The 52,631-nt window shown below is 51.6% G+C and carries 52 protein-coding genes and 1 riboswitch (1 of these 53 running past the window's edge); of the genes, 5 read left to right on the forward strand and 47 right to left on the reverse strand.

All coding sequences use genetic code 11. The features are described from left to right. A protein-coding gene (locus tag AC1RVX_RS26050) for a fatty acid desaturase family protein (RefSeq protein ID WP_493219494.1) crosses the window boundary here: on the reverse strand, positions 1-8 show its 5' portion. The gene continues 895 nt to the left of window position 1, outside the view; 8 of the gene's 903 nt are visible here — the first part of the coding sequence; the start codon lies at positions 6-8; the stop codon falls past the left edge of the window. A 14-nt stretch (positions 9-22) separates the two neighbouring features. Then, entirely contained in the window at positions 23-562 is a 540-nt protein-coding gene (locus tag AC1RVX_RS26055; protein ID WP_493219495.1) for a hypothetical protein, read from the reverse strand. Between the two features lie 225 nt (positions 563-787). Here AC1RVX_RS26055 and AC1RVX_RS26060 point away from each other — a divergent pair, with 225 nt between their 5' ends. Beyond that, positions 788-2,677 carry an ATP-binding protein gene (locus AC1RVX_RS26060; protein ID WP_493219496.1) on the forward strand — a complete coding sequence of 630 codons (1,890 nt, stop codon included), beginning with the start codon at positions 788-790 and terminating at the stop codon, positions 2,675-2,677. Continuing rightward, entirely contained in the window at positions 2,674-4,017 is a 1,344-nt protein-coding gene (locus tag AC1RVX_RS26065; RefSeq protein ID WP_493219497.1) for a sigma-54-dependent transcriptional regulator, read from the forward strand. Before AC1RVX_RS26060 ends, AC1RVX_RS26065 begins: the two co-directional genes overlap by 4 nt. A 6-nt stretch (positions 4,018-4,023) precedes the next feature. Here AC1RVX_RS26065 and AC1RVX_RS26070 read toward each other — a convergent pair whose 3' ends face one another. From AC1RVX_RS26070 to AC1RVX_RS26215, 30 genes are all read right to left on the reverse strand, one after another. Continuing rightward, entirely contained in the window at positions 4,024-4,461 is a 438-nt protein-coding gene (locus tag AC1RVX_RS26070; protein ID WP_493219498.1) for a chemotaxis protein CheW, read from the reverse strand. A 2-nt stretch (positions 4,462-4,463) separates the two neighbouring features. Then, positions 4,464-4,943 (reverse strand): hypothetical protein, encoded by a 480-nt coding sequence (locus tag AC1RVX_RS26075; protein ID WP_493219499.1) that lies wholly within the window; start codon positions 4,941-4,943, stop codon positions 4,464-4,466. Positions 4,944-4,945: 2 nt separating this feature from the next. Beyond that, entirely contained in the window at positions 4,946-8,893 is a 3,948-nt protein-coding gene (locus AC1RVX_RS26080; RefSeq protein WP_493219500.1) for a hybrid sensor histidine kinase/response regulator, read from the reverse strand. 72 nt (positions 8,894-8,965) lie between these two features. Beyond that, positions 8,966-10,771, reverse strand: coding sequence for a methyl-accepting chemotaxis protein (locus AC1RVX_RS26085; RefSeq protein ID WP_493219501.1), 1,806 nt, complete (start codon positions 10,769-10,771; stop codon positions 8,966-8,968). Positions 10,772-10,877: 106 nt separating this feature from the next. After that, entirely contained in the window at positions 10,878-11,429 is a 552-nt protein-coding gene (locus AC1RVX_RS26090; RefSeq protein ID WP_493219502.1) for a chemotaxis protein CheW, read from the reverse strand. Between the two features lie 20 nt (positions 11,430-11,449). After that, positions 11,450-11,815, reverse strand: a complete 366-nt coding sequence (locus AC1RVX_RS26095) for a response regulator (protein ID WP_493219503.1) — start codon at positions 11,813-11,815, stop codon at positions 11,450-11,452. Between the two features lie 72 nt (positions 11,816-11,887). After that, entirely contained in the window at positions 11,888-12,805 is a 918-nt protein-coding gene (locus AC1RVX_RS26100) for a response regulator (protein WP_493219504.1), read from the reverse strand. 39 nt (positions 12,806-12,844) lie between these two features. Then, positions 12,845-12,929, reverse strand: a riboswitch (cyclic di-GMP riboswitch). Positions 12,930-13,117: 188 nt separating this feature from the next. Next, positions 13,118-13,846 carry a pyridoxine 5'-phosphate synthase gene (locus AC1RVX_RS26105; RefSeq protein WP_493219505.1) on the reverse strand — a complete coding sequence of 243 codons (729 nt, stop codon included), beginning with the start codon at positions 13,844-13,846 and terminating at the stop codon, positions 13,118-13,120. A gap of 133 nt (positions 13,847-13,979) precedes the next feature. Further along, the gene (locus tag AC1RVX_RS26110; protein ID WP_493219506.1) at positions 13,980-15,956 is read right to left on the reverse strand and encodes a S9 family peptidase; all 1,977 of its coding nucleotides are present in this window, start codon (positions 15,954-15,956) and stop codon (positions 13,980-13,982) included. A gap of 175 nt (positions 15,957-16,131) precedes the next feature. Continuing rightward, positions 16,132-18,135 carry an acetyl/propionyl/methylcrotonyl-CoA carboxylase subunit alpha gene (locus tag AC1RVX_RS26115; RefSeq protein ID WP_493219507.1) on the reverse strand — a complete coding sequence of 668 codons (2,004 nt, stop codon included), beginning with the start codon at positions 18,133-18,135 and terminating at the stop codon, positions 16,132-16,134. Between the two features lie 153 nt (positions 18,136-18,288). Continuing rightward, complete coding sequence (bioB, locus tag AC1RVX_RS26120; protein WP_493219508.1) at positions 18,289-19,317, reverse strand: biotin synthase BioB; 1,029 nt, start codon at positions 19,315-19,317, stop codon at positions 18,289-18,291. A gap of 12 nt (positions 19,318-19,329) precedes the next feature. Further along, on the reverse strand, positions 19,330-20,034 hold the full coding sequence (gene bioD / locus AC1RVX_RS26125) for a dethiobiotin synthase (protein WP_493219509.1): 705 nt from the start codon (positions 20,032-20,034) through the stop codon (positions 19,330-19,332). Then, the gene (bioF, locus tag AC1RVX_RS26130; RefSeq protein WP_493219510.1) at positions 20,034-21,320 is read right to left on the reverse strand and encodes an 8-amino-7-oxononanoate synthase; all 1,287 of its coding nucleotides are present in this window, start codon (positions 21,318-21,320) and stop codon (positions 20,034-20,036) included. Before bioF ends, bioD begins: the two co-directional genes overlap by 1 nt. Then, the gene (gene bioA, locus AC1RVX_RS26135; RefSeq protein ID WP_493219549.1) at positions 21,317-22,654 is read right to left on the reverse strand and encodes an adenosylmethionine--8-amino-7-oxononanoate transaminase; all 1,338 of its coding nucleotides are present in this window, start codon (positions 22,652-22,654) and stop codon (positions 21,317-21,319) included. The genes bioF and bioA overlap by 4 nt, the downstream gene beginning before the upstream one ends. 50 nt (positions 22,655-22,704) lie before the next feature. Further along, positions 22,705-23,232, reverse strand: a complete 528-nt coding sequence (locus AC1RVX_RS26140; RefSeq protein ID WP_493219511.1) for a DUF1569 domain-containing protein — start codon at positions 23,230-23,232, stop codon at positions 22,705-22,707. Positions 23,233-23,270: 38 nt separating this feature from the next. After that, entirely contained in the window at positions 23,271-24,056 is a 786-nt protein-coding gene (locus AC1RVX_RS26145; RefSeq protein WP_493219512.1) for an enoyl-CoA hydratase/isomerase family protein, read from the reverse strand. A gap of 67 nt (positions 24,057-24,123) precedes the next feature. After that, positions 24,124-24,597: a hypothetical protein gene (locus tag AC1RVX_RS26150; RefSeq protein ID WP_493219513.1), complete on the reverse strand. Its 474-nt coding sequence runs from the start codon at positions 24,595-24,597 to the stop codon at positions 24,124-24,126. Between the two features lie 107 nt (positions 24,598-24,704). Next, the gene (locus tag AC1RVX_RS26155) at positions 24,705-25,187 is read right to left on the reverse strand and encodes a hypothetical protein (RefSeq protein WP_493219514.1); all 483 of its coding nucleotides are present in this window, start codon (positions 25,185-25,187) and stop codon (positions 24,705-24,707) included. A 122-nt stretch (positions 25,188-25,309) separates the two neighbouring features. Continuing rightward, on the reverse strand, positions 25,310-26,932 hold the full coding sequence (locus AC1RVX_RS26160; protein ID WP_493219515.1) for a carboxyl transferase domain-containing protein: 1,623 nt from the start codon (positions 26,930-26,932) through the stop codon (positions 25,310-25,312). Positions 26,933-26,940: 8 nt separating this feature from the next. Continuing rightward, positions 26,941-27,324 (reverse strand): YchJ family protein, encoded by a 384-nt coding sequence (locus tag AC1RVX_RS26165; protein WP_493219516.1) that lies wholly within the window; start codon positions 27,322-27,324, stop codon positions 26,941-26,943. A gap of 2 nt (positions 27,325-27,326) precedes the next feature. After that, positions 27,327-27,722 (reverse strand): rhodanese-like domain-containing protein, encoded by a 396-nt coding sequence (locus tag AC1RVX_RS26170; protein WP_493219517.1) that lies wholly within the window; start codon positions 27,720-27,722, stop codon positions 27,327-27,329. 32 nt (positions 27,723-27,754) lie between these two features. Next, positions 27,755-28,888, reverse strand: a complete 1,134-nt coding sequence (locus AC1RVX_RS26175) for an acyl-CoA dehydrogenase family protein (protein ID WP_493219518.1) — start codon at positions 28,886-28,888, stop codon at positions 27,755-27,757. 45 nt (positions 28,889-28,933) lie between these two features. Further along, the gene (locus tag AC1RVX_RS26180; RefSeq protein ID WP_493219519.1) at positions 28,934-29,602 is read right to left on the reverse strand and encodes an SDR family oxidoreductase; all 669 of its coding nucleotides are present in this window, start codon (positions 29,600-29,602) and stop codon (positions 28,934-28,936) included. 82 nt (positions 29,603-29,684) lie between these two features. Beyond that, positions 29,685-30,866: an acetyl-CoA C-acetyltransferase gene (locus AC1RVX_RS26185; RefSeq protein WP_493219520.1), complete on the reverse strand. Its 1,182-nt coding sequence runs from the start codon at positions 30,864-30,866 to the stop codon at positions 29,685-29,687. Positions 30,867-30,954: 88 nt separating this feature from the next. Then, entirely contained in the window at positions 30,955-32,736 is a 1,782-nt protein-coding gene (aceK, locus tag AC1RVX_RS26190; protein ID WP_493219521.1) for a bifunctional isocitrate dehydrogenase kinase/phosphatase, read from the reverse strand. Positions 32,737-32,750: 14 nt separating this feature from the next. After that, positions 32,751-33,686, reverse strand: coding sequence for a pyridoxal-phosphate dependent enzyme (locus AC1RVX_RS26195; protein WP_493219522.1), 936 nt, complete (start codon positions 33,684-33,686; stop codon positions 32,751-32,753). A gap of 26 nt (positions 33,687-33,712) precedes the next feature. Continuing rightward, positions 33,713-34,897, reverse strand: a complete 1,185-nt coding sequence (locus AC1RVX_RS26200; protein WP_493219523.1) for an isovaleryl-CoA dehydrogenase — start codon at positions 34,895-34,897, stop codon at positions 33,713-33,715. Between the two features lie 91 nt (positions 34,898-34,988). Next, positions 34,989-35,459 (reverse strand): PaaI family thioesterase, encoded by a 471-nt coding sequence (locus tag AC1RVX_RS26205; protein WP_493219524.1) that lies wholly within the window; start codon positions 35,457-35,459, stop codon positions 34,989-34,991. A 108-nt stretch (positions 35,460-35,567) separates the two neighbouring features. Further along, positions 35,568-35,882: a hypothetical protein gene (locus AC1RVX_RS26210; RefSeq protein ID WP_493219525.1), complete on the reverse strand. Its 315-nt coding sequence runs from the start codon at positions 35,880-35,882 to the stop codon at positions 35,568-35,570. Positions 35,883-35,921: 39 nt separating this feature from the next. After that, positions 35,922-36,317 (reverse strand): MerR family transcriptional regulator, encoded by a 396-nt coding sequence (locus AC1RVX_RS26215; RefSeq protein WP_493219526.1) that lies wholly within the window; start codon positions 36,315-36,317, stop codon positions 35,922-35,924. Between the two features lie 179 nt (positions 36,318-36,496). Between AC1RVX_RS26215 and AC1RVX_RS26220 the strand changes: the two genes are divergently transcribed. After that, positions 36,497-37,570, forward strand: coding sequence for an MBL fold metallo-hydrolase (locus AC1RVX_RS26220; RefSeq protein WP_493219527.1), 1,074 nt, complete (start codon positions 36,497-36,499; stop codon positions 37,568-37,570). A 21-nt stretch (positions 37,571-37,591) separates the two neighbouring features. On the opposite strand, the gene AC1RVX_RS26225 is transcribed toward AC1RVX_RS26220, so the two are convergent. The 9 genes from AC1RVX_RS26225 to AC1RVX_RS26265 form a co-directional block, all read right to left on the reverse strand. Then, positions 37,592-37,936: a GFA family protein gene (locus AC1RVX_RS26225; RefSeq protein WP_493219528.1), complete on the reverse strand. Its 345-nt coding sequence runs from the start codon at positions 37,934-37,936 to the stop codon at positions 37,592-37,594. Positions 37,937-38,012: 76 nt separating this feature from the next. Beyond that, entirely contained in the window at positions 38,013-38,435 is a 423-nt protein-coding gene (locus AC1RVX_RS26230) for a VOC family protein (protein WP_493219529.1), read from the reverse strand. Between the two features lie 98 nt (positions 38,436-38,533). Continuing rightward, positions 38,534-39,043 carry a hypothetical protein gene (locus AC1RVX_RS26235; RefSeq protein ID WP_493219530.1) on the reverse strand — a complete coding sequence of 170 codons (510 nt, stop codon included), beginning with the start codon at positions 39,041-39,043 and terminating at the stop codon, positions 38,534-38,536. Between the two features lie 14 nt (positions 39,044-39,057). Then, positions 39,058-39,885: a glutaminyl-peptide cyclotransferase gene (locus AC1RVX_RS26240; protein ID WP_493219531.1), complete on the reverse strand. Its 828-nt coding sequence runs from the start codon at positions 39,883-39,885 to the stop codon at positions 39,058-39,060. A 136-nt stretch (positions 39,886-40,021) separates the two neighbouring features. Continuing rightward, complete coding sequence (locus AC1RVX_RS26245) at positions 40,022-40,843, reverse strand: anti-sigma factor family protein (RefSeq protein ID WP_493219532.1); 822 nt, start codon at positions 40,841-40,843, stop codon at positions 40,022-40,024. Positions 40,844-40,856: 13 nt separating this feature from the next. Beyond that, the gene (locus tag AC1RVX_RS26250) at positions 40,857-41,369 is read right to left on the reverse strand and encodes an RNA polymerase sigma factor (RefSeq protein WP_493219533.1); all 513 of its coding nucleotides are present in this window, start codon (positions 41,367-41,369) and stop codon (positions 40,857-40,859) included. A 46-nt stretch (positions 41,370-41,415) separates the two neighbouring features. Then, entirely contained in the window at positions 41,416-41,796 is a 381-nt protein-coding gene (locus tag AC1RVX_RS26255; RefSeq protein ID WP_493219534.1) for a COG4315 family predicted lipoprotein, read from the reverse strand. Positions 41,797-42,135: 339 nt separating this feature from the next. Continuing rightward, on the reverse strand, positions 42,136-43,356 hold the full coding sequence (locus tag AC1RVX_RS26260; RefSeq protein WP_493219535.1) for a diguanylate cyclase domain-containing protein: 1,221 nt from the start codon (positions 43,354-43,356) through the stop codon (positions 42,136-42,138). A 249-nt stretch (positions 43,357-43,605) separates the two neighbouring features. After that, positions 43,606-44,457: a hypothetical protein gene (locus AC1RVX_RS26265; protein ID WP_493219536.1), complete on the reverse strand. Its 852-nt coding sequence runs from the start codon at positions 44,455-44,457 to the stop codon at positions 43,606-43,608. Between the two features lie 385 nt (positions 44,458-44,842). On the opposite strand from AC1RVX_RS26265, the gene AC1RVX_RS26270 reads away from it, so the two are divergent. Beyond that, positions 44,843-45,736: a DMT family transporter gene (locus AC1RVX_RS26270; RefSeq protein WP_493219537.1), complete on the forward strand. Its 894-nt coding sequence runs from the start codon at positions 44,843-44,845 to the stop codon at positions 45,734-45,736. Between the two features lie 4 nt (positions 45,737-45,740). Here the strand turns inward: AC1RVX_RS26270 and AC1RVX_RS26275 are convergent, their stop codons facing one another. The 6 genes from AC1RVX_RS26275 to AC1RVX_RS26300 all read right to left on the reverse strand — a co-directional run bounded on the left by AC1RVX_RS26275 (position 45,741) and on the right by AC1RVX_RS26300 (position 51,214). Further along, entirely contained in the window at positions 45,741-46,538 is a 798-nt protein-coding gene (locus AC1RVX_RS26275) for a helical backbone metal receptor (protein WP_493219538.1), read from the reverse strand. Positions 46,539-46,542: 4 nt separating this feature from the next. Then, complete coding sequence (locus tag AC1RVX_RS26280; protein WP_493219539.1) at positions 46,543-47,322, reverse strand: SDR family oxidoreductase; 780 nt, start codon at positions 47,320-47,322, stop codon at positions 46,543-46,545. Between the two features lie 43 nt (positions 47,323-47,365). Beyond that, positions 47,366-48,121 carry a thiol:disulfide interchange protein DsbA/DsbL gene (locus AC1RVX_RS26285; protein ID WP_493219540.1) on the reverse strand — a complete coding sequence of 252 codons (756 nt, stop codon included), beginning with the start codon at positions 48,119-48,121 and terminating at the stop codon, positions 47,366-47,368. A gap of 15 nt (positions 48,122-48,136) precedes the next feature. After that, positions 48,137-48,775, reverse strand: a complete 639-nt coding sequence (locus tag AC1RVX_RS26290) for an SPOR domain-containing protein (RefSeq protein WP_493219541.1) — start codon at positions 48,773-48,775, stop codon at positions 48,137-48,139. Between the two features lie 41 nt (positions 48,776-48,816). Next, positions 48,817-50,529, reverse strand: a complete 1,713-nt coding sequence (gene argS, locus AC1RVX_RS26295) for an arginine--tRNA ligase (RefSeq protein ID WP_493219542.1) — start codon at positions 50,527-50,529, stop codon at positions 48,817-48,819. A 154-nt stretch (positions 50,530-50,683) separates the two neighbouring features. Next, the gene (locus AC1RVX_RS26300; protein WP_493219543.1) at positions 50,684-51,214 is read right to left on the reverse strand and encodes a DUF6622 family protein; all 531 of its coding nucleotides are present in this window, start codon (positions 51,212-51,214) and stop codon (positions 50,684-50,686) included. Between the two features lie 196 nt (positions 51,215-51,410). Here AC1RVX_RS26300 and AC1RVX_RS26305 point away from each other — a divergent pair, with 196 nt between their 5' ends. Then, positions 51,411-52,319, forward strand: a complete 909-nt coding sequence (locus AC1RVX_RS26305) for a recombination-associated protein RdgC (protein ID WP_493219544.1) — start codon at positions 51,411-51,413, stop codon at positions 52,317-52,319. Positions 52,320-52,631 lie beyond the last annotated feature (312 nt).

Genomic DNA, 52,631 nt, shown 5'->3' on the forward strand with positions numbered 1-52,631 from the left:
GTAGTCATGCGTGCTCTCCCGTTTAAGCACGCAACAAATTAAAGATAAAGAAGAAGTAGTAAAAACTGATGACAACCACTACCCATTCCACTACGAATTTTCTGATGCCCCAGCGCTGGAATGCATATCCAATCGCACTATACAGATGTTGAATAACCGAAATCTGCATCCGGATCAGGGGATAAATAAGCACCAACGCCATCACCCAGGCACCAGGGACCAACAGCGACAAAAATGCAATAAGACCCAGAACAATACGATAGCCCGTCAGCAAAAACGTATTCCGTGGACTCAAAGCCTGCATACGCAAGCCCAGTACATGCATGGTAAAAGTAAATTTTTCTCCTTTGACTTTTGGTGTACCAAACAGGTACAGCGACAATATTCCATGCGCAATCAGCAAACCGAAATCAAGCAACAGGCAATGGGCGATTTTTGCGTGAACAAAAAATTGTATGAGCGGTGTCACCAGCATAGCCCAGGCCAGCACACGGTTCAGCTTGACCAGGTTGGCACGCGACAGGACAGGAAAGTGAACGATGGAATTAGTATGTGTGTTCATGATGACTTTCTGGCGCAATAGGTAAAAGACGGTTCATATTTGCGACAGACCTGGTACGTGAAATGCAGATCTGCCTGATACCGTATTCGCAAGCGACATGCCATCAGAAGATTTTTTATAAGCCCTTGTTTCTTAAAGAAATTAATAGAATTACCCAACACCAGCTGTAAGTTTGCTATATAGTTGGCCCCAAATTACTATCAAGATTGTTGACAGCTATCAGCCATGGATGCCTATAGACTTTATTTTTTCTCACTCGCGTTGCAGAGCTGTATCAGCCCTTTGCTGGCTATCTGGCTATGGGTAAAAGCAGGCAGGCAACCGGGCATGAAGGCTCTGGCCCTGTTCTGTATCTGGATAGGTGTTTGGGCTTGCGGACAACTGGCGATCAATCTTGGTGATGACAGCCTGAGCCGGTTTGGCAAAATACTGGTGAATACCGGCCCGCTGAATGCCGTCTTTTTCCTGCATTTCGTGTACAGCTTTCTGGGCTACCTGCGAACGCGACAGATATTGATCTGGTACGCCATCGCTGCCATGATTGTGCTTGCCGTCGCCGTATTTGACATGGGGCAGTTGCTCCCATGGCTGGAATTCAAACGCTATTATTTCTTCCCTGCCTGGGGCTGGATACCCGGGCTTTTCGTCAGTGGCTTGAGTATCTGGGCCTATATCGAGCTATTGCTGGCCTGGCCGGGGGCGGCACCTAAAAAACGCCGGCAAATCATGGCGCTTTGCCTGTCTGGTGTGTGGGGGTCGGCATCGACATTAATGTTTTTGAACGCCTCATTCAACATTCCAATTTTTCCTTATAGTGTGATCTTGCTGCCGTTTTATGCGGTATTGCTGGTGTTTGGCATACTGCGTTACGACTTGATGGCAGTCAATCTGTGGGCCAACCGCCTGCTAGCCTGGCTGGCGCTGGGTGTCATCACGGTCGCCATCGTCAGCCTGTTGCTGAGCCTGGTCGCCCGCACCGGCATTACGGCACTGGCCGCGATCCCGCTGTGGCAACTGTGGTTGCTGGGTACCGTCATGTTGTTAAGCATGGTGACGATGGAAAGACCAACTCGTCGTATCATGGAAAAATTGATCTTCCCCGGTGCCCATCTGGAAGCTGAAGTGCTGGCACAATGGCGTCAGCAACTGGAAGCCGCCAGCAGTTGGCAACAACTCTCCAGCATAGCAACCAGCCTGCTGGAAGCCCATTTGCAGCAACCCATGCCTGTTTTGATCAGCAGCGGCAATCAAATAACAAGCGCCTTACCGGGACAACCCTGTGTGCATTGTTACCGCGAGTCAGTCAATGCAAGCGAACAAACTAAGTGGAATTACACCTTATCCGGCTGGGAAGGCGCAACGCCCAGCGTCCAAAAAGTAGGTGCTGTATTTGCCGAGCTGCTGGTCGCAGCAGCAGGCAGGCTGGATCAGTTGCTGCGCTATGCCGAACAAGAGAAACAACGCCTGCAGCAAGCGCATCTGCTGGAGCTGGGTGGGCTGGCTGCGACAGTGGCGCATGAATTACGTAACCCCCTGAATATCATCAGCATGGCAGCTGTATCGTGTCCGACTGACACTCGCGCAGAAATTCGCACGCAAATAGAAAGGGCTGATCATCTGATTCAGGATTTACTCAGTTATTCAGGCGAGGTACGTCTGCATTGTCAGGATGTGCGTATGGCAGAATTGGTCAATAGCCTGCTGGCCGTTCAATCACAAACCGCCATGGCGGCTGGCGTGCAGATAGAACAGACCATGGACGCCAGCCTGGTGGTCAGCATAGACCGCATTCGGGCCGAACAAATCCTGGGAAATCTGCTGAACAATGCACTGGCCATGTTGCGCGGGCGTCCTGATCCACGCATACGCATAGAAGCAGATGCCATTCCTGCGACAGGCATGGCAAGGCTGCGGGTGTGTGATAACGGGCCGGGTGTGGCACCCGATCTGGTGGCGGATTTATTTCAACCCTTCAAGACACGCAGGCCAGGTGGTACCGGCCTGGGACTGGCGATAGTCCGCCGCCTGACAGAAGCACATGGCGGCACGGTGAACCTGATCGCTTACCCCGGCTGGAACTGCTGTTTTGAACTTTACTTACCTCTTGCGTCATGAGCATACAAAGTATCTTGCTGGTGGATGATGAACCAGCCTTTCAACGTCTTTGCGGCAACTGGCTGGCTAGTCTGGGCTACACCGTCAAACTTGCCGCAACAGCAGAACAAGTGCATGCACTGCTGGCCTGCAACAGCTTTGATCTGGTCTTGCTGGACCTGGCACTGCCGCCAACCTTCACACCGGATGAAGGTCTGAACTTGCTGCCACTGCTGGCCCCCGTACCGGTGGTGGTGATGACTGGTCATGCCGACCGCGAACTGGCCTTGCGCGCCATCAGTCTGGGGGCTTGGGATTTTTTACCCAAGCCACTCGACCCTGACATCCTGCGCGTTGTGGTGGAAAGAGCCATGACCAAGCGCCGGCTGGAACGCGAGCTGGCAGAATGGCGTGGCAAAGCCCTGCCGGATGACAACACCATGGGGCTCATTGGTATCAGCAAGGAGTTGGCCGAATTGCGTTCACTGGTCCGGCGGATTGCGCCCACCGATGTGCCTGTCATGGTGACCGGCCCCAGCGGTACAGGCAAGGAACTGGTGGCACGCGCCCTGCACGCCCATGGCAAACGGGCCGCCAAATCGTTTATCGCCGTACACTGTGGTGCCATACCTGCCGAATTATTCGAGAGTGAATTGTTTGGCCACCGCAAGGGCAGCTTTACCGGTGCAGACCGCGACCGCATAGGCTTGATTGCCGCCGCCGATGGCGGCACCCTGTTTCTGGATGAAGTGGGAGAAATGCCGCTTCCCATGCAAGTCAAATTACTACGGTTTTTGCAGTCTGGCAGCTTCTTTGCCGTCGGGGCGCGCGAAGAGCAGCATGTTGACGTACGCATCGTGGCAGCAACCAACCGTGATCTTGCGAGTATGGTGGAAGAAAAAACTTTTCGCGATGACCTGTACTACCGTCTCAAAGGCATACAAATGCGTACTACGGCATTGGCTGACCGTGCAGAAGATATTGCCCTCATTGCGCAAGCCATCGCCGCCAGATACTCACCACCGAAACGCCTCACTGCCGCCGCACTGGAATGGCTGAGCTCACGCCCGTGGCCAGGTAATGTCAGGGAATTGCAGCACTGCCTGCAAACGGCAGCCGCGCTGGCCGGTGAGTTGCCTGATATTGCGGTAGATGATCTGGCACTGGCCTGCGGTGAAATGTCGCCACCAGCACAACATGAAGTCGCAGGTTTGCTGGAAGAACAAGTGGCCAACCTGGAAAAACGCCTGATCGTAACGGCACTGGACGACAACAAACACAATCACACACATGCCGCCAGGCAGTTGGGTATTTCACGCGTAGGCTTACTGAATAAAATGCGCAGACATGGCTTGCGCTGAATACATCTAGGCCGTTCCGGCGAATATGCGGCTCAGATGTAATACCGGGATGCGGCTTCCCTGCTGATCAAAGCAGGAAATCGCCATTTCCTGCCAGGCAGGATGTTCGTCTTCCAGATCGCTGGCCTGACTATCATCGACCAGTACACGCACCGGTGGGGCCGACAAATGGATGGCCCCCAACCCAGCTGTATTGCTGAGCTGATCATGAAAAGCCACTAAGGCCAGGATATTGCCGCTGCATGCCTGCCCACCCACGCGCAGGGGTAGTTGCATGACGGGCACTACCCGTTTTTGCCAAAAGATCACCTCGCGCATATGACTGGGGGCAAGCGGTACTTCAAAACTGTCGGGCGCATCAATAATCTGAATCAGCTCACGCTGACCAATGGCGACCCGTTTGCCATCTCCCACATCCAGCAGCCAGGCAGTAGCGACGGACATGACTATACCTCCTGCTGTTGTTGTCGTGCCAAAGCCAGGGCACCAAACTGCAATAAACGTCCGGCATCGGTAACACAGGCCAGGCCTGATTCAAATGGCATCAGTGCCTGTATCGGCGTGTCGTTGCAGCGCATGGCCATGGGCAGTGAATAATCAGCGACATCAAGCTGGTTCAAGACCCGCACGTCATCACACAGCAAGCCAAGAAAACCACTGCCGGTAGCCAGCATGACGCAGGCACGGCGTGCCAACGGCAAGCTGTCCTGTTCCCTGAACTCTGCATCGATGCACACCACCGGCCAGCTTTGTCCAAGATAAGCAATGCGGGCCAGAGCATGGGCTGGCGGATCTTGCATGTCCATGTCAACCACCGATTCAACCGCACAGATATCGCCTTGTGGCAGCATCAGTTTCAAGCCATCAATACTCAACAGGATACGGTTTCTGGTTTCCTGTCTCATGCCCGGCATCATTGCACCCATGCTCATGCTCCTGTCAGACTATTCGTCAAACGATTGATATGCTGGAGCAAGGCATCTTCGCTGAAAGGCTTGACCAGATAGGCATCCACACCGGCGGCATCACCCTGCTGGCGGTGTTTTTGAGTGGAACGTGAAGTGATCATGATGATGGGAATATGTTTTTTCAATTTGCGGGCGCGTACATGGCTGGTCAGTTCCAGTCCATTCATGCGTGGCATTTCCATGTCTACCAATATCACGTCAGGCAAGGCTTCATCGATAAGAGCAACTGCTTCCAGACCGTCAATCGCGGTACGCACTTCATAACCGGCGTCACGCATGATCTGTGCACTGGCACGACGGGCCGACAGCGAATCATCAACCACCAGCGCAGTCCGCACTTGCGTGGCCTGTGCCTCACCAAGTACAGGCAAGCCACCCTGCTCGTCATCTGCGCGTATGTCCTGCTGTATGGTGGCACGCAACAATTCAGGCAAGTCAATCACCGGGGCAACGCTACCATCACCCAGGATGACTGCACCGATGGTGCCCTGAATTTTTGGTACATAGCGACCAAATTTCTTGACCACGACCTCACGACCATCGACCAGTTCCTGTACCTGTATGGCGCAAGTGGCACCAGTATCGGTACTGATCAACAAGACCGGATAGCCATGTGCATGGGCATCCCTGCTGCGACCCTGCATGCCAAGCAAGTCTTCGAGTTTCAACAGTTGATGCACGGCGTCACCAATGCGATATACAGGCTGGTCCGCAATCATATCGATTTGCGCATCAGTAATGTAATGGATGTCAAGAATACGACGGCTGGAAATCGCCATCATGTTGCCACCCACCTTCGCCATCAAAGTGTGTTCTGACAACAGACTGGCAGGCAGGCGCAATTCCACCACTAGCCCCTGTCCGGCAACAGAACGCAAGTTCAGAGAACCCTTCATTTCCAGTATGCGGGAATGCACCATGTCCATGCCTATGCCGCGACCCGAAGTCTGGGTGCTGGCATCCCTGGTTGAAAAACCAGGCATCAGGATCAGCCTTGCCAGTTCTTCATCCGACAAAATGCGGTCAGCACTGATGAGCTTTCTCTTCAGAGCGGTACGGCGTATGGCTGCATAATCAAGACCGGCGCCGTCATCCTTGCAACGTACAACGATGGAATTACCTTCACGGGCAAAACTCAGCTCTATCAGACCAGTAACCGGTTTCTGTTGTGCCAACCGGGTAGCAACGGCCTCTATACCGTGATCCACCGCATTGCGCAAGATATGCATCAGCGGGTCGGTCAGGTCATTGAGCATATTGCTATCAATATTGGTATTGGCACCGAGGATATTCAAATTCACCTGTTTGTCCAGCAGGCGGCAAGTCTGGCGCACACTGCGTTGCAGACGTGAGACCACCGTTGTCACCGGTACCAGGCGGGTACGTATCACGGCATGCTGATTTTCCATTTGCAGGCGGCGCTGTACTTCCAGCAATTCTGCCAGTGCATGCAGTTGCTCATCGATATGATTCGACATCTCAAAGGCATCGGTGCGTGCTTCCACCAGTTGGGCAGTGATGGTGTGCAGCTCGCTATAGCGCTCGAACTCCAGCGGATCAAAATCACCATTTGTCATGTTGTTGCTGGCGATTTTCTGTGGGCTGCTCATGCCACGCACGTCAACCAGATTTTCCAGATCGGCGATCAGTTTCTGGAACATGATGTCATGCTTTTGTATGGCTTTGGATTGCTTCTGCGTCTGTTTCAACTGTTCCTGAATTTGTGCATTGGAAATCACATTTTCACCGGCCAGACGCAGCAATTCATCAACGACTTTGGCAGGTACGCGCAACATCGGTTCGGCAGCATGTGAGCCAGGCTCAACCAGATCCAGTACCACGCCTTCGGACTGAACGACTGGGTTTTCCACAGTTGCCGTCAGATTTTCTGAAGATACAACAGGTTGGGGGAAAAATTCACCACTATTCATCAGACGCACATAGTCACAGACTTGTTGCAAAACTTCCTGCGCCTGCGCTGGCGCCGGACCGGCATCCATGACAGCTTCGCCCATGGCTTCCAGGCAATCACCAGCTTCAGTCAATACTTCGGACAAGGCCTTGTCGGGCAAACTTTGCTGGTTGCTTAACACAATGAGCAAGTCTTCCAGGTGATGGGTCAGATTGGCGATACCGGCAATACCCACCGTGTTGGCCGCCCCCTTAAGGGTATGTGCCGCACGCTTGGCTTGTTCCACGTCCTGCATTTTTCCTTCACCACTGGCCAGTTTTTCTATTGCCGAGGTAAAACTGTTGACCTGTATTGGCAGTTCTTGCAACAAGCCGTCAAATAATTCCGTGTTCAAATCATTTGGCAATTGTATGGATACATCAGCAGCGCTGATGGCAGTGGCGGCACTTTCTTCTTGTACAATTTCATCCGTCACCCTGACATCGATGAGGTGGGCAAACAGTCCCTCATCCCATTGAGCAGCATTTGCTGGCCAGGACTGGTCCATGACCAGTTCCATCAATTCCAGTGCTGGCACTTCTTGCACTGGATTTTCCAAATAAGCCAGCAACCTCGCTGGCAATGTGGAAAGCAAGGTGTGCTGATGGGCGTTGGGCTTTTCACTGAGAGCCGACAGTTGTTGTGCCAGTATGCTCAATACCTGTTGCAACGCAGTCAAACCTACAGATTCGGCAGTAGCACCTATGCGTAACAGGGCATCACTATAGTTTTGCAGAGCTTGCACAGTTTCTTCGCCGGCAGCAGCAGTTGCCTGCACCGCATTCAAATCTTCCGCTAGCATGTCGGCCATGAGGCTGAATTCTTTGGCAAACAGCGCCAGCATGTCACTGCTGATTTCTTGCATCGGTGCAGAAGCGGCCACAGATGCTTCAGAAGACACGGGCATTTCGGTGCTTGTCTGTATTTCTGGTGTTGCGTCTGTTTCATGCGCATCAGGTCCTGGTACCGATTCAGCATCCGGCATCCAGACAGGATCATAGATGGCATCCAGCAGATTCGCCGCCAGATCAGGATTGGCCGGGTCGGCAATTCCATCCATCAGCATCAGTGGAAAACGGTTCAATATATCCAGTTCAGTTTCATTCACAGCCCGTGCCATGTCTGCTCTTTGCATCACTACACCAGCGAAAGTATGACAGGCATCTGCCATCGTCTCCATACCAAGATCGGACGCGCAGGTAGAAAACACCTGCAATTGATTTGCATAGGATTGCAGTGTTGCGGCATCCTGTTCACCATCACGGCCAAATTGTTCATCCGTTGCCAAACTCATGATCAGTGCATCCAGCGCGTCATGCAGACCTGAGGACAAGTCAGTATTTGCTGGCGTTTCCTGCACTTCAGCAAAACTGATGTCACGCTCATTGTCGATCACGGCTGTAAGTGCGGGGTAGCTTGCCGGCGTGTCGGCCATGCTATCCATACCGGCATCCATTACCGGCTCGTCCGAAGAAACCAGGAACAAGGGTGGTGGTTCATCAATATCCTCATCAGATGTCAGTGGATCTGTACACAACAACTGGCGCAATTCGCAAGAATCAATCTGGCTCAATGGCATGGGCCAGCTGGCAGTGGACAGGTGAGCGATCAGGGTTTCTATATTGCGGTCACCATGATTCAAGGCATGGCTGGCCAACAAATCAGGCCATTCGCCCAAGAGAAAATATTCTTCATCACTAAGCAGGCGATTCTGGTTGTGCAGGTTGATCAGGTTACGTTCTATCAAAGCACAGACCCAGTGCAGGCCCGGCATATCAGCGGCACTGGCAGCAGCGCGTATGCGCCGCAACTGTTCAATATAACAAGACAGCGCCTTGGTGACATCAGCAACATTGACCGAATGGGTAGCATCGGTCTCCATTGCGTTGAACACCTCGTCCAGCGCACCGAGGACGACATGACTGAAATCTGTCGAATGGGTTTCTAGCTGTTCCATGATGCCTCAGACGAGTAATGTTGGAAAAAGCTGGCAGCCCAATCCGTCTCCGGACTGGCTGCCTTGTCGGCATCAAGCCGCGAGCTTGAACACGCGCACAGTAGACAGCAGCATCCTTGCATATTCCACCAAGTTGGTGGTTTGTGCTGACTGTTCGTCAAGTTGCAAACTGGTTTCCTGATTGGTTTTCTTGATCTGTATCGCACGATCAAGCAACTCCTGGCTGGCCTTGGCCTGACCATGGGATTTGACGGCAATCTTTTGCACCGATTCCACCAGTTCCGTAGTCGCGTTTTGGGTTGCCTGCATTTGCAGACCAGCCTGTTCTGCCAGACGACTACCTTCCACCACCTGGGCAATTGCCGAGTTCATGGTGTTGACCGTATCGGATGTTTCCAGTTGAATGTTATTTACCAGGCCAGAAATTTGCAGCGTCGCCTGCCGCGCATTTTCTGCCAGCCTTTGCACTTCATCCGCAACCACCGCAAAACCGCGACCGGCTTCACCGGCAGATGCCGCATGCATACTTGCATTCAAGGCCAGGATGTGGGTACGTTCAGCAATCGCATTAATCAGACCGACCACACCGGAAATTTCTTGCGAACGCTCACCCAGACGTTTAATCCGTTTTTCTGTTTCGCGTATGATTTCACGGGTACTGTTAATACCGCCCACTGTGCTGGTTACAGTATCCATCGCCAGTTGGGTAGAACGTATCGCATTATCCGCTGCACGGTTGCAGGTCTGCGCCAGGTCAGCAATATTGCGCATCTCTTCAGAGGCGGTTGACAGTGACAAGGTGGTGTGTTCCACTTCCAGTCTTTCTTCTGCCGCTGCAGCCATCACGTTATCGGACTGGGCTTTCACTTTCATGGTAGCTTCGGTCACGTCCGCAGAAATATTACTTACGTCACGCAACACTTTCGCGGTTTCGCTGGTCAGCATGTTCAAAGCGTCAGATACCGCGCCGGTCACGTCAGCCGACACCGGTACTTTCACGGTCAAATCTTTACTGGCCAGTTGTGCCACCGCCTGCAACAACACCAGAACGGACTCATTGAGTTTTTCATTTTCTTCTTCAATCGTTTTGCGGCTGGCTTCACGTTCATCCACCATCTTGTCAAACTGACGTGACAGTTTACCGATTTCGTCCGGATGATTGCTGCGTGCACGGACGCTGGCATCCCCCTGCGTCAATTTCTGCATGACAGATACCAGATGCGAAACCGGACGGGTAATGCTGCGTGTCATCCAGTAAGCCACACCGGCAGCCAGCAAGATGGACAAGGCGGCAACCATGAACAACACATTCTTGGCGTTGAGGTAGGTGTTATCAGCCGCTGCACCGTCAGTATTCACCAGTTTGGTTTGGTAATCGATCAGGGTATCCATGGAAGCAAACCATTTTTCCTGATCAGCCTGCAAATTACCCAACAGCCAGGCGGTGGCATCTGCCTTTTTGCCTTCTGTTGCCAGGCGCAAGAATTCTTTTTGTGACGCGCCGTATTTGTTACGGGCATCGGTCGCTGTCTGGAAGATGCCTTTTTCTTCTTCACTGGCGATCAGTTTTTCAAAACCTGCGATATTGGCATCCTGATTCTGTCTGCGTGACAAAATCAATTGCTGCTCTTTGTCGACCGAGACCGGATCATTCAGCAACAACATATTACGCATGGAGCGCGCATTGGCATTGACGTTACCCAGCATCTTGTAAGCCAGCACCACTTTCGGGTAGCTACCTTCCACAATGCGGTGGGTACCGTCATTGATAGTCTTCAGGTTGGACATCGCCAGCCAGGCAGTAACTGCCAGCAATAACAACACGGCAGTAAAACCCAGGCCAAGCCGGATACCAATATTCGGAGTACGTAATTTCATTTTGCTCTCCACTAGAAAAACATCAACAAAGAACATTGATCAACACATCGTTTGTTCTGGTTTTATTGCAGACTACTGGCGGGATTGAACGCTTTGCAGCCCTGATTTACGCCTGCTTGTTACGGCTGAGTTTGTCGAAAAAACTTTCATGATTAAAATCCAGCCAGACCCGCTCATCCAGCATGTAAGCAGCCGGCACATGTGCTTCCAGCATGGCAGGCAATTGTGGCAGTTGAGTTATGCTGCGCAAACCCGTTAATGGTTGGGGATAGCTATCTATCACCATACCAACGGCATTGTCCCCTTTGTCCAATATCAGGAACAATTTATTAGGTGTAATGTCCGCCCTGCGACCAGCCAAAACCAGACTCAGGTCAAATATCGGCACCAGATTACCGCGCAGGTTGATCAAACCCAGCAAAAACGCAGCCGCCCCTGGCAAGGGGGCAAGTGCCTGTGCCCGTATCACTTCGCTGCCCACTTCGGCCCTGACCAGCAGATTCAAGTTGGCAAGACGATAGCCATACCGTTTTCGCTCCACCACCGGCGCAGCCTCGTTCCACAGCAAATCACCCGGCGGGGTGAAACGCTGCAAGGCCATACCCGGTGGCAGCCATTCCTTGGCTGGTCCATTGTTGCCGCTGGAAAGTGTGCTCATGATGCGTCTCTTCAAAAAATTCAGGCAGCGATCTTGAGCTGATCAATAATCTGGTCAGCGGTATAGGGCTTGGAGACATAGCCTTTTGCCCCTTGTAGCTGACCCCAGATACGGTCGGCCTTTTGCGATTTGCTACTGACAAAGACGATAGGGATACCTTTGGTTGCCGGATCCTGACTCAGACTGCGGCAAGCTTCGTAGCCATCCATCTCAGGCATAACGATGTCGAGGAAAATGATGGATGGTTTTTCTGCCTTGGCTTTTTCCAGCGTTTCCTTGCCGCTTGAGGCCGTCACTACCATGTATCCGGCATCTGCCAGAATGGATTTGATATTAGCCAATTCGGCCATGGAATCGTCAACGACGAGGGCTTTCTTCATGCTCATGATCTGCTCCAGAGATTTTACTTACATTGCCAGAACCGTTCGGATGAACGGGATGTTGAAACAGGGATTGCTTCAGGTCCCCAAGGCCAGGCCAGAGGTTTTTTCCATTGCAAAAGGGACGTCGCCAGCAGTTAAACTCTTCTCCACCACGGCGCGGAACTTGACATGCTCCACAGGTTTGGTCAGGTAGCTGCTGCAACCCGAGAGCGATCCGCGAATACGGTCGAAAGGAGAAGATTTGCTGGTCAGCATAATGACCGGCGTACGCTTGGTTTGAGGGTGACGGCGTATGATTTTACAAATCTCATAACCATCTGCCCCTGGCATGACGATATCAAGAAAGATGATGTCGTATGTTTTTTTCTCCAGCATTTCCAGAGCTTGTTCACCTGTTTCTGCACAATCAGAAGCAATTTTCATGGAACGCAGTTCAAGATCAATTTTGATTCTTGCGGTCGGACTATCATCGACAATCAAAGCACGGTGACCCGTTTGCAACACAGAAGCCGCTGTCGGTCTTTGGACCAGAGGCTGGATAACTGCAGGAGTCATCTGTGTTGCTGCGTCAGAGACTACAACTTCCTGAACAGTCGAAGCTGGCATGGAAGACATAATGCGGTCCAGTTCATCTGCCACCTGATCCAGCAAAGCCAGCATTTTGGTTGGGACAAGTGGATGCAGTAGATGATATTTACCTGGTGTAGCCTGCCCGGCGTTCGAGATAAACACGGTGGCTGGTTCCGGGATATTCCGTGTCTCAATCAGGGCCTGTAATGCAGCACGGGCCTGACCATTATCAGGATCAAGAATCACGATGTCCGGATCAGCATCCTGGGCAGCATCAAACAGGGCATAAGAATGTTTACGCCCGCTTGCCATGGTTAAACTGAGTACGCTACGAACCAGACGCAGTTCGTATTCTGATAATCCAAAAACCCCGATAAGGACTTTTTTGGAAGCGCCGGAAAGCGCCATAGGATGACTGTTCATAAGCGACAAGCCTCTTAACGAAAAACCACATCTGCGGATTACGGTATCTGGCTGCCCTGCGATATCTTGCGAGGGCCCTCTAGTTTTGCGTCCCACTCTTTCGAGTGGTTTGCCCTTGTACAGGCATTGCTATTCTGTACTAGTCACTGCTGCCGGATGACCTAAAGTGTGATAAACAAAAACACCAGAGACACGACACCAACAGCCACTTTGTGGCTGCTGCGAGATCACTGTAGCTTAATTATTTGTAGCATTCAAGGAAAAATTTCACATTTTTTTACTTTTCATCTTTCCTTGCAAAATACATAAAATTTAGCACGATCGACAGATTTTTGAATATTTTGTTAACACTTCCTGCATACCCGATTCTATGCACTCCACTATCACCGCATGGCCTATGGACACTTCAAGAATGCCTGGTATAGCGAGAAATTTAGCAAGATTATCCAGATTCAGGTCATGCCCCGCATTCACACCCAAGCCTGCATCCTGAGCACGTTTGGCTGCTGCAATGAAGCCCTGGAAAATGGTCTCGCCATGTGCAGAGCCAAAATGCTCGGCATAGGGTTCGGTATATAGCTCGACACGGTCTGCACCCAGTTCTTTGGCCAGATGCAAATCCATGTTGTCATAATCAACAAACAGGCTGCTGCGGATACCCATGGCCTTGAGCTCAGCCAGTACCGGGCGTAAAAATTCTGCATCCTTACGCAAGTCCCAGCCATGGTCTGAAGTCAGTTGATCTGGCGCGTCTGGCACCAGCGTGCATTGCGCGGGTTTGTTTCGTTTCACCACATCCAGAAATTCTGGCGCAGGATAACCCTCAACATTCAATTCCACACCACGCGCCTTGCAAAGCGCACCCAGTGTTTCCACATCTGAGTAACGCGCATGTCTCTGGTCCTGACGCGGATGCAGGGTAATACCCTGCGCCCCCAGATCCAGGCAGCGGGCGGCAAAGGCCTGTACATCCGGATAATTACGACCACGCGAATTGCGCAGCAGGGCGATTTTATTGATGTTGATGGAGAGTACGGTCATGTTCTTAAAAGTGTCCGGTCAAAGTAATATCAAGTTTAAAAGCAAGTTTTATCCACTGGTAGATAAGGTCCATCATGAGCTCGCTGCTTTCAGCACGCAAGTAACACAAACGATGAATTTCCAGAATTATTTGTTATTGCTTCACTGGTTTGAGCGATTTTTCCAGGAAGTCTTCCAATTCCTTTAAAAAAATCAGTCTGTGATCATACATACTTAAGTAGTGGTCACCATTTTCCAGTCGGACGAAGCGATGTGGCGAACCCGCATCGGTCAGGGCAGCATCCATCATGACACTCTGTTCAAAACTGACGCTACGGTCTTGCATCCCGTGAACAAGAAGGACTGGTGCATGAATATTTTTTGCCAGAAAACGTGGCGACGTCGCCTTTAAACTGACCTTCTCTTCATCCAGAGAACCTACTTGCTTCTCAAACATGGCTTTACCGTTTTGATACTGGGATCTGTCCAGGCCAAACTCAAACAAATCAGAAACCCCAGCAAAACTAACAGCGCATTTGTATAGTTCAGGTGTTTTCGCTACTCCCATCAATGCAGCATACCCGCCATAACTGGCACCAACGATGCAAATACGTGCCGGGTCTGCCGTGCCTTGCGCTACCATCCATCGCGCTGCATCACTAAGATCATCCTGCATCTCTTGTCCCCAGCGCCTCAAGCCTGAAGCCATGAGCTGATTACCATAGCCGGTGGACCCACGGAAATTTACCTGCAATACCGCATAACCACGGTTTGCCAGAAATTGCGTCCAGATATCAAAGCTTGCATCGTCCTGGCCTTGAGGGCCGCCATGGACAAGCAATACTGTTGGCAAATTCCTGGGTTCGGAAACTTGTGGCAGACTGAGATAGGTTGGCAATTTCAAGCCGTCATGTGATTTGATCATCATCAGTTTTTTACTGACCATGGATGCAGCTGGTAGCCCCGGGTAATTCTGCGCAAATAATTCCAGCGTGTTAGCACGATCATCCCCCAGATAAAATTGTCCCGGTGTCTGATGATTGCTGGAATGCACAACATAGCGATTTTCATCAGCACTCATGCTGACGATGCGGTTGATGCGATTCGGTATAGCATCGTCTATGAATTTTGCCAGTTCGCGGCGATTTTGTTCCCAATAATTGATTTCTGCCTTGCCCTCAAAACTGGTTCCAAGCAATCCGATTGCTTCACCAGTTTTTTCCGAATAAATCAGTTGGCCATTCATGTCATGTTGCGCATTGGCCAGCACCAATTCAGGTCTTGCTTCAGGCTGCCTGAGGTCAACCTTAAACAATGCCTGACGCCCCTGATAATTGCTCAATATATACAATTGATTAGGGTCCTTGCCAAAACCCATTGGTGTGACAGTTTCCGCACTCAGTGCCTGGTAAGACCAGCGCTTACGCCAGTTACTGCCATCCGGATCACAAACGTGGATTTCAATATCGGTCTTGTCCTGATACACACCCAGTCTGACCCTATGCTGACGATCTGTCATCCAGGTATGAAAGTGCTCGCGGGCAGACTGCACCAGTCGGCGTGAGGCAGTCTCCAAATCAAGAGAATAAACACCAGGGTCCATGCTCCTGTCCTGATCAGCAAGCAGGATGAGTACATGCTTGCCATCATCTGGCGAAAAATCGATAACCCTGTCCTGAAACTGTGGCAGCAAAGGCCCACGCACACTATTTGGTTTAACCAGATTGATGACACTCTTACCGTCAGCACTCACCGCCAGCAAACGCGTCTCCAGCGCGTCTACACCACCGGTATAGCCATTCACCATGCGCCGCTCAGGAAACAAAGTGCTCACCAGAAATTTATCGTTGCTGACCCAATGAAACCACTTGAAACTGAATTTCCGGTTATCTGTCGAAAGCAAGGCCTTGGCCTGGTCCCATGGTTGGCCTATGGTATTGACGATGATACTGGTCGTGCCTTGCTGATTGACCAACATGGCAATTTTTTTTCCATCTGGTGACAGAGTCAGCGTTTGCACCGCAGGCAAAGCCGCAAATGCTTCCACCGGTAATTCAGTAGCGGCCAGGCTACTGGCAGATTTTGCAAAGACAAAGACAGCCAGAACTGCGCAATAAAAATGCGATTTCATGTAAGACACCTTTGTGGGTTTATCTGTTGTTCCGCTGATCGTCTGTCCCATACAAGCCCAAACGCTGCCATTCTATTACGAAAAAAATTCAACTTAAATTTGGTTAAAAAAAAACGTTCCACTTGCAGGAACGCTTTTTAAACATTGACCATTTAAGGCATGTCAACACGCAGGTTTACTGCTGGAACGCAAGTAACTGTGCACCTTCTATCACCTGGTCACCGATCGCATACAAGACTTCATCAATCACACCATCATGTGGTGCCGAGATCGTGTGTTCCATTTTCATGGCTTCCATGATCAGCAGGGCATCACCCTTCTTCACTTCCTGCGCCTTGTTAACCAGCACAGCAACGATCTTGCCTGGCATGGGCGCAGTCAAGCGGCCGGTCTCCGCCTCGGCTTCACCGGCATGTGCGAGTGCGTCCATGTAATGCAAGTCTGTGTGTTTGCCCTGGCTGAAGACGTGGAAGTGTTCACCGTCTCGCACCACGGTAGCAGCCACAGTCTGGTCTGCAATCTTGATGACGATATCATTTTCATCCGCCAATGCCAGTTTGATCTGGGCGACGGCATCGCCTGCCTGTACTTGCCAGCCATCTGCCAGATAAGTCACCTGCACTTCATGCGCCTGTTCTTCTTCAGTGAATTGCAGGCTTCTTTGCATCAGGCTGTTCATGCGCCAGCCGTGGCTGGATTGCCATGGGTCGCTGCTGTTGTTGCTTGAGGATTTTTCTGAATTCAGCAAGGACACGACAGCCAGCGCCAGCGTGGTCAGATTCGCCGCTACCGGCACAGGGAACAATTCGGCCTGATTACGCTCTATCAAGCCGGTATCGAGATCGGCACCAGAAAAAGCGGTACTTGTCACCAGACGGGAAAGAAAAGCGATATTGCTGTGCAAGCCGACGATCTGGTATTGTGCCAAGGCTTGCGCCATGCGTGCCAGTGCTTCTTTTCTGTCTTTGCCCCAGACGATCATCTTGGCGATCATGGGGTCATAGAAAGGGGAAATCGTATCACCTTCACGTACACCGCTATCGATACGGAAAGCCGCAGGATCAGTCGCACCGCCCAGTTCAAAATTCACTGCGACAGGCGTGCGTGCGTGACGCAAAGTACCTATCGACGGCAGAAAGCCTTTTTCCGGATTTTCTGCATACACGCGCGCTTCTATGGCATGGCCATGGATCTTTAATTCACTCTGTTGCAGCGGCAGTTTCTCACCAGCAGCAACACGCAATTGCCATTCAACCAGATCGGTACCGGTGATCATTTCTGTCACCGGATGTTCGACTTGCAAACGGGTATTCATTTCCATGAAATAGAAAGAACCGTCCTGGTTGGCGATGAATTCCACCGTACCAGCACCGACATAGCCAACCGCTTTCGCAGCAGCCACAGCGGCGTCACCCATGGCGGCACGGCGTTCTGCCGTCATGCCCGGTGCGGGTGCTTCTTCCAGCACTTTCTGATGGCGGCGCTGTACCGAACAATCGCGTTCAAACAGGTACACGCAATTGCCATGGGTATCGGCAAACACCTGTATTTCGATGTGACGTGGCCTTTGCAGATATTTTTCTGCCAGCACTTTATCGTCACCAAAAGAATTGATGGCTTCGCGCTTGCAGGAAGCCAGCGCATCCTTGAAGTCTGCCGATTTTTCAATCACACGCATACCCTTGCCACCGCCGCCTGCACTGGCTTTCAGCAAGACCGGATAGCCGATACGGTCTGCTTCGGCATGCAGGAAGTCAGCGTCTTGATTATCACCATGGTAGCCGGGCACCAGTGGCACATTGGCTTTTTCCATCAGGGACTTCGCCGCAGATTTGCTGCCCATGGCTTCGATGGCAGATGCTGGCGGGCCTATAAAGGCGATACCATTTTTGGCGCAGGCTTCAGCAAATTCGCTGTTTTCTGACAGGAAGCCATAGCCAGGATGAATAGCCTGTGCGCCAGTGGCAAGGGCCACTGCGATGATCTTGTCTGCACGCAGATAACTTTCCTTGGCAGCTGCCGGGCCGATCAACACGGCTTCATCACAGACAGCAACATGTTTGGCGTTGGCATCAGCCTCGGAATACACAGCGACAGTTTTAATGCCCATGCGGCGTGCGGTAGCAGCAACACGGCAAGCAATTTCACCACGGTTGGCGATAAGGATTTTGGTAAACATGTCTCTAACCTTTTGGGCGGATAGTTTGATTACAATATGCAGCTATCAAAGAAATGGCAAATAACAACTCAAACAAATACTTGCCTTCCTCTGTGTCTCAGTTTTTTCTCTTTGTGTTCAAATAAGCTCTGTGCTGAAGGTTTACGGTTTTAATCAACCACAACTACCAGCCTTCGCCTCGACCTTGCCACGTGTTTTCAAGCCCAGCTTGTCCAGCAATACACGGTCATCCTGCGCTTCCGGATTGGCCGTAGTCAGCAATTTATCGCCATAAAAAATCGAATTTGCGCCAGCCAGGAAACACATGGCTTGCACTGCTTCGCCCATCTGGCGACGGCCAGCAGACAAACGCACACGCGCCTTAGGCATGGTGATGCGGGCCACAGCGATGGTGCGTACAAATTCCAGCGGATCCAGCGGGTCCATGCCATACAAAGGTGTGCCTTCTACCTGCACCAGATGATTGACAGGTACCGATTCTGGATAAGGATTCAAATTCGCCAGTTGCGCGATCAAACCAGCACGCTGACGGCGTGATTCACCCATGCCGACGATGCCACCACAACAGACTTTCAAGCCGGCGCTACGTACATGGCCCAGAGTATCGAGCCTGTCCTGATAATCGCGGGTAGAAATAACGTTGCTGTAGAACTCGGGGGCAGTGTCAAGATTGTGGTTGTAATAATCGAGGCCTGCATCTTTCAAGCGCTGTGCCTGTTCTTCTTTCAACATACCCAGTGTTGCGCAGGTTTCCAGGCCCATGGCCTTGACTTCGCGCACCATGGTTTCGACTTTTTCCATGTCGCGGTCTTTGGGTGAACGCCAGGCAGCACCCATGCAGAAACGCGTCGCGCCATTTTCACGTGCAGCTTTAGCAGCGTCCAGTACTTCACGCACATCCAGCATTTTCTTGGCTTCGACACCGGTGTCATAGCGTGCCGCCTGAGGGCAATAACTGCAATCTTCTTCGCAGCCGCCAGTCTTGATGGACAACAATGTCGCCAGTTCGACATCACCATCCGGGAAGTTGGCGCGGTGTGCAGTCTGTGCCTTGAACATCAGGTCATTGAAGGGCAAATCAAACAGGGCCAGCACTTCATCCACGGGCCAGGTTTCCGCTTCGATTTTTTTGACCGGTGACTGGAATTGCACGGCTTGCAAAGTCGTATCAGTAGCTTGCATCTTTGTTTCCTTTTACTTCAATACACTCAAATCCAGATACGAGGCGGCGCTTTGCGCTTTCTGGTGTTCCGGAACGTTCAAACGGGGAATCTGCCCCAGCAACGGCGCATTGAGGCGCGTGCGCAGGGCGCTAATATTTTCATCCAGATACAGCATGGATGGATCGACGGTATTGGCAACCCAACCGCACAGCGTCAAGCCACGCGCCCTGATGGCCTCTGCCGTCAGCAGCGCATGATTGATGCAGCCCAAACGCATACCCACCACCATGATGACGGGCAAACTCAGTGTCTGCGCCAGGTCGGCTGTGCTGACTTCATCATTCAGCGGTACACAAAAACCGCCCACACCTTCGACCACCACGGCATCTGCCTGCTCGCGCAATTGCCGATAGCACTGCAGTATGTGTGGCAAAGCGATATCCACTTTTTCCAGCGCGGCTACGATATGCGGTGCAGCCGGTGTTTGCATCAGGTAGGGGCAAACCAGTTCCTGTGGCGCGGCAACATTGGCTGCCGCCATCAGCGTATCCACATCTTCGTTATGCCAGAAGCCATCATGCAGGCTGGCACCAGCAGCAACCGGCTTCATGCCCACGGCACGCAAACCCTGAGCCTGCATGGCATACAACAGGGCCGCACTGACCAGGGTCTTGCCGATTTCAGTATCGGTGCCGGTCACGAACAGACGACGATGCTGATACTGTTGGCCTGACATCAGGCTACCTCGGCAAAGCACTGGGCGACATAACTCATCTGGTCAAGGTGATTGATGGCCTGCACCAGTTGCAATACCTGTACTTCGGTATGTGCCGCCGACAGGGTCACACGCAAACGTGCTGATCCAACTGGTACGGTAGGCGGGCGTATTGCACCTACCCACAAACCCTGATCCATCAGATTGCCAGCCACCCTTAACATGTCGGCATTGTCACCAATGACAACAGGTTGTATGGCTGTATCAGACGGCATGCTCTGCCAGACTTGCAGATGCAGCCCATTGCGGAACAGGGCTATCAGTCTTTGCAGATGAGCACGTCTTTGCTGGCCTTCTTCACCTGAGATGATATCGAGACTGGTCAACAATGCATGCGCCAGAGCCGGGGCAGCAGCCGTGGTATAGATATACGCACGCGCCCGTTGCACCAGCCATTCAATAACGGTGGAATGGCCTGCGACAAAAGCGCCACCAACACCCGCAGCCTTGCCCAGCGTACCCATGTACACCAGATTGGGTGAGCTGATCTGAAAATGTTCGAGCACGCCGCGACCATGTTCACCCAGTACACCAAAACCATGCGCATCATCGACGATGAGCCAAGCATCATACTGCTCACAAATTGCCAGCAGCGGTGCCAGTTCGGCGATATTGCCATCCATGCTGAAAACACTGTCGGTAACGACCACCCTGTGCTTGGTCTTGCATTGTTGCAGCATGCGTTCCAGCGCTGTGTAATCGCGGTGCGGAAATACCTGTACTGTCGCCCGCGACAGGCGTGCGCCGTCGATCAGAGATGCATGGTTCAGTGCTTCAGAAAATACCGTCGTATCCTTGTTGATGGCCAGCGCCGTGATCACCGCCAGGTTGGCCATATAGCCGGTACAAAAGTACAGGGCACGTGCATTATCAATATACGGCGATACAAATTCTGCCAGGCGTTCTTCCAGCACTGCATGGGCGCGGCTATGGCCGCTGATCAGGTGCGAAGCACCACTGCCAACGCCATACAGGGACGCCCCTTCCTGCAAGGCTTCCGCCAGTTTGGGGTGTGCTGCCAAGCCCAGGTAATCATTGCTGCAAAACGCCAGCAAATCACGGCCATCTGCGCGAACACTGGGGGCAGATGGGGTTTCTACCGTGCGACGTTGACGCAATAAATGCTTTTGATCCAGCACATCCAGTTCTTGCTGCAAGCCCTGTACCAGCGACCGCCGCTGACTGGCGATGCGTATATTGTTGGCAGCATTGCCAACAACCGTTCCATTCTTGATGACATCTGTCATGCCATTACCTCTTCAAATACTTGTTGGGTCTTGTGTGCCAGCAAACTCATTTCATCCTGCTCAAGGATGTAGGGCGGCATCATATAGACCGTGCGTCCTATGGGACGCATTAATAATTCATGCTTCAATGCCGTGGCAAAAAAGCGGCGTGAAAATGTCGCTGCGCGTTCTGCATCATCCTCCACCGCATCAAAGGCGATGATCATGCCTTGCTGGCGGAAATGACGCACGCGGGCATCTTGTTTCAGATCTGCAAAAGCCGCATTCAAAAATGCTGCTTTGACACGATTCTTTTGCAAGACATTGTCGTCTTCAAAAATCGCCAGGGTCGCCAATGCGGCGCGACATGCCAGCGGATTACCAGTGTAAGAATGCGAATGCAAGAAGCCGCGCCTGACATCGGCATCATAAAAAGCCTGATACACGGTATCCGTCGTCATCACCAGCGACAAGGGTAAATAACCACCGCTGATGCCTTTGGACAGACACAAAAAGTCTGGCCATATCTGTGCAGATTCACAGGCAAAGAAGGTGCCGGTACGGCCACAGCCAACGGCTATTTCGTCCGCGATCAGATGTACCTGATACTGGTCACACAATTCGCGCAGACGCTTCAGATACACAGGATCATGCATGGCCATGCCGGTAGCACATTGCACCAGCGGCTCAATGATGACGGCAGCAATCTTGCCTGCTCTTTCCTGCAATTTTGCTTCCAGTGCAGCGGCTGCGCGCAAGGCGACATCGGCAGCTGTTTCGCCTGCCTCGGCCAGACGTGCATCGGGTGAAGCCACTACATGGGCACGCTGCAACATGGGACCATAAGCTTCGCGGAACAGGCTGACATCAGTCACTGCCAGCGCCCCCACGGTTTCACCATGGTAGCTGCCTTGTATGCAAATAAACTCTTGTTTTTCTGTCTGCCCACCATTACGCCAGGCATGGAAACTCATCTTCAGGGCAATTTCGACTGCCGATGCACCGTCCGACGCATAGAAACAATGACCGAGTGCGTGATTACTCAATGCCGATAATTTTTCCGATAACTCGATGACAGGCGCATGGGTAAAACCCGCCAGCATTGCATGTTCGAGTTTGTCGAGCTGGTCTTTCAGTTCGGCATTGATACGCGGATTGGCATGACCAAACAGGTTCACCCACCAGGAGCTGATCGCATCCAGGTAACGCTTGCCTTCCATATCAAACAGCCACGCACCGCGGCCATGGCTGACGGGTATCAGCGGCACGGTTTCATGATGCTGCATCTGGGTGCACGGATGCCAGACATGTTGCAGGCTGCGTGCTACCCAGTCATTTTTTTGATTCAAATTTATTCCAGACACATTTATCCAACTAAACTGAAAACTGCTTACTACATATGGCCTCAAGCCTGAGACTGTATAAGTTTCAAATGATTTTCTATATGCATGACATGGGCATTGGCAAATTCTGCCTTGCTCAAACTGCCATAGGCAAAATGCGGCTTGATCTCGCCTGTATACTGTTCAAATTTCTGTAATGCAGCGATGACCATATCGATAGCTGCATTGGTATCGCCGCTATCGGCAATGGTTGGGGCACCCGGTATGGGTTCGCTCAAATTATGCGTCATCGCCCCGACGACTGAAAAAGCATAAAATGCCGCCGCACCTGCAGTGTGCTGAAACGTCGGCGATTTCATTTCCGGGTAACCCGTCATCGAATACTCTATGCTTTGAGCCAGGTGCACAAACACCTTATGTGGTGGCCAGCCGCTTGTGCTGGTCAGCTTGCCCGCTTTCAAGGCAGACAGGCGCGCCTGCATCTCAGCCACAGTGGTGATAACCACAGTCGATTTGCGATAACTGGCAGCGCCGACAAGCGCAAGCAAGGACGCGGCAAGACCGGTCAACAGGACTCTTCTTTTTTTCATGTTTGCTTTGCCTCCGCCTTCCTGCTTACTTTTAAAAATTATATCAACCAATCCGGCTTACGCTTTTCAAGGAAGGAGCGTACACCTTCACGGCCTTCATCAGAAGCCCGGATTTGCGCAATACCTTCCACCGTTGCCGCAATCAGCGCCGGGGACAATTCCCGGCTGGCAACATCCTGTACCAGACGCTTGGCCTGTTTGACGGCATTCGGGCTATTGCTGACCAGGGCCTTGACGATCTCGGCCACTTTGGCATCCAGCACATCTGCAGTCACCAGTTCATGCACAAAACCTGTACGATGCGCCTCTGCCGCGGTAAACCGTTCGGCAGTGATGAAATAACGGCGTGCGGCACTTTCGCCCATGGCCTTGATGACATACGGTGAAATAGTCGCCGGTATCAAGCCCAGTTTGACTTCACTAAGGCAAAAATTGGCCGTATCCACACTGACAGCAATATCACAAGCGGCCACCAGACCCATGCCACCGGCATAACAATCACCTTGCACTTTGGCAACTACCGGCTTGCTACACATATAGATGGAGCGCAACATTTCCGCCAGTTGGCCGGCATCCGCGAGGTTTTCCTCATGGGTGTAATCGGCCATCTTTTTCATCCAGTTCAGATCTGCCCCTGCGCAAAAAGCAGGACCATTCGCGGCCAGCACAATAGCACGAATGCTGTCATCATGATCCAAATCACGGAAAACCTGGGTGATTTCAGCTATGGTTGTTTCATTAAAGGCATTGCGTACGTCGGGGCGGTTCAGTGTGACTGTAGCCAACCGATTTGCAATTTCGATATTTAAAGTTTCCATTTTCATACTGCCTTTTTTATTCCGTCAATCATTGACAGGGGCGCACACTAATCTCAGGCCTACATATCAGCGATTAGCCCTTGAAGTTCGGGCAGGTGTTCTCCCCGTTATCCCTGATAATAATTGGGGCAGGCACCAGCGTTTTCATATTCGTTGCATCCCATAATTTGACGCTGCATTTACCTGTCGTAGTTACTGTATCAAGAACATATACATGGTTAGTTTTCCCGAAAAAACTAAAATGCATAGTACAACTGCTACGCCCCTGCATTTCCGTATACTTCAGGGTGGTCAGTTTTTCAGTAGCAAATTTAAATTTGGATATACTGATCCTGTTTGCATCGCTGACGATGGTTTTTTCACCAGAGCATGATTCAGCATTGTCATAGGAATTCAGGTAAAACAGAGTTCCTCGCGCAGGTTGAATTCTCACCACCATTTCAGCAATTTTTTGGCCCTGCGGTTCAACATAGGGTGGTGTCGTGCAAGCTGTCAGCCCAAGAACAGCACTGGCAATAAAAAAAGAAAGTTGGTATGTTTTATTCATAGACTGTACTGTTCGTTCATCTGGAATGCTGCATGTCTAAGATTCAGCAAATTCAGTTGCTTTGATCTATAGAAAATACTTGAAATCGCTCCGACATTGCCGCCTGTTCACTTCGACTTATCAAGAGGCACACAGATTAAAGTTTTTTCAGTCCGTCTTATCTGAGCTATTGGCACTGGATTTTTCATATCAGTGTAGTCAAATAGCTTGATCTGACACTTGTTCGAAAAACTCTTAGTATCAATCAAGTAAACACGGTCAGTTTTAGGATAAAAACTGAAATTGTATTGGCATGAGATATTACCTTGCACTTCAAAATAACCCATAGTCACCAATTTTTCAGCCTGCAGTTTGGTGGATAAAACACTCCCTTTTCCGGAATCCTCTACCAGAGTTTTTGCGCCAGAGCAGGATTCGCCATTGTCATAAACATCCAAGGTATACTTTGTTCCCATTCTTGGCTGAATCCTGATAACCAAGTCAGCCAAAGGACCGCTTTGGGGCGCCACATATGGTGTAGTCACGCAAGCGGTGCTAGTTAGCGCGGCGGCAAATACGACGAATAAGCTTTTCAAGGTCGGTTTTCTCATCTGCAGTTTTCTGTATGAGGTCATATTTATCAACTCTTACGCTAATTGCGCAAGCTATCCTTTAATATTTGGGGTAACAAAGTCAGTTTCGTGTCCGCTCTACTGAATTGTAACTGTTAGCTTTACATCCGGAACACACCAAACTTCACATCCGGTATTGGCGCATTCAAAGCTGCCGACAAGCCCAGGCCCAGCACCATGCGCGTATCGGCGGGATCAATGACACCGTCATCCCACAGACGCGCTGAAGCATAATAAGGATGGCCCTGATGTTCATACTGGTCTTTGATGGGTTGCTTGAAAGCCGCTTCTTCTTCGGCTGACCAACTGCCGCCCTTGCCTTCTATGCCATCACGTTTGACTGTCGCCAAGACGCTGGCCGCCTGTTCGCCACCCATGACACTGATACGCGCATTGGGCCACATCCACATAAAGCGTGGGGAATAAGCGCGGCCACACATGCCATAGTTACCAGCGCCGAAGCTGCCGCCGATGATGACCGTGAACTTGGGTACATTCGCCGTCGCCACTGCCGTCACCATCTTGGCACCATTGCGGGCGATGCCTTCGTTTTCATATTTGCGGCCCACCATGAAGCCGGTGATGTTTTGCAGGAAGACCAAAGGTATCTTGCGCTGGCAGCACAGTTCTATGAAATGCGCGCCTTTCAATGCAGATTCAGAAAACAAAATGCCATTATTGGCAATGATGCCAACCGGCATGCCGTGGATATGGGCAAAGCCGCAAACCAGTGTCGTGCCATAACGGGCCTTGAATTCATCGAAATGACTGCCATCGACAATGCGGGCAATCACTTCACGCACATCGAAAGGCTTGCGGGTATCGACAGGGATGACGCCATACAATTCAGATGCCGGGAACTTTGGTTCTTCGACTGCTTTCATGACCACGGTTTGTGGCTTTTGGCGGTTCAGGTGCGAGACGATGGTGCGTGCCAGCGACAGGGCATGCGTATCATTTTGCGCCAGATGATCAACCACGCCAGACAGACGGGTATGCACGTCACCACCACCGAGATCTTCAGCACTGACGACTTCACCAGTAGCAGCTTTTACCAATGGCGGACCGCCAAGGAAAATCGTGCCCTGATTCTTGACGATAATCGATTCATCACTCATGGCTGGTACATAGGCACCACCGGCAGTACAGGAACCCATGACCACGGCGATTTGCGGTATGCCCTTGGCTGACATGTTCGCCTGGTTGTAGAAAATGCGGCCAAAATGATCGCGGTCAGGGAAGACATCATCCTGATTCGGCAAGTTTGCGCCACCGCTATCTACCAGGTAAATACAGGGTAGATTATTTTGCTCGGCAATCTCCTGCGCACGCAAATGCTTCTTGACGGTCATCGGGTAATAAGTCCCCCCTTTGACAGTGGCATCATTGCAGACGATGATGCATTCCTGCCCGGCCACGCGGCCTATGCCGGTAATTACACCGGCTGATGGGGCGGCATCGACATCGTTCTTTTCTTTATACATGTCGAAGGCGGCAAGCTGCGAAAACTCCAGGAAAGGCGTGCCTGCATCAAGCAGCATTTGCACGCGGTCACGTGGCAATAATTTTCCACGGGCCAGATGTTTTTTACGTGCATCGTCACCGCCGCCCAAGGCGATTTTGGCGATTTTTTCCTTGAGGTCATCCACCACGACTTGCATGGCTGCTGCATTGGCTTTGAATTCTTCAGAGCGAGAATTGAGTTTGGAATCTAAAGTTGTCATTATCTTTTTCACTTTTCTGGAAAACTGCCATCCACGTAAAACCATTTACCGTCATAACGTACAAAGCGGCTGAGTTCATGCAATCTGTGTGCCTTGCCACCTATCTTGTAACGGGCGACAAATTCGACGGTTGCTGCGTCGCCATCTGCTTTGAACTTCTTCACTTCCAGGCCGAGCCACTTGGTAGGGTCATCATGCGTGATGTGTTCTTTGGGACAGGTTCTTTCATCCCAGGTGGCACGCAAGTAAGCTTCGTCATTCAGGGTGTAAGCGGAATAGCGCGAACGCATCAGCGCTTCTGCCGTTGGTGCCACCGCCACGCCACTGAGATACGGGCCGCAACACTGTTCAATATTTTTATTCGAGCCGCAGGGGCATGCTTTACTGCTCATTATTACTTTTTACTTTCCTTGATGGCGACTAGTGCACCTGCTGCCTTCCATGCGGTAAAACCACCGTCTATATGGGCAACGTTTTCCAGGCCCATGTCCTGCACAGTCTTGGTGGTCAGCGCACTGCGCCAGCCAGCGGCGCAAAACAAAATGAATTCTTTCTTTTCACCAAAAACAGGTTTGAAATAAGGTGAATCCGGGTCAACCCAAAACTCTATCATGCCGCGTGGTGCGTGAAAGGCACCGGGCACGATACCTTCACGTTCCAGCTCACGGATATCGCGTACATCAATGAACTGCACATTGGGATCTGTCAGCTTGGCCTGGGCTTCGGCCACGCTATAGGTTTTGATCTCGGCGTTGGCTTCATCGACCAGTTGTTTGTAACCTTTTTTCATACTGTCTCCGTTATTTTGAGATCCGGTTCCACTTAACCAGCCAATGCACGTCCGATAAGAATTTTTTGTATATCGGAAGTACCTTCATAAATCTGGCAAACCCGCACATCCCTGTAAATGCGTTCTACCGGGAAGTCGCTGACGTAGCCGTAACCACCGTGGATTTGTATCGCATCTGAGCAGACTTTTTCTGCCATTTCTGAAGCAAACAGTTTTGCCATTGCCGCTTCTTTCAAACATGGCTTGCCTGCATCTTTCATGCTGGCAGCATGCCAGATCAACTGGCGCGCAGCCTCTATCTGGGTCGCCATGTCGGCAAGTTTGAATTGCACCGACTGGTGTTCAAAAATTGGCTTGCCAAAACTGGTCCTGTCCTTGGCATAGGCGAGTGCGACTTCAAACGCTGCGCGGGCCATGCCTACTGATTGCGAGGCGATGCCTATGCGTCCACCTTCCAGACCAGACAAGGCAATCTTGTAACCCATGCCTTCTTCTCCAATCAGGTTTTCTGCCGGGATGCGGCAATTCTCAAACAGGATTTGTGCCGTGTCGGAAGAATGCTGACCCATCTTTTGTTCGAGACTGGCGACGATATAGCCGGGTGTGCTGGTGGGCACCCAGAAGGCGCTGATGCCCTTCTTGCCGGCTTCTTTATCCGTGACAGCCATGACGATGGCAACATCGGCATATTTACCGCTGGTGATGAATTGTTTGACGCCGTTGATGACATAATGATCGGCGTCACGTTTGGCTGTAGTACGCAATTCAGATGCATCACTGCCCGCATGTGGTTCAGTCAGGCAAAAGGCACCCAGCATCTCACCTTGCGCCAGCGGAGTCAGCCATTGTTTTTTCTGCGCATCATTCGCATACATCATGGCGATGCTGCAGACCGGACAATTGTTGACGGACACCACGGTCGAAGTACCGCCGTCACCGGCAGCGATTTCTTCCAGCACCAGCGCCAGCGACAGATAATCCATGCCAGCACCGCCAAATTCCTCTGGCACGGCCACACCATAGGCACCCATTTGTGCCAGTTCTTTCAATTCTTCTGCAGGGAAATGATGTTCCTTGTCCCAGCGTGCCGCGTTGGGCACAAGACGGTCCTGGGCAAAGCTGCGCACGGCGTCGCGTATCATTTCGTGTTCTGGTGTGAGTAGCATGATGGTTCTGTTTTCTATTCTATTGGTGCTGTACTTTCGACCGCGTTACCAGCCGTGTTCTGCTCCCGTATATTGCAAATATTTGCCATTATCGGCTGGCTTGAGTGCAGCAAGGGTCTGACGTATGCCAGTCACACTGACATCGACTGTAATTTCTGCGCCGCTGCCGCCCATATCGGTTTGTACCCAACCCGGGTCCATGGCGACACAAATCGCTTTTTCCGTACTCAGTGACACATCCTTGAGCACGGAATTTAATGCGGTCTTGCTGGCACGGTATAACCAGCCAGCAGGATTGCTGCGCTCACTGATGGACGCCATGCTCGATGAAAGCACTGCCAGCCTGCCACGGGCGTTTTCTACCAGCGGCAGCAAGATCGGCAATATCCTCATCGCAGACAATAAATTCGTATGCATGACGGTATCAAACTGTTGCTGGTCCGGTGCTGTCAGACCTTCCGTTCGTGGTCCAAACACACCGGCGTTCAAGATTGCCACATCCAGTTTTTCATCATCCAGACGCCAGCCCAGGCCGGCACAGTCATTCAAATTGGTCACATCCAGCGGCAAGGCTTCACAACCCGCCGACTGCAAAACTGCCAGATCTTCTTCCTTGCGCGCAGTGGCGATCACCCGCCATCCTGCAGCCTTGTATTGCATGGCCAGTTCATGGCCTATACCACGTGATGCACCGATAATTAAAGCGACTGGCATAGGGTTTTCCGGTTATTCAATTTAAGCTTTTGTTTCTCGCCTCCGCCCCTTCAAGGGGAGGGGACTCAAAAATAGCTCAAGTTCAGATCATCTCTATCGCGAGCGCAGTACCTTCACCACCACCAATACACAGCGAGGCCACACCAGTTTTCTTACCCTGTTTCTTCAAGGCGCCCATCAACGTAATGATGATACGTGCACCGGATGCACCGATAGGATGGCCCAGCGCACAGGCACCGCCATGCACATTGATCTTGTCATGAGAAATGCCCAGATCTTTCATTGCAGCCATAGGTACGGCGGCAAAAGCTTCATTGATTTCAAACAAGTCTACGTCTGCCGTTGTCCAGCCCAGTTTTTTATACAGCTTCTGGATGGCACCGACTGGTGCGGTAGTGAACCAGCCTGGTTCTTGCGCGTTGCTGGCATGACCAAGGATTTTTGCCAGTGGTGTCAGACCAAGTTCTTTGGCTTTTGATTCACGCATCAGGACAAGTGCAGCAGCACCGTCATTGATGGATGAAGAAGAAGCCGCAGTAATCGTACCGTCTTTTTTGAATGCCGGTTTCAGTGTGGGTATCTTGTCCAGCTTGGCTTTCAAGGGGCCTTCATCCTTGTCGATGACAACATCGCCATTACGACCGGATACAGTTACTGGGGCAATTTCCCAAGCGAAAGAACCATCAGCAGTTGCGGCTTGCGCACGCTTGACGGAGGCAATGGCAAAAGCATCCTGGTCTTCACGGCTGAAGTTGTATTTGGCGGAACAGTCTTCGGCAAAGGTACCCATCGAACGGCCTTTATCGTACGCATCTTCCAAACCGTCGAGCATCATGTGGTCATACATCATGGCATGGCCGATACGATAGCCGCCCCGTGCCTTGGGGATCAGGTAAGGGGCATTGGTCATGGATTCCATACCGCCTGTGACGATGACCTCGTTGCTGCCAGCGCTGATGGAATCAAAAGCCATCATGGTGGCCTTCATGGCCGAACCGCACATCTTCGACAGAGTGACAGCACCGGTGGATACTGGCAAACCTGCAGCCAGCAAAGCCTGGCGTGCCGGGGCCTGGCCCTGGCCCGCCATCAGGCAGTTACCGAACAAGACTTCTTCTACCAGTTCCGGCTTGACGCCGGCACGCTCAACGGCTGCCTTGATGGCAACGGCACCCAGCTGGCTGGCCGTCAGCGAAGAAAAATCGCCCTGAAAAGCACCCATGGGGGTACGGGCTGCACCAACGATTACGATAGGATCATTCATCTTACTCTCCAATTAATCAACTCAATTAATATAGGTAGCTGTGCTACCTGGCTAATGACGGGAGGCATGTCAGTCAACATGCACGGCCTTAATTTGTCGTACTTACCTGATTGCAAAAGCGGATTTCCTGCGGATAAGGAAACACGTCATCCACCTTGCCATCGACGATACGCTTCTTGCGGGCCTGCCAGTATTCAGCAGTCAGCAAGTCAGCGTGGTACTTCATAAAGTATTCTTTAACGTTCTTGTTCCCCAGCAGGAAAGTGCCAAACTGTTCAGGGAAGACATCATTTTTTGCAACCGGATACCATGGTTCCGCAGACATCTCATCTTCTTCATTGCGCGGCAGAGGAATCTTGCGGAAATTGCAGTCGGTGATGTATTCGATTTCATCATAGTCATAAAACACGACACGGCCATGACGGGTGACGCCAAAATTTTTATATAACATGTCACCCGGAAAAATATTCGCTGCCACCAAATCCTTGATGGCGCTGCCATATTCTTTCAAGCCATGTTCCATCGCGGCCATGTCACCGCTTTGTTCTGCTTCCGTCAACCAGATATTCAATGGCGTCATGCGGCGTTCTATGTACAGATGCTTGATGACGACTTCTTCGTCATTCACTTCCAGCAAGGACGGTGCGTATTGCCTGATTTCGGCTAGTAATTCTTCTGAAAATCTTCCACGCGGAAAGGCCACATCCGAATACTCCAGGGTATCTGCCATGCGGCCCACGCGGTCATGGTTTTTCACCAGCAGGTATTTTTCCTTGATCAATGCCTTGGTGGTTTCCTTGGGCGGAGGGAAACTATCCTTGATCAGTTTGAACACATACGGAAAAGACGGCAAGGCAAACACCAGCATCACCAGACCACGTATGCCGGGCGCGGCTTCAATGCGGTCGGATGAATATTTGAGGTGATGCAAAAAATCACGGTAAAACAAATTCTTGCCATGCTTTTGCAAACCTATCATGGTGTAAATTTCACTGCGCGGCTTCTTGGGCAAAATGCTACGTATGAATTGCACATAAGCTGATGGTACTTCCATATCCACCATGAAATAGGCACGGGTGAAAGAGAACAGGATCGTGATCAGCATGGTGTCAAAAATCACGGTATCAAGCACCAGTTCGCCCTTGCGCTTGTGCATGACGGGCACGACAAAAGGATATTCACGGTTACCGTTGATACCCTTACCGATGATGTAGGCAGATTTGTTGCGGTAGAACAGGCTGGCTAATACTTGTATCTGGTGATTCGGTTCCAGCTTGGCGGGGCCAAAATTTTCGCGCAGGCGTGCTTCCACAAGCGCCACGTCGCGGTCCAGGTCTTCAAACTTGGCATTCAGCTGGAAATTGGTGACGATGCGCTTGATAGTGTAGTTGAGGCCATCCGTCGCCGGATAATACACACGGTAACTGGGCGGTGTGTCTTCGCTTTCCAAATATTCGGTCGACGTCGCCGGGCGCACAAAAATAAAATCATTGTGATAATAATTTCTGTGCAGCAGTTTGGTACAGACGGTATTGAAAAAGGTCTCTGCCAGTTCCGGGCACAGATGATCGATCAGCATGCCCATGTAATGCAGTTTGACTTCGCGCCAGACTTCATCGCTGAGATCTTCTTCTGCATATTCATCTTCCAGCGCCTGCACGCATTCACGCACGCGGGTATCGTAATACCCGATACGCTCGCGTGCGGCGATTTGTGCGGCCCGCCAGTCACCAGTTTCAAATTGCTGTTTTGCCCTTTGGCTGCTCACTCTGAACAAGTGGTAATGCTTGTCAAAACCGTCCAAGATTGTTCGGGCGATATCAAAGGCGATTTGCGAAGACAACAATTTCGGAAAATGGGTGTTGGGCATGGTCTGGGCTCACATCAGTCAATGGCAGGCTGGAACTGCTTTTTCCAAGCCTGTAGTTTACCCAAATCCACGGCTATGCCACCACAAACCACGATCAGTGGTTTTTTAAACTCAGCCAAAATTGACAAATTTTGATAGGCAACTGCCAGCGCCGCACCACAGGCTGGTTCCACCAGGGCCAGCATATCATCGGCAAAGTCCAGGCAAGCCTGCACGGCCTGGGCATCACTGACGGTGACGGTATGGATGGTGCGCTTGCACGTCCAGTCAAAAGCCTGTTGTGCCACCTTGCGCGCACCCAGAGTACTTGCAATAGAGGTGATGGCTGGCAAGGTCACCAGTTCGCCTGCCTGCACTGCTGCATGCAATGAAGCTGCACCTTCAGTTTCTGACGTAATAATGGGAATATGGCTCAGGCCATTGCGCTCCAACCCAAGAGCAATGCCGCTCAGCAAGCCACCACCACCGACAGAACAAATGACGGCATCAAAATCCAGCTTGCCAGCCACTTCGTCGATTAATGTCGCATTGCCATCCCAGATATCAGCGTGATCAAATGGTGGGATGTAAACAGCACCGGGCTGTTCACAAAGACGCAAGGCAACCTGATTAGTTTCATCCCAGACGCCACCTTCAACGATGACGGTGGCACCAATGGCACGAATCGCAGCACGCACGCTTTCATGCGTGGTTTGTGGCACCAGAATGGTAGTAGGTATACCAAGTGCCACACCAGCCACGGCAGCAGCAAAACCAGCATTGCCGCCAGACGGGCAGACAAAGTGCTTGGCCCCGTTGGCAGCGGCACGCTGGCACATCAAGCCTATTCCGCGCAGTTTGAACGAGCCGGAAGGCTGGGTGTTTTCCATCTTCAGCCAGACTGACTTACCCAGACTGGCGGACAGTCGCCGATGTTCAAGCAAAGGCGTAGCGATGTGTAATTGCGTCATAAATTAACCAGTGTAGCGCAAATGGCTTATTTGGTTTCTGCAAACAATTCACGACCTATCAACATGCGACGTATCTCGCTGGTGCCGGCACCGATTTCATACAGCTTGGCATCACGCCACAGGCGACCGACCGGATATTCATTGATATAACCATTGCCACCCAGGGTCTGGATGGCTTCGCCTGCCATCCAGGTGGCTTTTTCGGCGGAATACAAAATTGCCCCGGCTGCATCCTTGCGTAAAGCACGCACTGCCTCTGACGTTTTGGCGCGGTCACACGCCTGGCCAACCGCATACACATAAGCCTTGCAAGCCATCATGGTGGAATACATATCCGCCAGCTTGCCCTGCATCAACTGGAATTCACCGATTGGCTGACCGAATTGCTTGCGGTCATGCACATAAGGGACCACCGCATCCATACAGGCTTGCATGATGCCCAGAGGTCCGCCGGACAAGACGGTACGTTCAAAATCCAGGCCAGACATCAATACGTTGACACCTTTACCCAAACCACCGAGTACGTTTTCTGCGGGTACTTCACAATCCTCAAACACGAGTTCACCGGTATGCGAGCCGCGCATGCCCAGTTTGTCGAGCTTTTGCGCAATGCTGAAGCCTTTAAAGCCTTTTTCTATGAGGAAGGCTGTCATGCCACGTGGACCGGCTTCCAGATCATTCTTGGCATAAACGACCAGGGTGTCTGCGTCCGGGCCATTGGTGATCCACATCTTGGTGCCATTCAAGACCCAGCGGTCACCCTTCCAGTCGGCGCGCAGCTTCATGCTGACGACGTCGGAACCGGCATTTGGCTCGGACATGGCGAGTGCACCGATATGTTCACCAGTAATCAGTTTCGGCAGGTATTTGGCTTTTTGTTCTTCCGTGCCATTGCGCTTGATCTGGTTCACGCACAGATTCGAGTGGGCACCGTAAGACAGGCCGACAGAAGCAGAAGCACGCGAAATTTCTTCCATGGCAATGATATGGGCCAGATAACCCATATTCGCGCCACCATATTCTTCGCTGACGGTTACACCCAAGATGCCCAGATCACCCATCTTGCGCCACAAATCCATGGGAAACTGGTCGCTACGGTCGATCTCGGCAGCGCGTGGGGCGATTTCTGCCGAAGCAAATTGCTGCACGGCTTCGCGCAAAGCGGCGATATCTTCGCCATGATCAAAAGTTAAACCGGGTAAATGGAGCATGTCGTCCTCACACTTTTATTAAATTGAAATTCGCCAGCTTGTGACCAGCCATAGTACTGCTTTCAGCCGCCAGCAAACACTGGCAACTGGCTTACATTTTTGAATTTTCCTTGGGTATCACAAACAAAGTCTGCTGCATGATGGCACAGAGTTTTTCCTTGCCTTCATGCACCACAAAAACCTCGGCACTGGATACCACCAGGGTTTTGCCTGCCTTTAATACCTTGCCGCGAGCAATCAGGGTATCCCCCTTGCCTGGCGCAACAATATTGATCTTGTATTCTGCAGTTAAGCACTCACTTACCGGCATCAATTGTGTATTCGCGGCATAACCGCCCGCTGCATCGGCTATTGTGCCAATGACGCCGCCATGAAAATAGCCGTGTTGCTGACTGACAGCGTCACTAAACGGCAGGCTGATTTCGCAGGCACCGGGGGTAATACTGGTCAGACGGGCATTCCAGGCCATCAAGGCACCCTGGGAATTGAAACTCTCCAGCAAGCTCAGAGCCAGCTTGTGATCCAGTGCCGGGGTTGACTGATTCGTTGCCTGATTGCTCATGAAAACTCCATTAATACAAAAAAACATCTCAAGCAAAAATAATACGTCTAATTGACGTTTACGTAAACGTCAATTAAGCAATTTGATGTTTTTCAAGACAACCATTAACTATTTAGTCGCACCATTAGGGCGAAAAAAATGGCGGGAAAGCTTCCATACACCGCATAAAAACGCCAGGTAAAGCGCACATACTCCGTAAATGACTCCCATCTGGTGATCATTGCCATTGTTAATCTCGAATAAAGTGGCGGCAATTGTCTTGTGAGAAAGAAAAACACCAAAAAACAAGACTAGCAATAGCAAAAGCACACCCGTCAAAACCAGGCGCATTGCATTTTTTGTGGTAATTTTTTCGGGATATCGCGCGGCATAAAAGACAAAGCCAACCGAGAAAAATTGCATGTTAAGCAATAATTTAAGCATCGTTGCCCGCCTTTTTTAAAAATAAGTTTCAGGGCCTGATTATTCCTGCCTGGCACTTGTCTTGACCAACAGGCTACGGCTCTTTTCTTCATGTGCGCTGATTTCCGCCAGCATGACTTCGATGTCTTCGCGCTGCTGTTCCAGTGCTGCCCTGTGTCTTGCCAGCACCACCAGAAAACTCTGCAACTGCGCTTCAGTATCCTTGGGGGAGCGGTACATGTCGACCAGGCTTTTGATGTCCGACAGGCTCAGGCCCAGACGCTTGCCGCGCAGGGTCAGTTTTAAATGGGTACGTTCCCGCGCTGTATAAATGCGATTGCGCCCGCCCGGCCCTTCACGGCTGGGGCTAAGCAAACCCTGGTCTTCATAGAATCGTATCGCACGCGGCGTAATATCAAATTCACGGGCAAGGTCAGTAATAGTGTATGTAGCCATGGTCTAAGTCTGTTGAAAAAACACAGAAGCAATTTTCTGATTACAATCTGCAGTTAACGTTAACGTCAAATAGTTTTAAATCGCATTGTAGGCTATTCCAGCGCTTCTGGAATCACCCATAATGCGAAATCGGGCAGAGATGCGACGAGATTACAATAACAATAGAGACAGGCCAGGCCATGAATTTACTTGAACAACAACTACACTACCCTTTTGGCGAAACTCTGCCCGACACTGCCAAGACCATGGAAATTACCCCAGGTGTGCTGTGGATACGCATGGGTCTGCCATTTGCCCTGAACCATATCAATCTGTGGTTGCTGGAAGATGAAATTGAAACAGAGCAGGGACAAGTACATGGCTGGACCGCCATCGATTGCGGCATCTCCAGCGACGCCACGCGGGACGCCTGGGAAATCCTGTTTGGTGATCTGAACAATCATTTGCGTGGCTTGCCCATCATCCGCGTCATCGCCACCCATTGCCACCCCGACCATATTGGTCTGGCCGACTGGCTGTGCAGCCGCTGGAATTGTCAACTGTGGATGACAGCAGGCGAATATGCCTTCGCCCGCATGATGTCGGCCAGCCTGCCAGGCGCAGATGGTACGGCCATGTTCCCGCATTTCCGCAAACATGGCCTGGTCGATACCGCCATGCAAGACCAGATACAGGAAAGAAAAAATCACTACACCCGGCTGGTGCCGACTGTACCGACCGCCTATCGCCGCCTGCAGGAAGGCATAGCTGTCATCATTAACCAGCGTCACTGGCAAATCATTTGCGGCATTGGTCATTCACCGGAACATGCCTCGCTGTATTGTGCGGAGCTGAATATCCTGATCTCGGGCGACATGCTGCTGCCACGCATTTCTACCAATGTCTCGGTCTTTGCGATAGAGCCGGAAGCCAATCCCGTACAGCAATACCTGGATTCACTGCAAAAATATCTGCCGCTGCCAGAAGATGTGCTGATCCTGCCTTCACATGGCAAACCCTTCAAGGGCCTGCATACCCGCGTACAGCAATTGCAGGACCATCATGCCGAGCGCCTGGCGGAAGTGCAACAAGCCTGTGTTACACCGCAGTCAGCGGCAGACATTGTCCCCATCATGTTCCGTCGCCCGCTGGATGCCCATCAACTGACATTTGCCATCGGTGAAGCCCTGGCACATTTGCACAAGCTGTGGTTTGACGGCATCTTGCGCAGAGAACTGGGCAACGATGGCGTCATGCGTTTTGTGGTGAAATAAACAGGTTCATACATCCCTGACTTACAGGGCACGGCCATCATAGTGATGCACCGATATGGTGTTCAGATCGATGTCTTCCAGACAGCGTATATTGATGGCGGCAACCCGGTTGCCTTTGGGGTCAACACCCTCGGCATAAGGGTGCATTCCACAGGTAGGGCAAAACTTATGCTGTATCACATGCTTATTGAAGAGATAAGTGCTGGCAACATCTTCGGGGGTCAATAAATGCATGTGGTCGCGCGGCACAAACCACAGCAGAGAACCCTTGCGCTGGCAAATGGAACAATTGCAAGCGAGCGCACTATCGACCTCGCCTTCTACTTCAAATGCGATTTTGCCGCAGTGGCAGCTGCCTTTATGCATGAGAACTTGCTCCTGAAATGCGCAATAAAAAATAAGGTCTTGCTTCGACAAAAATAGACGAACCAGTTCGGTCCACTTAGCTTTGCCAGTATTCACCAGGCCGGTAATTGCCGAAGTACCAGAGATGGCCTTCCGGATCCAGCACCATATAACCGCGCGCGCCATAATCTTCCGTTTGCAGAGGGCGCACCAGTTTGGCACCAGCAGCAATTGCGACTGCATGATGGGCATCCGGGTCAGCCACATACACACTCAGTGCCTGTGAAATCCCGGTCAAAGACCTGGGGCTGACATGATGGGTTTCTGCCTTGGGTGAACTGATCATGATCACACCTGTGCCCAGGCTCAATTCAGAATGTTCTATGCGATTACCTTCACCTGGCACCACAAAGCGACAAGTAAAGCCAAAAGCCCGTACCAGCCAGTCTATCGCCGCAGGCGCATCGTCATAGATCAGGCTGGGATGGATATCGGAGGGGGTACGGTAAGACTGGGGCATGGTGCGCTCCTGAAAAAAACAAGTTAAGACTTGTCTGAAAGCTGATAACCACTAGGACTTACTTTATATATAAAAAAGCAAGCTTATGCAAGTCCATCTTACTTCTGCGTATCCCTCTCGCGGCAACTGAGTGAGGCGTAGTCGACTTTGGGTAAGCTATTCTTGATGCCGTAAGTCTTCAAAGTGTCGAACACATCCGCATGCGGCGTAAAAGTACAGGCATTTTTTTCAGCAAAATCCTGCATGGCACGGGTATCGCCATTGACTTGCACCACCAGACCCAGGCCGGGGCTGACGCAACAGCCGACATAGGTATCCATATATTCTTCTTCCAGCAAAACCAGTTTATGCCCCATGAAACTGGCTGGTTTGCGCAAGAGATAAAAATCGATATAGTCAGCGCGTTCATCAGCTTGCTTACCTAATATGCCTGCCTGCTTGTAGGCAGCAATCACGGGTCTGGATTTGGCCAACCTCTCCGGGCCATTATTTTTGATCATGAGAGCTTTGACAAGACGATTCTCCAAATCAGATTCAACTGCCTGACTGGAAGGCGTAAGCGCACCCAGGAACACGCCAAACGCGATCAGACAAAAGGATTTTTCCATCGCAACTGCCTGTATTAACGCTTGACCAGACGAATTTCATAAATCCGTGGCCACAACTTGCCGGTCACAAACAGCCGGTCATGTGCTGCGTCATAGGCGATGCCGTTGAGCACGTCAGGATTACTCATCATGCGATCACGTATCGGTAGCAGGCCACTCAGGTCTATCCAGGCAGTGACATTGCCGGACTTGGGATCAATGCGGGCAATCTTGTCGGTTTGCCAGATATTGGCAAACACTTCGCCCTTGACCCATTCCAGTTCATTCAACTGGTCAACTGGTTTGCCACGTGCCGTCACCTTGATCCGGCGCACTTCGGCCAGAGTTTCGGGGTTCAGGAAGCGCAATTCTGCGGTGCCGTCACTCATGATGATTTCACTGTCATTGCGCGCCAGGCCCCAGCCCTCCCCTTTATATGCAAATTCCTTTTGAAAGGCGAAGCTGTTCAGGTCAAGCACATAACCCGCCTGCGATGTCCAGGTAATGCCTATCAGGCGGTTATCCCAGTAGGTAATACCTTCACCGAAAATTTGCCTGGGCAAATCGATCTTTTGCAAGACTTCGCCGGTTTCCAGTTTCACCTTGCGTACCGAGGAACGTCCTTGCAGGCCCGTACTCTCATACAAAAAACCATCCTTGTAGAACAGGCCCTGGGTGAAGGCATTTGCATCATGCGGATAACTGTTCACTACCTGATAACCGTAAGTGGGCAAGGCGGACGTGGATACAGCCGTGGCCGCACTGGCCGGCAGGCTGGCTGCCATACAGCAAACCATCAGCCCGGCCAGCAGGCTACTGAATGTGCGGCGGGGCAAGCTGGCGTTTTCCTTCCAATTTGTCATGCGTCTATCCTGAGTGTAAGGCCGGGCATCATATTGTCCGGCGTCAAACGGGAAAGAATAGATATTTTCCAGACAGCTGTCACCCTGTTTTACTTAACGTGACAAATAAATCTGTTCTGGACACTCATGCGCAAAGCTAGGATGGCTTATCAAGTTGTTCGTACACGGCATTGGCGATGCGCGCTAGCTCAGTTTTGCTGATATTGCCCGACAGGGCATAGCCAAATTTGCCGTCTATCCAGTAAAACACATTGACCTTGTCTTCCTGCATGAATTTGAAACCGGTGTCCTTGTTTTGTACCTGATCTGTACTTACATACAGGGTCAGGCGCTGGCCGGTGGGGTCCTGGTACATGAACTGGGCCACCGGGCCACTACCGCCTGGCAATAGACGCCCACCCACCAGTTCATACGATAACTTGCCCAGCTTGGGCGCATGCATGGGGCTGCCTATGCGCTTCGATAGCCAGGTGACCAACTGGGTTTCCTGTTCAGCACCGATTTCTACCGGACGCCGGACATCCGGGCTATACACCAGATGCGCAACTGCGGCCTGATGGGCAAAGGCCGCCGCATTTTGCACACCTGACTTTGATACCTGGCCTTGCCCCAAAGCCAGCCAACCCGCTTCACCCGATTTGTCATGCAATAGCCAACCCATGCCTGCGCTGACAAAGGCGATCGCCACCCCGGCTGCCAGATGTTGCCAGCCCCACCCCACTTGACGGAGAAGTACACGGGACACCATCGTTTGCCTGAGCCTGTCGGGCACTGCTTCATACATGACGGGGTCAAACAGCCGATGCAGACTGGCATTTTGCTGATGCCAGGCATGCACCTTCAGCGCATCATCCTGATGCGCCTGCAAATGGACACCCACCTCCGCATGACGCTCGGGCGACAACTGCGCATCGACATAGGCATGCAGATCTGCTTCGCTGATGGGGGCCTGCTTCATGCTCGGGCTTTCTTCATTTAACTACCGTCAACACGACTGTCTGCGGGCGATCTTCCATGATCACACGCAGTTTTTCACGTCCTCGTGACAGGCGTGACATCACCGTTCCCACGGGTATATTCAAGGTCTGCGCCACTTCTTCATAAGGCATGCCTTCCAGTGCCACCAGCAATAAGACTTCGCGCTGCTCTAAGGGTAATTGCATCAATGCTGCCTGCAAATCACGCAACTCCAGCCCCTGATTCTGCTCCGGTGGCACGGGTGGTAACTGTGTTTCATCTTCAAAAGTTTCCGTAGGCAGTACTGGCTTGCGCAATTGATCTACCCGCAGATTGTGCATGATGCTGAATAGCCAGGCCCGCATATCGCTACCTGGCAAGAATGCAGCCAACCTGCTCCAGCCACGTTCCATGGTGTCTTGCACCAGATCGTCAGCACCTGCCCTGTCCCCAACCAATGCGCGCGCATAACGTCGCAAGCGGGGAATGCATGCCAACAATTGCGTGCTGGAATGTTTATCCAGCACGGACAGGGCCTCTGCAATCGACCGTGGCTGTCATCAACATCACCAATTATGGTTTGACGATATGCCAGACATTTTTGAAATTGTCGCCATTACGCTCACCAGCTTGCTTGTCCGCTGCATACAGATATAGCGGCTTGCCGTCATACGCGAGCTGGCTGCTGCCATCTTCACGGGTCACCACAGAATACTTGCCAGCAGGGAGTTGGGCCGGTGCCGGAACAGGTGGCCAGTTGGTCGCGCATGGGCCATTGCAATTGCTTTTGCCACTGCCTGCGACGTCCTTATCAAAACTGTACACGGTCATGCCATTGGCACTGACCAGCACACCATCTGCAAGCTTGGGCATGGATTGCGCCTGGGCCACGGAATAGCCACCCAGCATCAAGGCGGCACAAGACAAGCTAAGGCAAATTTGTCGAATTTTCATTGAGAAACTCCTGGTTAATATATCAGTCATTGCAAGATTGCATGTAAGCCAGATGGGCTCACGCGGCTTACAAAGAGATAAACGCCTGGCAAAGCAGTTTTATTCCAGTTAACAAAAAAATAAATAACTTTTATTTTAATAGGACTTACACAAAATTGTCCCAACAAGGCTATCGCTTTTAGGAAACCTCCCTTGTAAGGGAGGTTAGTTACGTCGGCAGACAATGTATTGTCTGAAACCCCGACTGCACCGCAGCGACGAAGACAGTACTTTAGTACGCGGCTCCCAGGAGAGGAGCTGCAACACTTTGGGGCGGTTTTGCGTAAGTCCTACTTAAGCTCATGCGGCCACCATCACACAATTGCGCCCAGCAGCCTTGGCGGCATAGGTGGCATCATCGGCACGCTTGAGTAAATGTTCCCGTGTTTCTTTGCCATCCCACTGCGCCAGACCAAAACTGCCTGTCACTGCGGGGGAATTTTCTGTCGTTTGCTGCTCCATCCTCCGACGCAAATTGTCAGCCAGCAATTTCGCAGCAGCAAGTGTGGTAGCAGGCAATAGCAGGGCAAATTCTTCCCCGCCTATGCGAGCCAGATGATCCACGGAACGCAGTGCCTGGCTGATTGTAGTAGCGGTGGCACGCAAGACTATGTCGCCCTGGGCATGGCCATACGTGTCATTGATCGCCTTGAAATGGTCAAGATCAAATACCAGGAGTACCAACGGTGTACCATGATAACGAGCAGCTTCCAGTTCCATCTGGAAACTGTTCATGAAAGCCCGACGATTCATCAGACCTGTCAGTGCATCAGTGCTAGCCAGCCGGTTCAGCGTCACATTTTGCAGGCTCAGTGGATTGAGCACCCAATATTGCAACAAGACGTTGAGCGTAACAAACAACAGGACAAAGACCCCCACCAAGGGCCACAAGAAATTCCTGAACGCAGCAGCACTGCGTTCATTTGAGCGTTCGAGAGGAATGGTGACCGTCTGCACACCAACGATATCATTGAGCTTCCAGCCATATCCGTGGCTAGTGCCGTAGATCTTGACCATGGCTGGCGGTGCATCTTGCACACGACCATGGCAAGCCATACAGGATGCCTCCTGGATTTGAATTGGCCGCACCAGATGCAGCGTCTGGTCACGAATATGTACTGCTGCCGCATCATCATCGGCATAAGGGATACGTCCGTCGCGATATTTCTCTATGATCTCTTTCAACCACGCTTCTTGCGGTACATTCGCCAGGTTGAGCGGATTCAGTACCGCTTCCTTGTAACGATAGCCCGGATAGGATTCAAACAGGATACGCAAGGTTTCGGTTGAGGCAAAAGAAGGTATCCCCTCGGCCCTGAATTCACCTGGCGGCAACTGATCAAAAATGGGGCTGATGTGCTTGGAAGAAAATGACCGCACCGCAAATGCAGCACGCAAAGCGAGTGTGGCCTCATGCTTCACTTCTTCCAGCGTGGCTTTTTGTACCTCATGCTTGTAATACACGGTCGCCGTCACTAACGCCAGGGCGAAAGTCAGCAATAACACCAAATTGAATTTCACACGGAAACTCATAAGCGCACTCAGCCTGTCAATACTTATTCATTTTCCCAGATTAGATCAGGAAAAAGTAAAAAAGACAGGTAGTTTGCAGTTTCTTGCAGTTGAGAAGGAATATCTGTTGCATCGACAAACAAGAGTTTTCAATTGTTGTCGTTTTTAAAATGCCAAATCTTTATCAGTATTCGCAAGTGAGATGGTAAGAGGTACTTGCAGCCTGCTCAGCGCAAGCACCTCATTAATTCAGTAACTTCAGGTCACAGCCCGGCTGGCAGCAGAAGCCAGGGTATACGGGTCAGCCGCTGCGGCTGCATTTTGTCCCTGGTATCCAGCAAAAGCGGCATAAGGCGAAGCCAGCAGTGTCTGTTTACGCAATTCCATATTCTTCTGGTTCCATGCTGCATTGTCTGCCCCCAGTTTTTCATAGGTGGCTTCATAGGTTTGCGACTGCACTTTCCATTCTGCCGATCCATAGGCCGCGGTAGGCAAGGGGACAGACAAGGGTGAATCAGGGCGCGGGTCCGGGTTAAATACCAGATCAGATGCCAACAAGTTAGGACCACCGCCAGGATTGGATGGCTCAACGAACGCAGAAGGATTGCTTGGATCGTATACGCGATAGGGGGCATGCGTGGTGTTAATGGCGGCGATGGCCGGTGCAGCCGCTGGCGGCGCTGATGCTGTTGCGGTTGCGGTTGCCGATGCTGTGCTGGCTGTGGCTGCAACCGTCGCAGCAGCGGTAGTAACGGTAGTAGCGGCTGAAGCTGCAGCAGTTGCCGAACTGGCCGCAACACTACTGACCGCATCGCTGGCCGCCGACGCAGCCGGTGCTGGCGCGATATTGTTTTGCAATTGCTGCTGCAAGGCCGCCAGCGTTGCCTGTATCTGGCCTGCCAGATCGGAAGCCGTGCTGTTACTGTTACCTGACACCGCATCTTTCAGCGCGGATACCACCGTGTCTTTGGTCTCCGGCTTGACGGCAGCCTGAAAAGCCGCCTTGAACTTGTCTGCGCTGCTTTCTGCATCTGTAATTTTGGATTTCAGCTTGCTTTGCAATTCCTGCACATCACCGAAAAACGCTTTTAAACTCGTAATATCATTCATATACCCCCCTTGGGATTCCACTCAGAGCACAGCGGTCTCGCTGTTTTTTTATTCCACTCACCACAAGCTTAAAAATAACAAAGAATACGGATGCAAGATGCGTATAAAAGAGGCAGATCTAGCCCTCAATTCAGGCTTTTAAGCATTGTCGGTAATGGTGACATCAATGTGTGACATCTCCATTCCGGCATGTTTGATACACAATAAATATCAAAAATCAGCTTAATTTTCAGACTTCTGGTGGGTAAACCCGCGCATGCAACTAATGCGGGGCGGCCAGCAAACCTGCGCATAGCGTCATGTTATTGAGGGGTGAACCAAGGCCAAAGAACCCGGGCTTCGATTTTGGTGTAGGCTAGCAAGCTTTTGCAGAAGCTCCCCCATCGTGACCAAAACCCCCATTACCACTTACCTGAAACTCGTTTGCGTTGCCCTGTTCTGGGGCGGCACTTTCATTGCCGGGCGTCTGGTCGCCAAGGAAATCCCGCACATGATTGCGGCTTTCATCCGCTTTGCCGTGGCCAGCATCTTGTTGTTGCTGCTTGCCTGGCGACTCGAAGGTGGCTTGCCGAAGCTGACGCGGCAGCAGATACATGCAACGTTTTCTCTTGGGGCCACCGGTATTTTTTTGTATAACCTGTGTTTTTTTGCCGCGCTGGAGCGCATGCCTGCTGGCCGCACAGCACTGTTTGTAGCCTTGAACCCCATCGTCACCGCACTGGCCCTGGCGCTGTTGTTTAGGGAAAGATTGAGCAAGATACGCTGGCTGGGCATCCTGATTGCCTTCGCTGGCGCGGCGGTGGTGATTACGCGAGGTGATTTGCTGGGTGCCATGCATGATTTATCGCAGTCTGTCGGGCAGGGAGAGCTTTTCATGCTGACTGCCATTTGCGGCTGGGCCGCCTACACGATCATAGGCAGACATGCGCTGAAAGGCCTGTCACCGATTGCCGCCACGACCTATGCTTCACTGTGGGGCCTGCTCTTGCTTGGCATAGGCGCAGTGCTGGAGTTGCCGCGTTTTGAACCCTCACATATGAGCCTGCAAGTGATCGCCGCGCTGGTGTATCTGGGGGCCTTCGGTACAGTGATCGGCTTTGTCTGGTATTACGAAGGCGTCAAAAGCATAGGGCCAGCCCGTACCGCTGTCTTCAATAATCTGGTGCCGGTATTCGGCATCAGCCTGGGTGCACTGATTCTGGGGGAACCTATACTGACATCCATGATCGTGGGTGGACTGCTGGTCATCGCCGGGGTGACGCTGACCAACAAGACCTGAACAGTCAGGCCAAACTTTTCAGATAACGCAGGCCGGCTATTGCACGGCTACCGTACCAGGACAACATTTCGCCATCTACCAGTTGTACCGGCAAGCCTAACTGTTTTTCCAACGCATCCACATGGGCCTCGGTAAAACGATAAGGTTCGCTAGACAGGAGCACCCCATCAATCTCGCTCAACATCGCATCAGTCCATCTGAAAGTCGGGTACCGCAACGTACTGTCCAGTGGCGACCAGGTGTGCCAGCCTATCAAGGCCAGCATGGCTGAGATATAGGTGGCGGGACCGACCGTCATCCACGGGTCTTGCCAGATGCAATACACCAGCCGACGACTGACAGTCTGACCAGACAAAACCGGCAGCGCCGCATAGGCCTCTTCAAAACGCCGGCATAGTTGCAATGCCTGAATCTCAGCACCAAAAATATTTCCCAGTAATTGGTATAACGCCAGATTGTCTCGTGGCACCAGTGGGTGGGTGACGACGATATGCGGGATGAATTCGGCCAGGGCTTCCACCGTCGGCTTTTCGTTTTCATCGATATTGACGATCAGGTGCGTAGGGGTGAGTTTGCGTATCTTGTCGATATTGACATCCTTGGTGCCGCCGATTTTGGGGATGGATGCCACCAATTCTTTAGGATGGATGCAAAAGCCCGTGCGTCCGACCACGCTGGATGACAAGCCGAGGTCACATAACAATTCTGTGATTGACGGTACCAGGCTGACGATACGTGCCGGCGTCGCACAAGGTGTGTGGACGGTGCCGATGGCATCCGTCAGCAAGGCAGGTTGCTGCATGCTGTCAGTCACCGGATGCGCGCGGCTTGCGGCGCGCTCTGGCAAAAACCGCGTCATATAGCCAATTGGGCAAGATGCGCAACAGCTTGGCAACCACGCCCATCTGCCAGGGAATGATGCGATAAGAATCGCCACTGTCGATTGCTGCTACCGCAGTTTGTGAAAATGCCTGTACCGGCATCAGGAAAGGCATGGGATAGGGGTTATCGCGTGTCATCGGGGTATCGATATAACCAGGCGCAATGGTGACCACACGTATGCCGCTGTCGCGCAACTCTACCCGTAAGGATTCACAGTAACTGATAACGGCTGCTTTGGATGCACAGTAAGCGCCCGCTCCCGGCAGTCCGCGTATACCTGCGACACTACCTATCCCCACCAAACGGCAATCAACCTGCTTTGCATAGTTTTTCATGGCACCGATGAAAGGTGAAAATGTTGCCACCGTCGCCAACAGATTGGTTTGCATGATACGGTCAAACACTTGTATGTCTTCTGCGTGTTCGCTAAGAGTGCCCACCGAGATACCTGCATTGGCAATCACCACATTCACCTGCCCCACTGCCTCCATGAAATCTGTTGCGGCTTTGGCCAGCGCCATATGATCAGTTACATCAACGGCATAAATATGGTGCTGACCCGGATTAGGCAAACTCTGGCGTAATTCTTCCAGCACATCGCTGCGCCTGGCCACCAAAGCCAGCGTCGCCCCCTGTTGGGCATAAGTGCGGGCCAGAGCAGCACCTATGCCGGATGAAGCGCCGGTAATAAAGACAGTTTTCATGGCTTCCAATGAAAAAATCCGCCAATACGGCGGATTTTATTACTTATTTTTTCTTCGCCGGAGCTTTTGCTGACGCCGACGCAGCTGCTGATGCCGGGGCAGCAGCAACTGGGGCTGCTTGTGCGCTTCTTTCTTTCTGGATTTTCGTAATCAGAAAATCCATCACTTGTAAGACATAACCGTTTTGTTGCTCTTCCGTCACCCGCCCCATCGTCGCCACTGACATCACTGGTGAGGTGGTATAGCGGCCATCAATCGCTATAAACGGTACGCCATCGACCTGATAGGCTTCCGACAGCTGTGCCGCACGGTTCAACTTGCTCAGGGTGGAGAAGGAGTTATAGATGTCAGTAAATTTTTGCTTGTCGAGGCCGGATTTGTTCACAAACTCCATGACTTCAGCGTCGCTTTGCAGGCGGTTATGGTCAATGTGAAAGGCGTTGAAAGCCTTCATATGATATTCGTCAGCCTTACCCATGGCTTCCATGGTGAAATACAGTTTCTGCTGCGGAATCAGTCCATGAAAATTCACATGGATGCGTTTGAAGACAATATTGTCACCCTGCTTTTTTACCCATTCAGCCATCAAGGGTTCGAGCGCATTGCAGTGTGGGCAAAAATACCCGAAAAACTCAATGACTTCAATTTTCTTGCCACTCTCAGTGGGCTGCGGACGCTTCATCAACTGATATTCCACCCCAGCCTGCGGCATGGTAGGTGAAGCACCCGCACTTGCCATCAAACTCATACCGGCAAGCAGAAGCACACAACGAAAAACGCGATTCAACAATGACATCATATTTCCTTTACAGGTTTATTTCACAGTACGTACCACGGCAACATCCACACTATTCTCAGACAGGCGAGCACGCATACGGTTCATTGTTTCTTGTTGAGAAAATGGTCCTATGCGTACGTGATACATGGTGCCGCTATCCGACGATTTTTCAACGATACGCGCCTCAAAGCCGATCAAAGCCAGTTTGGCACGGCTGTTTTCAGCTGCTGCCTGTTCCTTAAACGCACCAACCTGCAAAAAGTAAATATATTTTTCATCGCTACCGTCAGTCTTGCCTGCATCTGCTGCCTTGTCTGCAGCTTTTTCGGCCGCAGTTTTCACTTCGGGCTTGGTTTCAGCGGATTTGACTGGTGGTGGTACGACTGGGTCAGGCTTGGTCGGTGCATTCGGGTCTTTGGCCACTTCCTTGGCAGCTTCTTTCACTGCATCCTTGTTGCCATACAAAGGCTTGTTTGGATCTTGCAATTGTGCCAAAGGCAGGTCTGCCTTATCCGATTTGCCACCTTTGTTGGTAAATGGCGTGGATGACTTGGTAATCACCATGGCCACACCAACGGCGATGGCCAGACCAATGACTAATCCTACGATGATGCCAGTCAGGGTATTACCGCGCTGGCCGTGCTTCAGAACTGAGGCGTTACGATGTGCTTTCATGCGTCTCCGACGTGTTTGTTAGCTTGGGTTAGCCTGGGAAATTACATCTTGTTGGGTGCTGAAACGCCGATCAGGGCCAGACCGTTGCGTAATACCTGGCGTGTTGCCAGCATTAACGCCAATCTGGCCAGTTTGGTTGCTTCATCATCCACCAGAACCCGCTCAGCATTGTAATAGCTATGCAATTCGCCTGCCAGATCACGCAGGTAAAACGCTACCTGATGCGGGCCGAGTTCATCCAGTGCCTTTTCCAGCGCTTCCGGATATTCTGCCAGCTTGGCCAGCAAACTGGCTTCGCGCGGTGCGGTCAGTGGGGACAGATCGACATTCGCCAGCGGGGCAAAAGCCGCTTCGTCTGTCGCATATTGTGCCAGTACTGAGCAAATACGCGCATGCGCATACTGTACGTAATACACCGGGTTTTCATCCGAACGCGCCAGGGCGACATCAACATCAAATACAAATTCGGTATCAGCCTTGCGCGAGATCAGGAAGAAACGTACGGCATCACGGCCACGTTGTTCATTGCCGCCGCCGGACCATTCGATCAGATCGCGCACAGTGACATAGGAACCAGCCCGTTTGGAAATCTTGACCTCGGCACCATCCTTCATGACGGTGACCATCTTGTGCAGGATGTAGTCAGGATAGCCTTGCGGTATGCCTACATTCAGCGCTTGCAGGCCGCCACGCACACGGGCGGTGGTGCCATGATGGTCACTGCCCATGATATTGATGGCCTTGCGGAAACCGCGTTCCCATTTGGTGACATGGTAAGCCACGTCCGGTACAAAGTAAGTGTAAGTACCGTCCGACTTTTTCATGACGCGGTCTTTGTCGTCACCATAGTCAGTCGTGCGCAACCACAGGGCACCATCCTGCTCATACGTCTTGCCCGCTGCTTTCAGTGCGTTAACTGTGGTTTCTACCTTATTGTCTTTGTACAGCGAAGTCTCAAGATAATAATTATCAAACTTGACGCCAAAGGCCAGCAAGTCGGCATCTTGTTCGCGGCGCAGGTAAGTTACACTGAACTGGCGTATGGACTCAATATCATCAACATCACCACTGGCCGTGACCGGAGCACAATCACCGGCAGAAACGGTTTTCTTTGCCAGGAAGTCTTGTGCGATCTCGTTAATATAATCGCCGTTATAGGCAGATTCTGGCCAGCCTGCATCACCAGGAGCAAAGCCCTTGGCACGAGCTTGCACCGACAAGGCCAGATTAGCGATCTGTACACCGGCATCGTTATAGTAAAACTCGCGACTGACGGCATAACCCTGGGCATTCAGCAAGGCAGACAAAGCGTCACCCAGAGCACCCTGACGACCATGACCCACATGCAATGGACCTGTAGGATTGGCGGATACAAATTCCACCATCACTTTTTCACCGGCACCGCGCCGGCTTTTACCGAAATCAGCCGCCTGCTGCAAGATGGTCTTGACGACAGCCTGTTTGGCCACCGTGGTAATACGGACATTGATAAAGCCGGGGCCGGCGATTTCCACGCTGGCAACCAGAGGATGGTTTTGTGCTTCTACTGCCGCAACGATAGCCTGCGCCAGCTCACGCGGGTTCTTGCGCAACGGCTTGGCAATTTGCATGGCTATATTGCAAGCTGCATCACCATGGGAAGGGTCGCGTGGACGTTCCAGCGCTATCGTGGGCTTGAGCTCGGAACCGACCAACAAAGGGTCAACCGCATTCTGGAATAGTTTCAGTAATTCTTGTTTTTGTTCAGCTAGCATGGCACAGAAGTTTTATTGTATTTTGACAATAAATAAAATAAGGACAGGGGACATTATACTGTCTCACCCTGCCCCTGTCTGAGATGCCGCATGTGAATCTTGCATCTTCTTGTTACTAGAACTCATTCTCCTTCTTTAGCTCCCCGATTGCTTTTTATACCGCCGCAGAGCTGGCAAATACTGTGCTTGAAGACATTGCTTGTTTGTACATGATCAGGACACGCAGCATTTTGCCAAGGAACAAACTGTTAAACAGGCCAAACAGTGCCGTGCTGATGACAACGAACAACATATTGCTGTGCAGGGCTGGGTTCACGTGCAAGGCGACATTCACAACATACTTCATAACAAAGATGGACATCATCATTACCAGCGGACCCCAGCTGCCACGGTAAAAAACCATGCCCTTGTCTGCCAGGATACGTACATTCCTGTCGCTAACCAGACTCCAGGAGATGGCAGAACCAAGCACCGTCGTTACCAGCCATGTTGCCAGTACAACAGGATCAGCACCAAAACCGGACAATATGCCTTGTACGGACAAGGCCAGCATGAGCAGAGGAATGATTGCCACTGCCCTGACTGTCAATTCGCGGTCAACACTGGACTTGATGCCGCGAAATGCCAGAAAGCCCAGAATTGCCCATACATAGATTGGTGTGTTGCTAATGATTTGGTTCAACATGATGATCTCCTTGAGTGCGGTCAATGTAGTTTCAGGTGTTTGTTTTGCTGCGATGGAAGAAGTATTGCAAAGCTGATCCAGCCTGTATGCCGGAAAGCGACGAAGCGTTGGTTCTTGCCGCAAAAGGGGTGTTTTTGGTCGTGAGTGTGCGGTCTCAGACGTGTAGAATGCTAGGTTTTCTTCGTCTGGATACGCTATGTGGTTTAAGAATTTGCAAGTTTTTCGTCTGACAACTCCCTGGAAGATCACTGCCGAGGAGTTGCATGCACAATTGTCACGCATTTCGTTTTCGCAATGCCCTTCGAATGAGATGCAAAGCCAGGGTTGGGCATCTCCGCGCAATAACGATCAGCTGGTGCATTGCGTCAATCAGCAATTCCTGATTTCGCTGGCTACAGAGAAGAAATTGCTGCCTTCCAGCGTCATTAATCAGGTCACCAAGGCACGTGCGCTGGAAATCGAAGAAGAACAAGGGTTCGCGCCTGGTCGCAAGGCCATGAAAGACTTGAAAGAACGCATCACTGAAGAGTTGTTGCCACGCGCCTTTGGCGTCAAGCGCAATACCAATGTATGGATAGATCCGGTGAACCGCTGGCTGGTAATCGACGCGTCCAGCCCATCCAAGGCCGATGAAGTCATCAAACTCTTGCTGAAATGCTGCGACAAGCTACCTTTGGAAGGCTTGCGCACCAAAGCCTCACCACAAGCAGCCATGACCGGCTGGCTGGCTGGTAATGAAGCCCCCAAGGGTTTCACCATAGATCAGGATACCGAACTGAAGTCCTCTACCGAAGACAAGGCCACCGTACGCTATGTGCGTTACACGCTGGAACCGGACGATATACAAAAACATATTACTGCTGGCAAACAATGCACCAAACTGGCATTGACCTGGGATGACAAGATCAGCTTTGTCCTGACCGACACCCTGACCATCAAGCGCATCAAGCCACTGGATGTGCTGGATGAAAGCAAGGACAAGGGCAGCAATGAAGAAGAGCGCTTTGATGCAGATTTTGTGCTCATGACGGCAGAACTGGCCCGCTTGCTGGATGACGTGGTATTTGCACTGGATGGTGAAATGGACAGCGCACAGGCTGCTTGATGAACTGAGGTGTTTTATCCCGCCCCCGCTCAAGTAATTGGGCGGGATTTTACTTGGTGCTCAACATCATAACAACTTAAGACCTTTCAACACACGGGTGCAGAGCAGCACTGAGGCACAGAGTCCAATGAGTCGCACCACATACACAATGGCGGGATGTGCATTACAGGATTTGAAGTGCAGGAAAATGTGGACGAAAAAAAAGACAAGCATCGCTTGTCTTTTTTCTTTATAACTGGCGGAGCGGACGGGGCTCGAACCCGCGACCCCCGGCGTGACAGGCCGGTATTCTAACCAACTGAACTACCACTC

It is taken from the genome of Undibacterium sp. GW821-FHT11B02, assembly GCF_058808955.1.

Coding starts and splice junctions, on each gene's coding strand:
- AC1RVX_RS26215 (WP_493219526.1), bottom strand. CDS start 36,317: ATGGCTACATACACTATTACTGACCTTGCCCGTGAATTTGATATTACG.
- AC1RVX_RS26100 (WP_493219504.1), bottom strand. CDS start 12,805: ATGAACAGTCATCCTATGGCGCTTTCCGGCGCTTCCAAAAAAGTCCTT.
- AC1RVX_RS26070 (WP_493219498.1), bottom strand. CDS start 4,461: ATGTCCGTCGCTACTGCCTGGCTGCTGGATGTGGGAGATGGCAAACGG.
- AC1RVX_RS26145 (WP_493219512.1), bottom strand. CDS start 24,056: ATGAAAATGGAAACTTTAAATATCGAAATTGCAAATCGGTTGGCTACA.
- AC1RVX_RS26105 (WP_493219505.1), bottom strand. CDS start 13,846: ATGACCGTACTCTCCATCAACATCAATAAAATCGCCCTGCTGCGCAAT.
- AC1RVX_RS26065 (WP_493219497.1), top strand. CDS start 2,674: ATGAGCATACAAAGTATCTTGCTGGTGGATGATGAACCAGCCTTTCAA.
- bioF (WP_493219510.1), bottom strand. CDS start 21,320: ATGACAGATGTCATCAAGAATGGAACGGTTGTTGGCAATGCTGCCAAC.
- AC1RVX_RS26195 (WP_493219522.1), bottom strand. CDS start 33,686: ATGACGCAATTACACATCGCTACGCCTTTGCTTGAACATCGGCGACTG.
- AC1RVX_RS26285 (WP_493219540.1), bottom strand. CDS start 48,121: ATGATGTCATTGTTGAATCGCGTTTTTCGTTGTGTGCTTCTGCTTGCC.
- AC1RVX_RS26200 (WP_493219523.1), bottom strand. CDS start 34,897: ATGCTCCATTTACCCGGTTTAACTTTTGATCATGGCGAAGATATCGCC.
- AC1RVX_RS26150 (WP_493219513.1), bottom strand. CDS start 24,597: ATGAATAAAACATACCAACTTTCTTTTTTTATTGCCAGTGCTGTTCTT.
- AC1RVX_RS26300 (WP_493219543.1), bottom strand. CDS start 51,214: ATGTTGAACCAAATCATTAGCAACACACCAATCTATGTATGGGCAATT.
- AC1RVX_RS26155 (WP_493219514.1), bottom strand. CDS start 25,187: ATGAGAAAACCGACCTTGAAAAGCTTATTCGTCGTATTTGCCGCCGCG.
- AC1RVX_RS26280 (WP_493219539.1), bottom strand. CDS start 47,322: ATGAAAACTGTCTTTATTACCGGCGCTTCATCCGGCATAGGTGCTGCT.
- AC1RVX_RS26160 (WP_493219515.1), bottom strand. CDS start 26,932: ATGACAACTTTAGATTCCAAACTCAATTCTCGCTCTGAAGAATTCAAA.
- AC1RVX_RS26090 (WP_493219502.1), bottom strand. CDS start 11,429: ATGAGCACACTTTCCAGCGGCAACAATGGACCAGCCAAGGAATGGCTG.
- aceK (WP_493219521.1), bottom strand. CDS start 32,736: ATGCCCAACACCCATTTTCCGAAATTGTTGTCTTCGCAAATCGCCTTT.
- argS (WP_493219542.1), bottom strand. CDS start 50,529: ATGCTAGCTGAACAAAAACAAGAATTACTGAAACTATTCCAGAATGCG.
- AC1RVX_RS26165 (WP_493219516.1), bottom strand. CDS start 27,324: ATGAGCAGTAAAGCATGCCCCTGCGGCTCGAATAAAAATATTGAACAG.
- AC1RVX_RS26275 (WP_493219538.1), bottom strand. CDS start 46,538: ATGCAGCAACCTGCCTTGCTGACGGATGCCATCGGCACCGTCCACACA.
- AC1RVX_RS26110 (WP_493219506.1), bottom strand. CDS start 15,956: ATGAAATCGCATTTTTATTGCGCAGTTCTGGCTGTCTTTGTCTTTGCA.
- AC1RVX_RS26055 (WP_493219495.1), bottom strand. CDS start 562: ATGAACACACATACTAATTCCATCGTTCACTTTCCTGTCCTGTCGCGT.
- AC1RVX_RS26225 (WP_493219528.1), bottom strand. CDS start 37,936: ATGCATAAAGGCAGCTGCCACTGCGGCAAAATCGCATTTGAAGTAGAA.
- AC1RVX_RS26115 (WP_493219507.1), bottom strand. CDS start 18,135: ATGTTTACCAAAATCCTTATCGCCAACCGTGGTGAAATTGCTTGCCGT.
- AC1RVX_RS26075 (WP_493219499.1), bottom strand. CDS start 4,943: ATGGGTGCAATGATGCCGGGCATGAGACAGGAAACCAGAAACCGTATC.
- AC1RVX_RS26245 (WP_493219532.1), bottom strand. CDS start 40,843: ATGAAGCAGGCCCCCATCAGCGAAGCAGATCTGCATGCCTATGTCGAT.
- AC1RVX_RS26240 (WP_493219531.1), bottom strand. CDS start 39,885: ATGACAAATTGGAAGGAAAACGCCAGCTTGCCCCGCCGCACATTCAGT.
- AC1RVX_RS26255 (WP_493219534.1), bottom strand. CDS start 41,796: ATGAAAATTCGACAAATTTGCCTTAGCTTGTCTTGTGCCGCCTTGATG.
- AC1RVX_RS26095 (WP_493219503.1), bottom strand. CDS start 11,815: ATGAGCATGAAGAAAGCCCTCGTCGTTGACGATTCCATGGCCGAATTG.
- AC1RVX_RS26205 (WP_493219524.1), bottom strand. CDS start 35,459: ATGAGCAATCAGGCAACGAATCAGTCAACCCCGGCACTGGATCACAAG.
- AC1RVX_RS26180 (WP_493219519.1), bottom strand. CDS start 29,602: ATGCCAGTCGCTTTAATTATCGGTGCATCACGTGGTATAGGCCATGAA.
- AC1RVX_RS26085 (WP_493219501.1), bottom strand. CDS start 10,771: ATGAAATTACGTACTCCGAATATTGGTATCCGGCTTGGCCTGGGTTTT.
- AC1RVX_RS26220 (WP_493219527.1), top strand. CDS start 36,497: ATGAATTTACTTGAACAACAACTACACTACCCTTTTGGCGAAACTCTG.
- AC1RVX_RS26080 (WP_493219500.1), bottom strand. CDS start 8,893: ATGGAACAGCTAGAAACCCATTCGACAGATTTCAGTCATGTCGTCCTC.
- AC1RVX_RS26230 (WP_493219529.1), bottom strand. CDS start 38,435: ATGCCCCAGTCTTACCGTACCCCCTCCGATATCCATCCCAGCCTGATC.
- bioD (WP_493219509.1), bottom strand. CDS start 20,034: ATGTCAGGCCAACAGTATCAGCATCGTCGTCTGTTCGTGACCGGCACC.
- AC1RVX_RS26170 (WP_493219517.1), bottom strand. CDS start 27,722: ATGAAAAAAGGTTACAAACAACTGGTCGATGAAGCCAACGCCGAGATC.
- AC1RVX_RS26290 (WP_493219541.1), bottom strand. CDS start 48,775: ATGAAAGCACATCGTAACGCCTCAGTTCTGAAGCACGGCCAGCGCGGT.
- AC1RVX_RS26265 (WP_493219536.1), bottom strand. CDS start 44,457: ATGAATGATATTACGAGTTTAAAAGCGTTTTTCGGTGATGTGCAGGAA.
- AC1RVX_RS26305 (WP_493219544.1), top strand. CDS start 51,411: ATGTGGTTTAAGAATTTGCAAGTTTTTCGTCTGACAACTCCCTGGAAG.
- AC1RVX_RS26140 (WP_493219511.1), bottom strand. CDS start 23,232: ATGAAAAAAAGAAGAGTCCTGTTGACCGGTCTTGCCGCGTCCTTGCTT.
- AC1RVX_RS26185 (WP_493219520.1), bottom strand. CDS start 30,866: ATGAATGATCCTATCGTAATCGTTGGTGCAGCCCGTACCCCCATGGGT.
- AC1RVX_RS26210 (WP_493219525.1), bottom strand. CDS start 35,882: ATGCTTAAATTATTGCTTAACATGCAATTTTTCTCGGTTGGCTTTGTC.
- AC1RVX_RS26235 (WP_493219530.1), bottom strand. CDS start 39,043: ATGGAAAAATCCTTTTGTCTGATCGCGTTTGGCGTGTTCCTGGGTGCG.
- AC1RVX_RS26060 (WP_493219496.1), top strand. CDS start 788: ATGGATGCCTATAGACTTTATTTTTTCTCACTCGCGTTGCAGAGCTGT.
- bioB (WP_493219508.1), bottom strand. CDS start 19,317: ATGCAAGCTACTGATACGACTTTGCAAGCCGTGCAATTCCAGTCACCG.
- AC1RVX_RS26175 (WP_493219518.1), bottom strand. CDS start 28,888: ATGCTACTCACACCAGAACACGAAATGATACGCGACGCCGTGCGCAGC.